The sequence below is a fragment of the Asaia sp. A2 genome, from assembly GCF_057319415.1.
In genome coordinates this window covers 1-57,671 of the sequence record NZ_JBXWTO010000008.1, presented here as the reverse complement: position 1 = coordinate 57,671, position 57,671 = coordinate 1, and the positions used below count along the sequence as shown (strand labels likewise).

49 protein-coding genes, 1 tRNA gene and 1 pseudogene (1 of these 51 running past the window's edge) are annotated in these 57,671 nt (G+C 60.3%); 24 read left to right on the top strand and 27 right to left on the bottom strand.

The features are described 5' to 3' along the window. Together folD and ACWNRM_RS08555 are read left to right on the top strand one after the other, a co-directional pair. Positions 1 to 882 carry the 3' portion of a bifunctional methylenetetrahydrofolate dehydrogenase/methenyltetrahydrofolate cyclohydrolase FolD gene (gene folD, locus ACWNRM_RS08560; RefSeq protein WP_122038546.1) on the top strand. The gene continues 42 nt to the left of window position 1, outside the view, so 882 of the gene's 924 nt are visible here — the last part of the coding sequence; the start codon falls outside the window, past its left edge; its stop codon occupies positions 880 to 882. Further along, positions 879 to 1,625, top strand: coding sequence for a methylenetetrahydrofolate reductase (locus tag ACWNRM_RS08555; RefSeq protein WP_485170438.1), 747 nt, complete (start codon positions 879 to 881; stop codon positions 1,623 to 1,625). Before folD ends, ACWNRM_RS08555 begins: the two co-directional genes overlap by 4 nt. Here the strand turns inward: ACWNRM_RS08555 and ACWNRM_RS08550 are convergent. Both ACWNRM_RS08550 and ACWNRM_RS08545 read right to left on the bottom strand, forming a co-directional pair. Next, the gene (locus ACWNRM_RS08550; RefSeq protein WP_485170439.1) at positions 1,594 to 2,745 is read right to left on the bottom strand and encodes a zinc-binding metallopeptidase family protein; all 1,152 of its coding nucleotides are present in this window, start codon (positions 2,743 to 2,745) and stop codon (positions 1,594 to 1,596) included. The genes ACWNRM_RS08555 and ACWNRM_RS08550 overlap by 32 nt on opposite strands. Positions 2,746 to 2,821: 76 nt before the next feature. Then, on the bottom strand, positions 2,822 to 3,664 hold the full coding sequence (locus ACWNRM_RS08545; protein ID WP_485170440.1) for a transglutaminase family protein: 843 nt from the start codon (positions 3,662 to 3,664) through the stop codon (positions 2,822 to 2,824). A 324-nt stretch (positions 3,665 to 3,988) separates the two neighbouring features. Here ACWNRM_RS08545 and ACWNRM_RS08540 point away from each other — a divergent pair, with 324 nt between their 5' ends. Then, the gene (locus ACWNRM_RS08540) at positions 3,989 to 5,455 is read left to right on the top strand and encodes a circularly permuted type 2 ATP-grasp protein (RefSeq protein WP_485170441.1); all 1,467 of its coding nucleotides are present in this window, start codon (positions 3,989 to 3,991) and stop codon (positions 5,453 to 5,455) included. Then, positions 5,452 to 6,492 carry an alpha-E domain-containing protein gene (locus ACWNRM_RS08535; protein WP_485170442.1) on the top strand — a complete coding sequence of 347 codons (1,041 nt, stop codon included), beginning with the start codon at positions 5,452 to 5,454 and terminating at the stop codon, positions 6,490 to 6,492. The genes ACWNRM_RS08540 and ACWNRM_RS08535 overlap by 4 nt, the downstream gene beginning before the upstream one ends. Before the next feature lie 164 nt (positions 6,493 to 6,656). Here ACWNRM_RS08535 and recA read toward each other — a convergent pair whose 3' ends face one another. Further along, positions 6,657 to 7,697 carry a recombinase RecA gene (gene recA, locus ACWNRM_RS08530; RefSeq protein WP_122038551.1) on the bottom strand — a complete coding sequence of 347 codons (1,041 nt, stop codon included), beginning with the start codon at positions 7,695 to 7,697 and terminating at the stop codon, positions 6,657 to 6,659. Positions 7,698 to 7,938: 241 nt separating this feature from the next. Next, positions 7,939 to 9,372: a gamma-glutamyltransferase gene (locus ACWNRM_RS08525; RefSeq protein WP_485170443.1), complete on the bottom strand. Its 1,434-nt coding sequence runs from the start codon at positions 9,370 to 9,372 to the stop codon at positions 7,939 to 7,941. Between the two features lie 222 nt (positions 9,373 to 9,594). On the opposite strand from ACWNRM_RS08525, the gene ACWNRM_RS08520 reads away from it, so the two are divergent. Further along, on the top strand, positions 9,595 to 10,386 hold the full coding sequence (locus ACWNRM_RS08520; protein WP_485170444.1) for a DsbA family protein: 792 nt from the start codon (positions 9,595 to 9,597) through the stop codon (positions 10,384 to 10,386). Positions 10,387 to 10,448: 62 nt separating this feature from the next. Here the strand turns inward: ACWNRM_RS08520 and ACWNRM_RS08515 are convergent, their stop codons facing one another. Both ACWNRM_RS08515 and ACWNRM_RS08510 read right to left on the bottom strand, forming a co-directional pair. Then, positions 10,449 to 11,351: a PPK2 family polyphosphate kinase gene (locus ACWNRM_RS08515; protein WP_485170445.1), complete on the bottom strand. Its 903-nt coding sequence runs from the start codon at positions 11,349 to 11,351 to the stop codon at positions 10,449 to 10,451. Further along, on the bottom strand, positions 11,344 to 12,096 hold the full coding sequence (locus ACWNRM_RS08510; protein ID WP_485170446.1) for an SDR family NAD(P)-dependent oxidoreductase: 753 nt from the start codon (positions 12,094 to 12,096) through the stop codon (positions 11,344 to 11,346). The genes ACWNRM_RS08515 and ACWNRM_RS08510 overlap by 8 nt, the downstream gene beginning before the upstream one ends. Before the next feature lie 143 nt (positions 12,097 to 12,239). Here ACWNRM_RS08510 and ACWNRM_RS08505 point away from each other — a divergent pair, with 143 nt between their 5' ends. Further along, positions 12,240 to 12,836, top strand: a complete 597-nt coding sequence (locus ACWNRM_RS08505; RefSeq protein ID WP_023979686.1) for a YqgE/AlgH family protein — start codon at positions 12,240 to 12,242, stop codon at positions 12,834 to 12,836. Between the two features lie 7 nt (positions 12,837 to 12,843). On the opposite strand, the gene ACWNRM_RS08500 is transcribed toward ACWNRM_RS08505, so the two are convergent. The 12 genes from ACWNRM_RS08500 to ACWNRM_RS08445 all read right to left on the bottom strand — a co-directional run bounded on the left by ACWNRM_RS08500 (position 12,844) and on the right by ACWNRM_RS08445 (position 22,633). Next, a complete protein-coding gene (locus ACWNRM_RS08500) occupies positions 12,844 to 13,839 on the bottom strand; it encodes an ABC transporter substrate-binding protein (protein ID WP_485170447.1) in 996 nt (331 codons plus the stop codon). Then, positions 13,836 to 14,612, bottom strand: coding sequence for an ABC transporter ATP-binding protein (locus ACWNRM_RS08495; protein ID WP_485170448.1), 777 nt, complete (start codon positions 14,610 to 14,612; stop codon positions 13,836 to 13,838). The genes ACWNRM_RS08500 and ACWNRM_RS08495 overlap by 4 nt, the downstream gene beginning before the upstream one ends. Continuing rightward, on the bottom strand, positions 14,613 to 15,575 hold the full coding sequence (locus tag ACWNRM_RS08490) for a FecCD family ABC transporter permease (protein ID WP_485170449.1): 963 nt from the start codon (positions 15,573 to 15,575) through the stop codon (positions 14,613 to 14,615). 248 nt (positions 15,576 to 15,823) lie between these two features. Then, positions 15,824 to 15,900, bottom strand: a tRNA-Pro gene (locus ACWNRM_RS08485). Positions 15,901 to 15,956: 56 nt separating this feature from the next. Next, on the bottom strand, positions 15,957 to 16,538 hold the full coding sequence (locus ACWNRM_RS08480) for an LOG family protein (protein ID WP_485170450.1): 582 nt from the start codon (positions 16,536 to 16,538) through the stop codon (positions 15,957 to 15,959). 27 nt (positions 16,539 to 16,565) lie between these two features. Continuing rightward, positions 16,566 to 17,765 (bottom strand): MFS transporter, encoded by a 1,200-nt coding sequence (locus ACWNRM_RS08475; RefSeq protein ID WP_485170451.1) that lies wholly within the window; start codon positions 17,763 to 17,765, stop codon positions 16,566 to 16,568. Positions 17,766 to 18,010: 245 nt separating this feature from the next. Continuing rightward, positions 18,011 to 19,129 carry a DNA polymerase IV gene (gene dinB / locus ACWNRM_RS08470; RefSeq protein ID WP_485170452.1) on the bottom strand — a complete coding sequence of 373 codons (1,119 nt, stop codon included), beginning with the start codon at positions 19,127 to 19,129 and terminating at the stop codon, positions 18,011 to 18,013. A gap of 87 nt (positions 19,130 to 19,216) precedes the next feature. Next, positions 19,217 to 20,263: a ferrochelatase gene (gene hemH / locus ACWNRM_RS08465; protein ID WP_485170453.1), complete on the bottom strand. Its 1,047-nt coding sequence runs from the start codon at positions 20,261 to 20,263 to the stop codon at positions 19,217 to 19,219. A 42-nt stretch (positions 20,264 to 20,305) separates the two neighbouring features. Further along, a complete protein-coding gene (locus ACWNRM_RS08460; RefSeq protein WP_485170454.1) occupies positions 20,306 to 20,428 on the bottom strand; it encodes a hypothetical protein in 123 nt (40 codons plus the stop codon). A 127-nt stretch (positions 20,429 to 20,555) separates the two neighbouring features. Continuing rightward, positions 20,556 to 21,581 (bottom strand): aspartate-semialdehyde dehydrogenase, encoded by a 1,026-nt coding sequence (locus ACWNRM_RS08455; RefSeq protein WP_485170455.1) that lies wholly within the window; start codon positions 21,579 to 21,581, stop codon positions 20,556 to 20,558. A gap of 56 nt (positions 21,582 to 21,637) precedes the next feature. Beyond that, entirely contained in the window at positions 21,638 to 22,276 is a 639-nt protein-coding gene (locus tag ACWNRM_RS08450; RefSeq protein ID WP_485170456.1) for a 2OG-Fe(II) oxygenase family protein, read from the bottom strand. Positions 22,277 to 22,321: 45 nt separating this feature from the next. Beyond that, positions 22,322 to 22,633 carry a hypothetical protein gene (locus ACWNRM_RS08445; RefSeq protein ID WP_122038562.1) on the bottom strand — a complete coding sequence of 104 codons (312 nt, stop codon included), beginning with the start codon at positions 22,631 to 22,633 and terminating at the stop codon, positions 22,322 to 22,324. A 272-nt stretch (positions 22,634 to 22,905) separates the two neighbouring features. On the opposite strand from ACWNRM_RS08445, the gene ACWNRM_RS08440 reads away from it, so the two are divergent. After that, entirely contained in the window at positions 22,906 to 25,794 is a 2,889-nt protein-coding gene (locus ACWNRM_RS08440) for a 2-oxoglutarate dehydrogenase E1 component (RefSeq protein ID WP_485170457.1), read from the top strand. 216 nt (positions 25,795 to 26,010) lie between these two features. On the opposite strand, the gene ACWNRM_RS08435 is transcribed toward ACWNRM_RS08440, so the two are convergent. The 3 genes from ACWNRM_RS08435 to odhB form a co-directional block, all read right to left on the bottom strand. Beyond that, positions 26,011 to 26,502 (bottom strand): hypothetical protein, encoded by a 492-nt coding sequence (locus ACWNRM_RS08435; RefSeq protein WP_485170458.1) that lies wholly within the window; start codon positions 26,500 to 26,502, stop codon positions 26,011 to 26,013. A gap of 226 nt (positions 26,503 to 26,728) precedes the next feature. Further along, positions 26,729 to 28,150, bottom strand: coding sequence for a dihydrolipoyl dehydrogenase (lpdA, locus tag ACWNRM_RS08430; RefSeq protein WP_485170459.1), 1,422 nt, complete (start codon positions 28,148 to 28,150; stop codon positions 26,729 to 26,731). 40 nt (positions 28,151 to 28,190) lie between these two features. Then, a complete protein-coding gene (gene odhB, locus ACWNRM_RS08425) occupies positions 28,191 to 29,543 on the bottom strand; it encodes a 2-oxoglutarate dehydrogenase complex dihydrolipoyllysine-residue succinyltransferase (protein ID WP_485170479.1) in 1,353 nt (450 codons plus the stop codon). Between the two features lie 489 nt (positions 29,544 to 30,032). Between odhB and xylB the strand changes: the two genes are divergently transcribed. After that, positions 30,033 to 31,523: a xylulokinase gene (gene xylB, locus ACWNRM_RS08420; protein WP_485170460.1), complete on the top strand. Its 1,491-nt coding sequence runs from the start codon at positions 30,033 to 30,035 to the stop codon at positions 31,521 to 31,523. Positions 31,524 to 31,573: 50 nt separating this feature from the next. On the opposite strand, the gene ACWNRM_RS08415 is transcribed toward xylB, so the two are convergent. Further along, positions 31,574 to 32,392, bottom strand: a complete 819-nt coding sequence (locus tag ACWNRM_RS08415) for an alpha/beta hydrolase (protein ID WP_485170461.1) — start codon at positions 32,390 to 32,392, stop codon at positions 31,574 to 31,576. 141 nt (positions 32,393 to 32,533) lie between these two features. Between ACWNRM_RS08415 and ACWNRM_RS08410 the strand changes: the two genes are divergently transcribed. The 4 genes from ACWNRM_RS08410 to ACWNRM_RS08395 all read left to right on the top strand — a co-directional run bounded on the left by ACWNRM_RS08410 (position 32,534) and on the right by ACWNRM_RS08395 (position 36,642). Then, entirely contained in the window at positions 32,534 to 33,013 is a 480-nt protein-coding gene (locus ACWNRM_RS08410; RefSeq protein ID WP_240149355.1) for a cupin domain-containing protein, read from the top strand. A gap of 94 nt (positions 33,014 to 33,107) precedes the next feature. Then, complete coding sequence (locus ACWNRM_RS08405; protein ID WP_485170462.1) at positions 33,108 to 34,112, top strand: LacI family DNA-binding transcriptional regulator; 1,005 nt, start codon at positions 33,108 to 33,110, stop codon at positions 34,110 to 34,112. 125 nt (positions 34,113 to 34,237) lie between these two features. Further along, the gene (aroE, locus tag ACWNRM_RS08400; protein WP_485170463.1) at positions 34,238 to 35,095 is read left to right on the top strand and encodes a shikimate dehydrogenase; all 858 of its coding nucleotides are present in this window, start codon (positions 34,238 to 34,240) and stop codon (positions 35,093 to 35,095) included. A gap of 98 nt (positions 35,096 to 35,193) precedes the next feature. After that, positions 35,194 to 36,642 carry a sugar porter family MFS transporter gene (locus ACWNRM_RS08395; RefSeq protein ID WP_485170480.1) on the top strand — a complete coding sequence of 483 codons (1,449 nt, stop codon included), beginning with the start codon at positions 35,194 to 35,196 and terminating at the stop codon, positions 36,640 to 36,642. Positions 36,643 to 36,676: 34 nt separating this feature from the next. Here ACWNRM_RS08395 and ACWNRM_RS08390 read toward each other — a convergent pair whose 3' ends face one another. After that, positions 36,677 to 37,966, bottom strand: coding sequence for a multidrug effflux MFS transporter (locus ACWNRM_RS08390; RefSeq protein WP_485170464.1), 1,290 nt, complete (start codon positions 37,964 to 37,966; stop codon positions 36,677 to 36,679). A 398-nt stretch (positions 37,967 to 38,364) separates the two neighbouring features. Here ACWNRM_RS08390 and ACWNRM_RS08385 point away from each other — a divergent pair, with 398 nt between their 5' ends. Beyond that, complete coding sequence (locus tag ACWNRM_RS08385) at positions 38,365 to 39,102, top strand: hypothetical protein (protein ID WP_485170465.1); 738 nt, start codon at positions 38,365 to 38,367, stop codon at positions 39,100 to 39,102. 8 nt (positions 39,103 to 39,110) lie between these two features. After that, complete coding sequence (locus ACWNRM_RS08380) at positions 39,111 to 40,436, top strand: UDP-glucose dehydrogenase family protein (protein ID WP_485170466.1); 1,326 nt, start codon at positions 39,111 to 39,113, stop codon at positions 40,434 to 40,436. Positions 40,437 to 40,586: 150 nt separating this feature from the next. On the opposite strand, the gene ACWNRM_RS08375 is transcribed toward ACWNRM_RS08380, so the two are convergent. Further along, positions 40,587 to 41,876, bottom strand: a complete 1,290-nt coding sequence (locus ACWNRM_RS08375; protein WP_485170467.1) for a DEAD/DEAH box helicase — start codon at positions 41,874 to 41,876, stop codon at positions 40,587 to 40,589. A gap of 534 nt (positions 41,877 to 42,410) precedes the next feature. Next, positions 42,411 to 43,532: a phage shock protein operon transcriptional activator gene (gene pspF / locus ACWNRM_RS08370; RefSeq protein WP_485170468.1), complete on the bottom strand. Its 1,122-nt coding sequence runs from the start codon at positions 43,530 to 43,532 to the stop codon at positions 42,411 to 42,413. Positions 43,533 to 43,665: 133 nt separating this feature from the next. Here pspF and pspA point away from each other — a divergent pair, with 133 nt between their 5' ends. From pspA to ACWNRM_RS08320, 10 genes are all read left to right on the top strand, one after another. Continuing rightward, complete coding sequence (gene pspA / locus ACWNRM_RS08365; RefSeq protein WP_023979662.1) at positions 43,666 to 44,352, top strand: phage shock protein PspA; 687 nt, start codon at positions 43,666 to 43,668, stop codon at positions 44,350 to 44,352. Positions 44,353 to 44,392: 40 nt separating this feature from the next. Next, positions 44,393 to 44,647 carry an envelope stress response membrane protein PspB gene (gene pspB, locus ACWNRM_RS08360; RefSeq protein ID WP_122038574.1) on the top strand — a complete coding sequence of 85 codons (255 nt, stop codon included), beginning with the start codon at positions 44,393 to 44,395 and terminating at the stop codon, positions 44,645 to 44,647. Continuing rightward, positions 44,644 to 46,152 (top strand): hypothetical protein, encoded by a 1,509-nt coding sequence (locus ACWNRM_RS08355; RefSeq protein ID WP_485170469.1) that lies wholly within the window; start codon positions 44,644 to 44,646, stop codon positions 46,150 to 46,152. Before pspB ends, ACWNRM_RS08355 begins: the two co-directional genes overlap by 4 nt. Further along, the gene (locus ACWNRM_RS08350; protein WP_485170470.1) at positions 46,149 to 47,435 is read left to right on the top strand and encodes a GIN domain-containing protein; all 1,287 of its coding nucleotides are present in this window, start codon (positions 46,149 to 46,151) and stop codon (positions 47,433 to 47,435) included. Before ACWNRM_RS08355 ends, ACWNRM_RS08350 begins: the two co-directional genes overlap by 4 nt. Positions 47,436 to 47,526: 91 nt before the next feature. Beyond that, the gene (locus ACWNRM_RS08345; RefSeq protein WP_485170471.1) at positions 47,527 to 48,930 is read left to right on the top strand and encodes a head GIN domain-containing protein; all 1,404 of its coding nucleotides are present in this window, start codon (positions 47,527 to 47,529) and stop codon (positions 48,928 to 48,930) included. Between the two features lie 222 nt (positions 48,931 to 49,152). Beyond that, positions 49,153 to 49,938, top strand: a complete 786-nt coding sequence (locus tag ACWNRM_RS08340) for an MlaE family ABC transporter permease (RefSeq protein WP_023979657.1) — start codon at positions 49,153 to 49,155, stop codon at positions 49,936 to 49,938. After that, positions 49,935 to 50,723, top strand: a complete 789-nt coding sequence (locus ACWNRM_RS08335) for an ABC transporter ATP-binding protein (RefSeq protein WP_485170472.1) — start codon at positions 49,935 to 49,937, stop codon at positions 50,721 to 50,723. Before ACWNRM_RS08340 ends, ACWNRM_RS08335 begins: the two co-directional genes overlap by 4 nt. 209 nt (positions 50,724 to 50,932) lie before the next feature. Continuing rightward, entirely contained in the window at positions 50,933 to 52,315 is a 1,383-nt protein-coding gene (radA, locus tag ACWNRM_RS08330; protein ID WP_485170473.1) for a DNA repair protein RadA, read from the top strand. A gap of 310 nt (positions 52,316 to 52,625) precedes the next feature. Next, a complete protein-coding gene (locus tag ACWNRM_RS08325; protein WP_485170474.1) occupies positions 52,626 to 53,255 on the top strand; it encodes an IMPACT family protein in 630 nt (209 codons plus the stop codon). Positions 53,256 to 53,338: 83 nt separating this feature from the next. Beyond that, positions 53,339 to 55,462 (top strand): M3 family metallopeptidase, encoded by a 2,124-nt coding sequence (locus ACWNRM_RS08320; protein WP_485170475.1) that lies wholly within the window; start codon positions 53,339 to 53,341, stop codon positions 55,460 to 55,462. Between the two features lie 185 nt (positions 55,463 to 55,647). Here the strand turns inward: ACWNRM_RS08320 and ACWNRM_RS08315 are convergent, their stop codons facing one another. Continuing rightward, positions 55,648 to 56,958 carry a Hint domain-containing protein gene (locus ACWNRM_RS08315; protein ID WP_485170476.1) on the bottom strand — a complete coding sequence of 437 codons (1,311 nt, stop codon included), beginning with the start codon at positions 56,956 to 56,958 and terminating at the stop codon, positions 55,648 to 55,650. 574 nt (positions 56,959 to 57,532) lie between these two features. Next, positions 57,533 to 57,671, bottom strand: a pseudogene (locus ACWNRM_RS08310) (IS630 family transposase); the annotation flags it as partial.

Below are 57,671 nucleotides of genomic sequence, written 5' to 3'. Positions count from 1 at the left end.
AAGGCCATCGCACGTCGCCTGACGGATCGCGTCAAGGCCGAGGCCGAAACCCTGCGCGAGCGCACCGGCAAGATTCCGGGTCTGGCTGTCGTGCTGGTCGGCGATGACCCTGCAAGTGAGGTCTATGTCCGCAACAAGGCCATCCAGACCCATCGTGCCGGTATGCGCTCATTCATGCACATGCTGCCCGAGACGACGTCGCAGGATGAGTTGCTGGAACTGATTGCCCGCCTCAACGCCGATCCCCAGATCCACGGTATCCTGGTCCAGCTTCCCCTGCCGAAGCAGATCGACCCGATTCTGGTGACCAATGCCATTGCCCCCCACAAGGATGTGGATGGTCTGGGCGAGGTCAATGCCGGCAGATTGAGCCTGGGCATCGACGGGCTGGTGCCCTGCACGCCTCTGGGGTGTCTCATCCTGCTCAAGGAGACGCTGCCCGCGCTGCGCGGGCTTCATGCCGTCATCATCGGGGCGTCCAATCTGGTGGGTAAACCCATGGCGCAGCTGCTGCTCAAGGAAGGCTGCACGGTATCGGTCGGTCATATCGACACAAAGGATGCGAGGGCACTGGCCCGCGAGGGGGATATCCTTGTGGTCGCAACGGGCAAGAACGGGCTGGTGCGTGGCGACTGGATCAAGCCGGGCGCGACAGTCATCGACGTTGGCATCACACGCATCGCTCTGCCGGACGGCAAGACACGTCTGGTGGGTGATGTCGCCTTTGACGAGGCCGCCCCCATCGCTGGCCATATCACACCGGTGCCCGGTGGCGTTGGTCCCATGACCATTGCCTGCCTGCTGCACAACACCCTGCAGGCAGCACGCCAGATTCTGGAAAATGGACAGGACGGCACGGGTCGGAGCGAACAGACCCCATGAGCCGTATCGCCATCGAGCTGATCCCGCGCGACACGCAAAGCCTGATTGAGGATCTGGCCACGGTAAGGCAGATCGCGCCGGACGTATCGACCATCAACCTGCCTGACCTTCTGCGCCTGCCCCTGCGCTCATGGGAAGGGGCAGCGCTGGCGCAGGGTCAGGGCTATGCAGCCATCCCGCACATCCGCGCCATCGATATCGACCCCAATGCACCCCTGCCCTGTGCAGAGCAGGAAGGACTGCGCGAAATCCTCGTCATTGCGGGCGATCCGCCCCCGGATTCGACGCATCGGATCTGGCCTAACAGCAGCGCTGACATCATCGCACGATATCGGCGTGAGGCCCCTCACCTTACGGTCTATGCGGCCTTCGATCCGTATCGCCGCGCCCCCTGGCAGGAACTGGAGACGATCCAGCAGAAACGCGATGCCGGTGCTGCGGGGTTCTTCACCCAGCCCCTTTTTGACCGGAGGCTGTTCGATCTGTGTGCCTCGTGGCTGGAGAATGACCAGGTATTCTGGGGGCTCTCACCTGTGATTGGCCCCAAATCACGCGCCTATTGGGAGCGCGTTAATCATGTGGTCTTCCCTTCGGATTTTGAACCGAAGCTCGACGCCAATATTGCTTTCGCGCGGACAATACTTGAAGCGGTGCGTGCACGCGGCGAGAGCGCCTACCTCATGCCCTTGCGCGTGCCGCTGGCAGATTACCTTACTCCGCTGCGTGACCTTCTGACATCGTGACGGCGGCGCGCACCGGTTGATCCTGTCGCTGCGCGTCACGGCTTTGCTGCGTTTCGCGAATGACATCATGGATGAAAGCCAGTTTCTGCCTGATCGCCCCCGTCAGGACAAACGGATAGAAGTCCTGAAGGCCCATTGAGCGATTGAGGCTGTTCACCGCCATACTAAGTGGCACCCACGCATTCATGATCTCATCGAAGCCCAAAGAACGGTAGGGATTGCCGCTGATTGCCGGGGTTGAGTATTGCGCTGCCTGAGGTGTCTGCGGGGCAATGGCAATGCCATAAAGCCATGCCGTTTCCAGCGTCGAGACAATGTGCAGATAATGCGCCCAGGTCTCGGCGAAATCCTCCCATGGGTGAGAGGCGGCATAGACGCTTACATGCGTCTCGCGCCAGTCTTCCGAAGGCGGCTTGTCGTAATGCGCCTTGAGGGCTTCCTGGTAATCCTGCCGGTCATCGCCGAATACGGCGCGGCAACGCTCCAGCCTCCCCCCATCGCGTATCAGAACGTTCCAGAAATAATGCCCGATTTCATGCCTGAAATGCCCGAGCAGAGTACGGTAGTATTCACCCATCTCCACGCGCATGCGCTCGCGCTGATCGTCATCAGCTTCTCGCACGGCTAGGGTGATCAACCCGTTATCATGACCCGTCATCACAGGAGCCGAACCATCGGGCGCATCATCCAGAAAATCGAAAGCCAGACCGTTCACAGGGTCCTGTTGCCGGTTAACCATTGGCAGGTCGAGCCGGATCAGCGCGTGAAAAAGGCGATGCTTGGCGACCTCGATCTTGCGCCAACGCTCCCAATTACGCGGGTCTGACAGATCAGGAATCATACGATTGAACTGGCAGGCGTAGCAATACGGGCCGTCGGCCGCTTCCTGCGGGCCGAGCAGCCAGTTGCAGGCGTCGTACTGATGGTTGGCGCAATAGACATGCACCTGATCCTCCAGACCTGGCTCCATCGGATACCATTTTCCGGGCGCCTCGGCGGGATTGACCGCTGTCAGATCGGCCAGCTTGTGCAGATACCCCACTTCGTGATGGCATGACTCGCATCTCGTATTTTCAAAAAAGAGCGGCTGAGCGCAGCATTCGCACGAAAAAAGCTTCACGATCTGATCATCCCGATGAGGTTATGACCCGGAACTGCGCGTGACGGCTTTGGTTCCCGCCTCTCCCGTCATTGGGCTACGCCCGATGCAGAAAATGCGCCTGCATCATCACATCGAATTCCGCCTGACACTGATCCAGCAACCCTGAGATCGGTGCGGCGGCATCAGGCGTATCCGAAGCGGCCAGCGGGATATGGTTCTGCGCTGCGATCAGACCCGATGTGGTGTCGAACCCCACCCAGCCATGCTCCGGCACCAGAATTTCGGCCCAGGCATGCAGGTCACAGGTCAGGCGGTCCGGATCAGCCTGAAGGGCAGAGGGCTCGATAAGATAGCCCGAGACGAAACGTGCTGCGTAGCCCATATGACGGGCCAGGGCGATCAGCAGCCACGCGCTGTCACGGCATGACCCAGCCTCGCGTTTCAGAGTTTCCTGAGGCGTCCAGACACCCGGTTCCATGCGACGCATGTAGTGCAGCCTGGTCGCGATGCGACGCGCCAGCCTGGACAGGCGTTCGAGAGGGCTCCCGATCGGCGATGCGTCTTCGGCAGACAGAAACGGGACCAGCACCGAATCCTCCGTCACGGGGCGGCGATAGGCCTGATCGAGCGCCGTTTCGCCGTCAGACGATCTCACGCCCATGTCCAGCGGATCATAGGGGGCGAGATCGACAATCATGCTCACATCAACCACGAATTGCGACATGCGATCGGAGAAACGCACCTCGGAGACCATGTTGCCATGTCTGTCGTGATGCCAGACCAGTCCGGCATGATCCGGTCCTATGGAAAGCGCATAGGTCATGATCGCATTGCGCGTGCGCGATGGCGGCCGCAAACGGATTGTCTGCGGGCCAAGCGACACCATCCGGTCGTAACGATAGGACGTGCGATGATTGAGCAGCACTGGCCGGCTCATCCCGCGCGCCCCGCTGGGCCTGGTTTCATGACACTCCCTTGCCTGCGCCTTCCCTGCATGTCTCCTGCCTGCCCCGATGAGGCGCTTCAGGGACCATCGTGCCCCCTCCATGAGGCCTGCCCCCCTGCCGCCCGCTGCCGGTTCAGGCAGCGCCTTGCAACCATTGGGCCGATATTCTGTTTGACAGCAATAAACCGGCGAACCCGCCCGGAACAGCCTTTCTTTTAGCGCTTGGCAAGTCACGAATTTTGGTAGTTTAATAAACAACCGTAACGTTTCGGTTCAGGATACACCAGACCCTCCCCAACAAGAAGGTGAGAAAATATGGCGCTCGACGCCTCGCCCATCCATGAAGCCGGTATTTTTTCGACCTATGACACACCCGCCTTTTACTGCGAGCTGATGAACCGGGGCAGCGAACTGCCCGAAGCCCTGCAGAAGGTGCAGGAACGTCTGGCCCATCTCACCCTTACCGACCTGCGCGAGCGAACGACTGACGCAGAAAACCTGCTCTGGCGTCTGGGTATCACCTTTACGGTCTACACCGAACGTGAGGCCATCGATCGTATCCTGCCTTTCGACATGATCCCCCGCCTGCTCACGGCTGAGGAATGGGCATTTGTCGAGAAGGGCGTGCAGCAGCGCGTCAAGGCCATCAATCTCTTCCTGTGGGACATCTATCACGAGCGCCGTATTCTGGATGATGGCATCGTCCCTGCCGATCTCGTGCTCAAGAACGCCAATTACTGCGAGGCGATGATCGGGGTGGACGTGCCGGGCGGTGTGTATGTCCACATCAACGGCACTGACCTCATACGCGACCGCTCAGGGCGCTTCCTCGTGCTTGAAGACAATGCACGCACCCCTTCCGGGGTCTCCTACGTCATCGAAAACCGCCACATGATGCTGCGCCTGCTGCCTGATCTGGCCTCGGGCATCAAGCTCCGCTCTGTCGAGGATTATGGCGTCAGGCTGCATCGCGCCCTATGCGATGTAGCCCCCAAGGGCGTGACAGACCCGCAAGTGGTTCTGCTTTCGCCGGGCATGTATAATTCCGCCTATTTCGAGCACGTGTTTCTGGCCCGTGAGATGGGTGTGCCGCTCGTCGAGGGGCGCGACCTGGTAGTTGAAGATCATCATGTCTTCATGCGCACCGTTGCCGGATTGCGCCCTGTCCACTCGATCTACCGCCGTATCGACGACGCGTTCCTTGATCCACTGGCTTTCAATCCAAAGAGCCTGCTGGGTGTTCCGGGCCTCGTCGAGGCCTATTGTCGTGGCAACGTGACCCTCGCCAATGCGCTGGGCACCGGGGTGGCCGATGACAAGGCCATTTACGCCTATATGCCCCGCATCATTCGCTACTATCTCGACGAGGACCCTATCCTCGACAGTGTGGAGACCCACATTTGTGCTGAGCCCGAAGGCCTTGCCTACACGCTCGATAATCTCGCCAATCTCGTGGTGAAGCCTGTCGGCGATTCCGGAGGCTATGGTCTCATCATCGGACCCCATGCGACTGAAAGCGAGCTTGAGGCCTTTCGCGAGAAGCTGATTGAAAATCCGGCCAATTACATCAGCCAGCCCGTCATCGATCTTTCCGTCGTGCCGACGCTCTGCCCCGCCGGTGTGGAGGGGCGTCACGTCGATCTGCGTCCCTTCGCGGTGACAGGGCAATCCACCTGGGTTCTGCCTGGCGGACTGTCCCGCGTCGCGTTGCGAAAGGGGTCTCTGGTGGTGAATTCATCGCAGGGTGGTGGGTCGAAGGATACGTGGGTGATGTCAGCATGAGCCGCTTCAACCTCTATGTCGCAGGCATACAACCCGACCTGAACACCCTGCTCTCGCGCTATGCCGAGAACATGATGTGGCTGGCACGCTATATGGAGCGCATCGAAAACCTCGCCCGCGTGCTTGAGGTGACCGAAGCTTTCGTGCGTGGTGCCGACGGCCGCCCGGTATGGGAGTCAATCGTCCAGATCAACAGCGACGAAGAGCGGTTTCGCACCCTCTATCCTGCCGCGAGGGAGGAGGATTATCTGTGCTTTTACATCACGGATTGCTCCAACCCGAGTTCAATCCGGGCCATGGCCCACGCCGTGCGCGAAAACGCCCGCTCTGCACGCCCCCTTATCTCGACCGAGATGTGGATGCAGCTCAATGTGTTCACGCGCTGGATGCTGGACCTCACGCCCGGCGACATACGACGCACAGGGCTTTCGGCCCTGTGCAACCGCATCAAGCAGGAGTGCCAGTCTCATGCCGGTGTGACGGAAGGGACGCTCTATCGCGATCAGGCCTGGCTGTTCTATCTGCTGGGTCGGCATCTGGAGCGCAGTGACCAGATCACACGACTGATCGACACACGCTATCATACGCTCCTGCCCGATGCTGCCGAGGTGGGGTCGGAAATCGACATGACACAATGGGCGGCCGTGCTGCGCTCGGCTGCTGCCTATCATGCTTTTCGTCGTCTCAAACCGGTGACCACCACGCCTGCCAATGTGGTCGGTTTCCTGCTCAAGAATGAGGGGTTTCCGCGTTCTCTCGCACTTAACCTGCGTCACGCCGACTCTGTTCTGGGTGCCCTCGCCACACATTATAACCTGCGCAAGCAAAGCTCGGCGGTGCAGGAACGCCTTGGCGAGTTGCGGGCCATGCTGGATGACCAGACAGCCGAGGAAATCATCATTCGTGGACTGCATGAATGTATGCACTGGATTCAGGAACAGATCGAAACCTGCCAGAACGAACTGGCCGCCGCCTACTGGGCACCGCCCAAGGCGTTTGATGCCGGAGGCTTCAGCCAGTTTCAGGGTCAGGCGTAAAACCAACAAGGAGATCGTACCGGGCGGGCGTTAAGTCCCCCCGGTACGATATTTCGCAGTCTGCGCTGAATGACCCATAAAAAGACCCGCTGCATCACCGGGGATGCAGCGGGTCTTTTCAATTCAGTCTCGCGCTACCCTGCCTGCGACAGGGATGACGGGACTCAGGCCTCGGCTTCGTCTTCCTGCTCTTCCGGCGAGGTCATCATGGCCTCAGCCACCACGCCAGCCTGCTCGCGGATACGACGCTCGATATCGGCCGCCATCTCGGGGTGATCGCGCAGGAACTGCTTGGCATTCTCACGCCCCTGACCCACGCGGGTGCTGTCATACGAGAACCAGGCACCCGATTTCTCGACGATGTTGGCCTTGACGCCCAGGTCGATCAGTTCACCAACCTTGCTGATGCCCTCGCCGTACATGATGTCGAATTCGACCTGACGGAAAGGCGGGGCCATCTTGTTCTTGACCACCTTCACGCGTGTCTGGTTACCCACCACCTCGTCGCGGTCCTTGATCGAACCGATACGGCGGATATCCAGACGCACCGACGCGTAGAATTTGAGCGCATTACCACCGGTCGTGGTCTCGGGATTGCCGAACATCACGCCGATCTTCATGCGGATCTGGTTGAGGAAGATCACCATCGTATTCGAGCGCGAAACCGTGCCAGTCAGCTTGCGCAGGGCCTGGCTCATCAGACGGGCATGAAGACCGACATGGCTGTCGCCCATATCGCCCTCAAGTTCCGCACGCGGCACCAGTGCCGCCACGGAGTCGACCACCAGCACGTCGACGGCACCGGAACGCACCAGCGTATCGGCAATCTCAAGAGCCTGCTCACCAGCGTCAGGCTGGCTGAGCAGAAGATTGTCGACATCCACCCCGAGCTTGCGGGCATAACCCGGATCGAGCGCATGTTCAGCATCGATAAAGGCGCAGGTTCCGCCCTTCTTCTGCGCTTCGGCAATGGCATGAAGCGCGAGTGTCGTCTTGCCGGAGCTTTCCGGGCCGTAGATCTCGATGATACGGCCACGCGGCAGACCGCCGATACCGAGGCCGATATCGAGGCCCAGCGAGCCCGTGGAAATCACATCGGCCTGCTCCTTGGGGCGCTGCCCCATGCGCATGATCGACCCCTTGCCGAAAGCCCGTTCGATCTGGCTCAGCGCACCTTCGAGTGCTTTCGTTCTGTCCACGCTCATATCCTGTCCTCCGCTCACACCAGTGTTGCCGAACTCATGAAAATCGGCAATCGGGGCGGAGCGATTCGTGTTGATCGTTCACATTTGTTCTTGAGAACATATCATGATCACGCCCCTTTTGCACAAGGGGACGGGCATAAAAAATGCCCCCTGTTTCGAGGGGGCATAGGTGTCATTTTTGCAAACAATTCAGGCTCCCGCATCCGGCCTCGATAGGCCAGACGCGAGAGATCGCGCGGGATCAGTTGTTCACACTGCCCACGGAAAGACCACCACCACGCGGATCGGTATCACCCTGACAAGTGCCGCCCTTGCAGACCGAGGCATTGACGCGCCCCTGCCCTTCATGCGGCACCGTCGTGCCAGAGACGATAGCCCGTGCAGCCTGAGCCAACGCATCGGCTGCATCGTTCTGGCCGGAGGCAGCGGCAGCACCGGTCAGGGCGCCACGACGCTGCACAATGGCAGCAGCCAGAAGTGGCGCCGGATAGCGCCCCGGTGCCGCGGCCAGCAAAACGCCCGTTCCTTCAGCCATACGGCCTGTGCCGAACAGATTATTCTCGGTCAGGGCGCAGGCCACAGCGCCGCCCTTGTTGTCGGTCACGACAAAGGAGGTCGAGGCCGGAAGCGGGGGCAGGGAACCACCGTGGCTGGAGCCGCCATTGACCAGAGTCTGGGCAGCGCTGAGGAGGGCGTCATTGCTCAGACCATGACGGTCCTCGCTGCGCCATGTCGCCACCACACTCTGAGCGGAGGCGCCGGAGTGGAACGCTGCCGCAGCGCCAAGCCCACCATCGGCAGGCGGCGGCAGGAACGAGGCCACATAGCCATCCTGCTCGACCTGAAGCGGCGCGATCTGCGCTGGCATGGCGTTACGCAACGCTGTGGTCGAAAGGCCGCCCCCTGCCTTGTTGGCCCCTTCGACGAAGATCCCGCCAAGCGCGCCGTTATACAGATCGCCCACACCAACATTGGTCATGCGCTCAAGGAAACTCGCCAGCTGGGGCTGCACCAGCGCATCGCCATTTTGCAGCGGCGCGCCATCGGGACGGCTGAAAACGCTGCGTGCGGCGTCATCGGCGAAGAGGGGGTTCTGTACCGCAGCAATATCGCTGGCCAGCACGCGGCTGACTGTGGTGCCGCTGCGGGCAAGGCGAACGGACGGACCAAGAATATCAGCAAATTCGACGGTGCCGTAGCGAAGCTGCATGGTGAACAACCCACGCGGCGTCATCGGTATCGCCGCCTGACGCGTGGCTGCACCCGACGCACTGGCTGAACCGGGCAGGAACACAAAAGCCTGAGGGGCCTCGTTGGCCCGTGTGGCCAGGCAGGCGCCACCACCGCCCAGAGAGGCACGCGATGGCAGGGTGACTGACAGCGCCATCCCCACCGCAGCGGCAGCATCGGCTGCATTGCCGCCATGCACCAGCACATCGCGACCGATCAGGGCCGCACGCGGCTCATCGGCGACTACAGTGCCGATATAGCCCGTCACGATGGGCGTGGTCTTGCCAAACAGGCTGTGACCGATATGCGTAACATCACTGCACCCGGCGAGCAGCATGGCTGCCGTAAGGGCACAAGCCGGGCGCAGCCCAGCCTTGAGCGCAAAGCGCCCTGCGGGGCGACTGGGGGCATTCGACTGACGATGCGCCACGTGCAGTGTCTCCATGACCCGGCAAGCCTTTTCTCTACTGTTCCGGACGGGTTTGGGCATCTTCGGGGGGCGAAGAGGCAACTGTCCGGAAATTGGGTTCGTTAACGCATCTAACCGTGATCCGGACGATGGGCAACCGCGCGCCCGGCTCCGGTTTTGCGAAATCGCTTTTGCTGGCCTATGCAAGAGCGCGTTTTCTTCACGCCCATGTCTTTCACGACCAGCAGGATCGTCCTCATGACCCGCCCGACCCGTGCCCGGCTTGCCAGCACTTTTCTCGCCCTTGGTCTGACCGTGTCGACCGTCGCTCCGGCCCTTGCTGCCCCCAGTACGGCGTCTGCCGCTGCGGGATCGTCTTTCAGCCCGGCCCAGCGCGCCGAGATCGTGACGATCCTGCGCGACGCCCTGAAGAATGACCCGAGCATTCTGAGCGATGCCATCGTGGCCCTGCGTCAGGGTGCCCAGCAGAAGGCAGCAGATGACGCCCTCACCCATGTGCGCTCCGATCGTGAGCGTCTGCAAAAGGGGCCCGACTACACAGTGCGCGGCAACCCGCAGGGCGATCTGACCATCGTGGAGTTTCTCGACCCGCGCTGCGGCTATTGCCGCAGCATGGTGCCCGTCGTCGACGCCCTTCTGAAATCGGACAGCAAGCTGCGTCTGGTCGAAAAGCTGGTGCCGGTGCTGAGTGAGAAAAGCGTGCTGGACACGCAGGCCATTTTTGCGGCCGCGCTGCAGGGCGGCTACGAAAAGATGAAACGCGCCCTGATGCAGGACACGACGCCCCCTACTCTGGATCGTATCCGTCAGCTCGCCACAGCCAATGGGCTGAATGCGGACAAGCTTGTGACTGACATGCACGCCTCGAGCGTTGCCGCGCAGATCAACGAGAATCTGGCTGAAGCAAGGCTGATCGGCCTCGATGGCACGCCGACCTTCGTTTTCGGTACGAGTGCAATCATTCCCGGTGCCATCTCGGCTGAGGAAATGCGCGAGCAGATCAGAACCGCACGCAAGGACGCGCACTGACAACCCTTACCCTTCCACCCTGCAAGGCCCCCAAAGGAGGCGACCTTGCAGGATAAGGAAGATCAGCCGGGTATCTTGCTCGCCTTGATCTTGGCTTCGAGCCGACCGAGATTTTCGAGAATCTCGGGCGATGGCGGCGGTGGCTCCGGGCTCAGGCTCTCAAGTCTTGCAATCAGAGCCTCCATCACGACCAGGCGTGAGTACCATTTCTTGTTTGACGGCACGACCAGCCAAGGCGCGTGTTCGGTCGCCGTCGCCCGGATCGCTTCTTCATAGGCTGTCTGGTAAGCGGGCCAGAACTGGCGTTCCGCCAGATCGCTCTCATCGAACTTCCACCGCTTGTCCGGCCGATGAAGACGACGCAGCAGACGCTCCTGCTGACATTCGGGCGACATGTGCAGCATGACCTTGAGAACATGGATGCCCTGCCGGCCCAGATAGGCCTCGAAATCGCGGATATCCTGCAGGCGGTGGTCCCAGAACTCCCGCTTTGTCGGATCGCCCTTCATGCCTCTCGCATCGAGCGTGTCTGCATGAACTCGGGCAACGAGCACATCCTCGTAATGGCTGCGGTTGAACACTCCCACCTGACCACGGCTCGGTATGGCCATGTGAACGCGCCATAGATAGTCATGAGAAAGCTCGATATCGCTCGGCTTCTTGAATGACACGACCTTGGTCCCCTGTGGGTTCATCCCGGTCATGACATTGAGAATGAGGCTGTCCTTGCCCGCACCATCCATGCCCTGAAGAACCAGAAGCATGGAATGGCGATGCTCTGCCGCAAGCCTTTCCTGCAACGCCCCGAGGTGAGCACGCCGCTTGTCCAGCCACGCCTCGACATGGCCCTTGTGCAAACCGCCATGATCCTGCGGACGGACGGATTTCAGCTCGAAATCGCGCCCGTCGCTGACGAGATACTTGCCAGGAAGCTTGCGGGCCAGGCCCAGGGTCAGTTCAGTCACTGCTTCGATCCACTGCGAGGCCACCGGCAGCCTGACAGACAGGCATCATCTCGATGGCGTTGATGTTGACATGGGGCGGAAGGCTGAGCAGCCATGAAACGGTTGCCGCGATATCCTCAGGCGTCAGCGGGTCAGTCCCTTTATAGACATCCGCAGCCTTCTGATTGTCGCGCAGCCGCACGTTGCTGAATTCGCTGCCGCCGCACAGTCCCGGTTCGATCGTGCTTGCACGGATTTTCGTTCCCAGCAGGTCAGTGCGCAGATTACGCATGAACTGACCGACAAACGCCTTGGTGGCTCCGTAAACATTGCCCCCGACATAGGGGTAAGTCCCTGCGATACTGCCAAGTGTGATGATGTAACCGTGATTGCGTTCGACCATTTGTGGAAGAAACGCACGAGTGACATCCACGACACCCGTCACATTCGTGTCAATCATGGTTTTCCAATCCTTGAGATCGGATTCCTGCGCCTTGCCCACACCGAGGGCAAGACCGGCATTATTGATCACCACATCGACCTGACGCCATGCGGGCGGCAGGCTTGCGGGCAGGGCCTGAACCTTTTCGGCATCGGTCACATCGAGCACCTGCGGCAGAAACGCCTCGCCCAGCTCTTTCTTCATGGCCTCAAGCCGTTCCGCCCGTCGGCCGGTCCCGATCACACGATGGCCTTCCTTGACCAGACGCTTTGCAATAGCCTGACCAAACCCGGCTGTTGCGCCGGTTACCAGAATAATCGCCATCGTTTTCTCCATTTCAGGTTCAGGACACACAGGGCCCCACGCTATAGCAGACGGGGCAGCCGCTCCATGGTTGCCACACTCTGTATCGTTGCCACGGCGCGCCACCCTTGCAAAACCCCCTGCAATGGCCGACATTTTCCCTCATGGCTTCAGATTTTCAAACGCCCGACGAGACCACATCCGAAACCCTGGCAGGCCGTCTGCTCATTTCGAGCCCCATGCTTGGAGAGTCGGAATTTGCGCGCAGCGTGGTCTATGTCTGCGCCCATTCGCGCCGGGATGGTGCCATGGGGCTGATCATCAACAAGCGCGCATCGCACCCCACGCTCGAAACCCTGTTCGAGCAGCTCGACATTACCCCCTCACCGCCCAAGCGCAGGATCAATCTGTGCATGGGCGGCCCCATGGAACCGACCCGTGGCTTCGTGCTTCACTCTGCCGACTGGCGACGTGAGGACAGCCTCGTGATCAATAACGAGAACTGCCTGACCGCCAGCCTTGATATCCTGCATCAGATCGCCGCTGGCGAAGGCCCACGCCACGCCCTGCTGGCGTTGGGCCATGCCTCATGGGAGCCCGGTCAGCTGGAAGATGAAATCATCCAGCAGAATGCATGGCTGAGCGCCCCAGCCATGGATGATCTTATTTTCGGCAGCGATCAGATGGTGAAATGGCGCAAGGCACTTGCCACCATCAATATCGATCCCCTCTCCCTCTCCAATCTCGTCGGCCACGCCTGAGGGCCGCCTAGCCCGGACATGCACCAGGCTCGAGGGGCCGCGCATCGAGGATACGTTCCGCCGCCTCGTTGCTGAGAGGGTGGTGATAGAACTGGCGGTAGAAATCCCGGATCTGTGCCAGCATCGCAGCGCGATCCATCGTCCCTTTCCCGATCAGCTGACGCGCCCACAGGCGTTGCAACAGTAGTTCGGGGCTGTAGCGATCCCAGTTGAACACCCCTGACGGATTGCGGAACACATGGTGCTGCGCCACGGCAGCCAGCTGTGCCCAGAGCGGCGATGACGCGATTTCTGCCTCGCTGCCCGCGTCTGCTCCCAGAATGATGATGTCGGGCTGCCAGCCCAGGATCTGCTCCAGCGAAACCGGGCGCTTGTTGCCATGCACACCGATCGCGGCATTGCGGCCACCGGCATCACGTATCCACTCATCCACGATACTCGTATCACCATCCACGGTCAGGGGATCGAGCGACGCGATATGCAGCACACGCGGCGCCGGCACTGATTTCCTCTCCGCCGGCGACCTGTCGAGCGCGGCAAAAGCCGTGCGATAGCGGGCGGCCTGGGCCTTCGCCTCATCCGTCCCCAGAAGGGCAGCGGTCTGATCGATTGTCGCCAGCATTCCCGCGAAATCGGTAAAGCCGACAGGCGCGGCTTTCAGCCCCACAGATTGCAAGGCACTTGCCACACCGGAATCACGGGTGACAAAAACCAGATCGGGACGAAGGGCGAGAACAGCCTCGGCATTGAGCACCATGCTGCCAAAAACATGGGCCTGATGCAGGGATGGGACGACGCAATACATCCAGGCAAAGCGCGAAGGCGAGACGACCGTACCGACAATCCTGTCTGCTGCGCCCAGCATGATCAGCGTGGCATTATGGGCGTACCATCCATCCACAATGCGCGCAGGAGGCGGCGTTGCTGGCAGGGCTGAAGCCTCCTGAAGCGTGGCCACCGCCAGAAACCCGCTCAGCACAGCGCTCCAGCCGAAACTTCTCATTCCGCCTTCTCCCTTTGCGCAAAGAAGCGCTCAGCGCCATGATCGTAATGTTGAAGGGCAATTTCATAAAACGCGCTCAGACGCCCCGCCTCAAGAACATCACACGGTCGTCCCTGTGTCACCACGCGCCCGGCCTCAAGCAGGACGACATGGCTCGCGTGACGGTAGATCATCTCAGGCTGATGCGCTGTCATGATGACCAGACGGTCCTGCTGCGTCAGGGTGGAAAGCAGCCCCATCAATCGATGCTGATAGCCGTAATCGAGTCCGGCCAATGGTTCATCCAGCACGATAACCGGTGTCTCCTGCGCCAGCGCCCTTGCCAGAAGAACGCGCTGATACTCGCCCCCCGATAGTGCGGTGCAGGGCCGCCGCGCCAGATCCTGCAAACCGAGCTGCGCAATAGCGCGCTCGATACTGTCGCGGTCCGCCGTCGACAGGCGCGTTGTCAGCCCGCCATGCGGCAGCCTGCCCATCTGCACCACCTGCATCACATCATAGGGCGGCAGGTGCTCCCTGTTTTGCGGCACGTAGCTCAGTAATCGGGCCCGATCCATGCGCGAAAGATCGGTCAGGGGCACATCATTGACCCGAACCCATCCCCGGTCGGGCACGATAAGACCGAGCATCAGCCGCAGCAGCGTCGTCTTGCCAGCGCCATTCGCCCCCATCAGGCTGACCAGTTGCCCGCCCGAGAAATTCAGCGTCACGTCATCAAGTATGGGACGCCCTCGCCGGGTAAAGCCGAGAGCCTGTGTCGCAAGGGATGTCACTTATAACTGCCCTTCGCGACGCAGATGCCTCAGCACCACGATGAAGCCTAACGCCCCGAAAAGCTCGGTCATCATGCCAAGGGGAATCTCGGACGCTGTCAGGCTTCGCGCTGCGGTATCGGCCAGCATCAGCCCCGCCGCCCCCATCAGCGCCGCGAAAGGCAACATGAGGCGATGTCCCGGCCCGATAATGAGCCTGGCCATATGGGGCACGATCAGCCCGACCCAACCGATAATCCCGGCCATGGAAACCGTCAGAGCGCCGAGCGACGTGGCGAGGGCCAGCACGACGAGCCTCATGACCCCAACCGGCAGGCCAAGGCTCCGGGCTTCGTCATCGCTCAGAACCAGCGCATCCAGCGCCCGCGAACCCAGCCACAGCAGCGCCATGCCCAGCACACACAAGGGTGCCACCCAGGCAAGCTGCGCCCATTGCGTCCGGGCCAGGCTCCCGAGCAGCCAGTAGATGATGGCTGGCAACTGATCGAATGGATCAGCCATATATTTAAGTAACGAGAGAAAAGAGGTGAACAGGGCAGCGCTGATCAACCCGCCCAGCAGCAGCGGTAAGATACCCTCGCGCCCCACCAACCGCGCGATGCCAAAGCCGCAGGCCACGGCGCAACACCCTCCGGCGAAGGCCGCAAACCCCACTACCGCACTACTGCCATGCAGCAGGATGGCCAGCGCCGCCCCGAAAGCCGCGCCACTCAGTACCCCCAGCAGATCGGGCGAGACGAGCGGATTACGGAAAACCGCCTGAAACGCGCTTCCTGACACTGAAAGCGCCGCCCCGACCACCATGGCCCCGATCAGCCTTGGCAGGCGCGCATAGAGCAGCACGGCCCGTGTTTCAGCGGCACCATACCCGGCCATCATGGCCCCGACTGCGTGAAGTGAAAGCGGATAGCGCCCGATGACGATTCCGATGGCAAAAGCGCCGATCAGGATGAGAGTGAGCATCAGAAAGCACAAACGATTGCGCAATGCCCCTTCCCCCTTTTGCCATGATGGACCCGATTACCCCGATACCGGGTCAGGGCTCGTCTGGCGAGAGGTTCATGGCTTGTGCAGACAATCGCGCAGCATAGCCAACGAAATAACGCGAGGTCTCTGATGTGAGAGAGATGATATCGGAAATAATCGGTGGGCGAATGGTCTGCCTTTTCAGCAATACCAGACCGCCAGAATGACCAGAATTATGGAAATTCTGGTCGGAGTGAGAGGATTCGAACCTCCGGCCCCTGCGTCCCGAACACAGTGCTCTACCAGGCTGAGCTACACTCCGAACCGATGGATGGGGCTATACTGCCAGATGGGCGGCTCTGCAAGGGGGGCAGACGATCAAAGTCGACCTGTCTCGATGTTTTCCTCGCTCTTTCTGGTTTTACCCAGAATTTCGAGAGCATGCGCCACGTCGGGCACAACCTGATAGAGCCTGCGCGCCGAGGCATCTGCCAGGCCCTGCTCGATTGCTGCCTCCAAAGCCGCAATCACGTGCACAGCCCAGTTCGCGACGTTGACGATCAGGATAGGCTTGTCATGCAGCGAGAGCTGGCGCCATGTCATGATTTCCATGAGTTCGTCAAAGGTGCCGAGCCCGCCGGGCAGCACCAGAAACGCATCAGCCTGCGCGAACATCAACCGTTTGCGCTCATGCATCGACTCGGTAACGATCAGATCCGTCACCTGATCGTTCATGACCTCGCGGCCGTGAAGAAACTCGGGGATGATCCCGGTTACCTTGCCACCAGCCTGCAACGCGGCTGCGGCCACCACACCCATAAGCCCCACTGCCCCGCCACCATAGACCAGATGGATGCCACGCTCTGCCAGGCCGGCTCCCATTGCGCGGGCGGCTTCACCAAAAGCCGGAACAGAACCATGGCGCGAGCCGCAAAAGACAGCGGCGGCAGCGATTGTCATTTCTGGATTTTCCTTCGACCTGTGACGTCAGGGCCTCGCAGCACGCTGCAATCTCAGCACCTGCACGATGCCGAGGAATGTAATGCAAGCTGTGAAGATGAACAGGGCCATATAACCCGCAGAATGGATGACGAGCCCCAACAGCGGGCCGGACACGCCAATGGCGAGATCGAGAAATACCGAAAAGGCCCCAAGCGCGGCCCCGCGATTCTCCGCCCCGGCGCGGTCGACAGCCAGAACGCCCAGCGCCGGAAACACCAATGAGAAACCCGCTCCGGTTACCGCTGCGCCCAGAGTGGCCGCTTCAGCAGAGGGGAGAAAGGCCAGAATCAGCAATCCGAGTGTTTCGACACCAAGCGAGATAAGCGCGACATTTGTCCCGCCGATACGTCCGATCTGGCGCGCGAAAACGAAGCGCACGATGACAAAGACCATACCGAATACAGCCAGGGCCTGCGCTGCATCCGGCCAGTGCTCCGCCGCAAAATAGAGTGCAAGGCATGACGAGATGGCCCCGAATCCGACGGATCCCGCCGCCAGCGCGCAGCCATGAGGCAGCACGAGACGGAACACCTTAGCGAAAGACATGGCGGGGGCGTCATGGCGTATGGGGGCAACCGCGGGATAGGTGCTGGCCAGTGCCGTGCCGATGGCGGGGAGCAGGGTCGAGAGCACACCCAGACTCACTAGCCCGCCCCAGCCGCCACCGAGATGCGAAAGCTGCTCGCCAATTGTAGCACCCAGGGCGATACCGCCATAGGAGGTTATTCCATTCCACGAGATGACCTGAGCCGTATTGGCTGCCCCTGCGCGGCGTATGTTCCAGACGATTGCGGCTGTCGAGGCCCAGCTTTCCGCCCAGCCAAGGGCCAGACGACTGGCAAAAAGGCTGATCAGGGAGAGTGGGATGACCGATTTGCCAAGCCCTGCCACCAGAAGCAGCAGGCCGGAAAAGACGCCAAGCGCCAGACCCAGCACCGCAACCGGCTTTGGCCCCTGGGTATCGATACGTTTTCCCGCCGATGCGCGCGACGCAAAGGTGGCAAAATACTGCAGTGACACGGCAAACCCGGCGATGACCGTGTTGCAGTGCAGGACATTATGCACGAAGAGCGGAATGACTGCCATCGGCAGGCCGATGACGACATAGATAATGAGGTTCAGTGAGACGACCGGCAGGATGATGCCAAGTGGCGATCGTGTCGCCTTTGCCTGCCCGGCACCCATCACAATTTCCCCAATCCGATTTTCTGGTCGCTAGAGGCTCAGCTTTGCCAGCCCCTGAGCCTGCTGTCACCCCGCCTGGTCAAGTTTACGTCAGGTTAAAGCGTTCAGCCTGCGCCAAGAGCGCAGATCAGTACGGAAACGACGGCACCCAGCCAGAGCGATGAGGTGGAAAAAACTGAAATCATGATGGCAGATCCTTCCACTAGAGAGCATTGGACTCAGTGAACGCTGCATCATGCAAAAAGTCAGCAGGGTGATTCACCAAAAAGTGTCAATTGTGCGGTTTTTTCTCCTTCCGTGCCCTCGGCCTCATCCTGACCGAGCCCGGTCAGCGTGACGCCCATCAACCTGATGGCACGCTGAAGGGGAAAAAACCCTTCCAGCAATGCCACAGCCTGCTCGCGCACCGCATCCCGGCTTGCGAATGGAGAAGGATTGGACCGGGTACGTGTCGTGATCTGGAAATCGGTATATTTGAGCTTCAGAACCACAGTGCGTCCGCGCAGTGACTGCGCCTCACAATGCCGCCAGAGCTTGTCGCACAGCCCGTCGAGCACCGTGCAGGCGCTGGCAAAATCCGTCAGATCGGCCTCAAACGTCGTCTCGGTACCAATCGACTTGCGCACCCGGTCCGGCACGACAGGGCGATCGTCAATGCCCCAGGCGATGGATGCATAGAACGCAGCAGCCTTGCCGAAATGACGGGTCAACACGTCACGCGGAATATCACGCAGGTCAGCACCGGTAAAAATACCCAGCCGGTTCATCTTGGCCCGCGTTGCGGGGCCAATGCCGTGAAACTGCTCGACACGCAGCGAGGCCGCAAAATCCGGCCCCATGGCGGGCGTGATGACGAATTGTCCATTGGGTTTGCGATGATCCGACGCCAGCTTCGCCAGAAACCGGTTGTAGGAGATCCCTGCCGAAGCCGTTAGTCCGGTTTCCTCGGCAATTTCTGCCCGGATACGCCGTGCAATATCGGTGGCCGACCCATGCTCGCGATAACTTTGCGTCACATCGAGATAAGCCTCATCGAGTGAGAGAGGCTGTATAAGCGCCGTATAGCGCGCAAATATCTCATGGATCTGACGCGAAACGGCGCGGTAGGTGTCAAAGCGGGGCGGAACAAAGACCAGTTCCGGACATTGTCGCAACGCCGTACGCGATGGCAGGGCCGAGCGGACACCAAACCGGCGGGCCTCGTAGCTGGCCGCCGCAACAACGCCTCGTCCCTCACCCCGCCCTACGGCGACGGGACGACCACGCAGCTCCGGTGCGTCTCGTTGTTCAACCGAAGCATAGAAGGCATCCATATCGATATGGATGATGCGACGCACAGCCCCGTGACCTGTTGGCTCAGACATACTGCCCTTATGCCATCAGGTTCGAGAACAAAACAAGATCATCAAGCGTCAGGCTGGCAGAACCGACGATGGTTCAGCCACAACGCATCAGGGGGCAGTCAGGCCGGATTTCTGCCATGCGGGCGGGCAGGCTTCGCGAATCAGCGCTTCGAGCAGATCGATCGCCATATCGCTATCATTCAGACACGGAATGAGGGTTAGCTCCTCACCTCCCGCCTCAATGAACTCGTCACGCAGCTCGTGGCCGATTTCGTCCAGCGTCTCAATGCAATCGCTGATGAAGCCGGGCATGATGACAGCAATACGGGTTATCCCCTGCTCTGGCAGCGCCGTCACGAAAGGCGCCGTATAGGGCTGCACCCACTCCATCGGCCCAAAACGTGACTGATAGGTGATCGGCATCTGCTCTTCGCTCACATTCAGGGCGTCACGCAGGGCGCAGATCGTTCTGACGCAGTCATCGGGGTAGTAATCCCCCTTGTCCACGCAAAGCTTTGGCAAGCCGTGAAAGGAGGCAACAATACGCTGAGGTTTCCAGCTCAGCCCCGCCAGATGGTCACGCACACTCTTTTCGAGACCGGCGATGTATACAGGATGATCAGGAAAAGCCGGAAGCGTCTGGATGGCGGGCTGCCGGCGTAGCGTCATGAGCGTACGAAACAGCTGATCATTGGCTGTCGCGGTCGTGGTGGCGCTGTATTGCGGATAAAGCGAGAGATAGAGGATGCGGTCACATCCCTGATCCATCAACTCCTCGACAGCCTCACCAATTGAGGGTGTGCCATAACGCATACCCCAGGCCACCGGAACATCGGCACCAAGGCGCTCGGCGAGCTTCTCCGCCTGGGCACGGGTGTAGACGCGCAGTGGGCTGGCGTCTTCTTCGCGGTTCCAGATACGGGCGTAGGCTTCGCCGCTCTTGGAAGGGCGCGTGGTGAGGACAACGCCTTGCAGAATGGGCTGCCAGATGGCTGGCGGTGCCTCGATCACACGGCGATCGGAAAGAAACTCGCCAAGATAGCGACGGACCGAGAAAAAATCGGTGCCTTCAGGCGTGCCAAGATTGGCAATGAGGACACCGGTCTTGCCTTCCGGCGGTGTCGCAGTCGCGGGGATCTTGTTATTGAAGGCCATGTCTCTCTATCGGCTTGCTGACTCAGGAGAGACAAAAACCGCTCAACGTGCCGACGGTTTCCGTTTGACGCGCACCGGAATGGCTTTGGGTGTCGGTGCCATGCGCAGGAGACCAAGCGCAGCGAGGGCAAACAGACCAGCGGCCAGAGTGTCGATAACAGCCATTGTCATCTCCGTTCGGACCCTTGCAGCACAACCCTGCATCCGCCCTTGAAAGGAGTTTGGCACTGCGCCGGGTCTGCGCAATGCCAAAATTACAATAATGACAAATATGTAATATAATAGCCCGTAATCAGGACTTCTGTTTGATCAGATCGAGCGCAATCAGGGCTTCAGCGATCTGTACCGCGTTCAGCGCAGCTCCCTTGCGCAGATTGTCCGAGACACACCACAGCGCAAGACCATTCTCCACCGAATCGTCAATACGCAGGCGCGAAACATAGGTCGCGTCCTCGCCCACGCACTCGATCGGGGTGACGTAGCCGCCATCGTCACGCTCATCGCGCAGAATTACACCATCAGCCTCACGCAGGGCCTCACGGGCACGCGCCAGATCAACGGGCTCCTCACATTCGATATTGATGGCCTCGGAGTGACCGATGAAGACGGGCACACGCACACAGGTTGCCGCAACCTTGATGTCGGGATCGAGAATCTTGCGTGTCTCGACCGCCATCTTCCACTCTTCCTTGGTGGAGCCGTCGGGCATGAAGCTGTCGATATGCGGAATGACGTTGAACGCAATCTGTTTGGTGAACTGGGCGATGGTCGGCGGATCGCCTACAAAGCTGCCCTTGCACTGGGCAAACAGCTCATCCATGCCGTCCTTGCCGGCGCCGGAAACCGCCTGATAGGTGGACACCACAATACGCTTGATGGTGAACAGATCATGCAGCGGCTTGAGCGCAACCACCATCTGCGCCGTGGAGCAGTTGGGATTGGCGATGATATTGCGCTTCATCTTTTTCAGCGCATTCGCATTCACTTCGGGCACCACCAGCGGCACGTCCGGCTCCATGCGGAAATGCGAGGTGTTGTCGATCACGATGCACCCGGCCGCTGCCGCACGCGGCGCATGCACAGCAGAAACCGAAGCGCCGGGTGAGAACAGGGCGATATCCCAGCCGGTGAAGTCGAACGTCTCGAGGTTCTGGATCTTGAGAATTTTCTTGTCGCCAAACGAGACGTCCTGCCCCGTGGAGCGGGCCGAAGCCAGCGCTGCCACTTCGGACACAGGAAAATCTCTCTCGGCAAGAATGCGCAGGAGTTCACGACCTACAGCACCAGTCGCGCCAACGACCGCAACGCGGTATCCCATAATCACATTACCTCAGTCAGAATTCGATCGTCATCACGCCGGGCGTCATGACCGTTTCATCGGGCGAATAACAGGCGCTTGAACAGCGCTGACAGCCGATGACGGCGCAGTTCATAGCGCGCCTTGTTATTTGTGGCCATGTAATTCAGCTGAATCGTGTAGCGCGGGCCGACATACTGCCTGTGACCATGCCAGGTTTTCGGCCCATTCGGGAAAATCAGCAACGTACCGTGGGCGGGCTTCACCTCAACCTCGTAATCCTCGAGATTATCGGGGCCGTTCAGCAGGCGCAGGCAGCCTTCCTGTGCAGACCAGGCAGCACTTTCCGGATTCAGGTAAAGCAGGATCGTAACGAGCTTGGCTTCTGAATCTCGATGGATACGCCCGTCCTTTTCACGGGTGCGGCCACGCAGGGTCAGCATGCTCGGTGCATCTTCGATATCAAGACCGAATTTCCGCGCTACGATCTTCTTGAGCCGCGGACCCTGCAATTCCTTCGTCAGTGCCCTGACTGTCGGGTGCAGCCGAAGACCCTCCGGGGGGAAAGACCCGCCGGACTTCATCTCGGGCATCAGGTTGATGAGTGTCTGGAGGTCCTCTTCGCGTACGAAGTTCGGGACAACCACATGTCTGAACGGTGCCGCGCTGATCGGGGTCCGTTCAAGGGCTTCATACTGAAGAGCGATCTGTGACATGGAGGGCGAGCCTATTCCTGCTCCCCCCGGCGCACAAGAGGCTTGCTAGCCCTTCATGCGGTGATGCAGGTGGCGCACCGCACTGTTGCGTACATACTGTGTATACCCTGCCCCGATACGGTCGGTATCGGAAAAGCAAGAACGCATGGACACAGCCCCTTCAGCGGGCTTTTCGTCGGGGGTGTAGGCGGTTCTGACCAGATGGGGCGCGCGCGTGCAGCGCAAGGGGGCTCGGCTATCGAAATCGAGATGACGCCCCTGCTGCTCGACCGGGCGTTCGGGAGTCGCCCAGGCACAGGACACGCCCTGTGACAGTAGCGAAATCGTGAATACCGCGAGTGCGGGCATGCAGCGCATGACAGACCCCTCCAAACTGCAATATCGGAATACCATGTGATGGGTTAGACCACACGGCGCTCTGGTGCGGAGTCTATAGACGGCAGGCAGGATTGAAAGTTTCGACTCTTTCTGATGCCGTCTGCAGAACGTGCGATTGTGAACTGAAATCGTTCGGAAAAGTTTTATGCTTGTTGCTGATCGGCAAGAGTTTCATGGTTGTTTCCGCCATGAGGGTGCCATTTTAAGTCGATATCCAGTTCCGGACGAGTCAGCCGGGGAGGGCTGCAAGCATGGGTGAGATCGGTTCGTTACCAACGGCGCTGAATGGCGCCAACACCGTCTATCTGGCGGATCTGCATGCGAAGTGGGCTGCCGATCCCCGCAGTGTGGACCCCTCCTTCGCCGATCTGTTCAGGGCACTCGATGCCGAACAGGAAGCAGCCCAGCAAGCCGCGAAGCTGAACCCCGCCGACCGGGCCGCCTGGGGTGAGCAGGCATCGCTGCTCGACGCACGCAGCCCTGCGGGACCGGCGTCGAGGACAGCTGGCGAATTTTCGGCCACCGATCTGCTCTCAAGCGTGGATGACAGCGTTCGCGCCATTCAGCTTGTCCGCGCCTATCGTGTTCGTGGCCATCTTGAGGCGCGTCTCGACCCGCTGGGCCTGCAGGTTCCGAAATCCTACACCGAGCTGGACCCCGCGACATACGGCTTTGGTCCCAATGATCGCGACCGCCCAATCTATCTGGGGCAGATGGTCAGTTCGCTTCTGCCCGAGAGGGCCAGCGCCACCATCAACGAGCTTCTTGCCGCGCTGCGCCAGACCTATTGCGGCCCGATCGGTGTCGAATACATGCATATCCAGGACGCGGCCCAGCGTCTGTGGCTTCAGCACCGCCTTGAGGGCGATGATTGGCGACGCATGTTCTCGGCAGCCGAGAAAAAGACCATTCTCAATCAGCTGACCGAGGCCGAAGGCTTTGAAAGCTTCTGCCAGAAACGCTTTACCGGCACGAAGCGCTTTGGCCTTGAAGGCAGCGAGGTCACCATACCGGTGCTTCATGCCATCATCGAACAATCCGTGCAGCAGGGCACACGCAGCGTCTCTGTCGGCATGGCGCATCGCGGCCGTCTGAACGTGATGGCCAATGTCGTGCAAAAGCCCTTCGCCGCCATATTTTCCGAATTCGCCGGGGCCTCGTTCAAGCCGACCGATGTGCAGGGTTCGGGCGATGTGAAATATCATCTGGGCACTGCCGCCACGCTGCATGTCTCGAACGAGAAGGTGCGTGTCACCCTTCTGCCCAACCCGTCGCATCTTGAGGCGGTCGATCCGGTCGTGGTGGGACGGGTACGCGCCATCCAGGATTCAGAAGGCTGTGTCGGGCTCGAAAACCGCTATCGCCATCTCGGCCTGCTGATCCACGGCGATGCCGCCTTTGCCGGTCAGGGCATCGTCTACGAGACGATGGCCATGTCCCAGCTCATCGGCTATCGCACCGGCGGCACGGTTCATGTGGTCACGAATAACCAGATTGGTTTCACGACCATTTCGGCCCACGCCCATTCGGGCTTTTACTGCACCGATATCGCCAAGGCCGTGCATGCGCCAATCCTGCATGTGAATGGTGACGAGCCTGAAGCCGCCGCCTATTGCGCGCGCCTTGCGGCCGATTACCGTCGCGAATTCGCAGCAGATGTGGTGATCGATCTGGTGTGCTATCGCCGTCATGGACATAATGAGGCCGACGAACCGGCCTTCACCCAGCCCACCATGTACAAGGCCATTGCCGCCCGCCCCACGACGCGTGCCCTGTACGCCAAGAAGCTGGCACGTCAGAAGGTGATCGATGCCGAGACGGCCGATGACCAGTTCCAGTATTTCCAGAATCATCTGCAGGAGCAGTTCGAGGCCGCGAAATCCTACCAACCCAGCCGCGGGGATTGGCTGGAATGCAATCAGGACCCATCGCGCCTGTCTGATGAGCCACTGCGTGAGCAGCCGGTGACTGGCATCAGCATTTCGGGTCTGCAACGCGTGGGCGCAGCCCTGACACGCATTCCGGAAGATTTTGCCCTGCACCCGCGCCTACGCCGCGTCATCCAGGCGCGTGGCCAGGCCATCGAGACGGGTGCTGGAATCGACTGGGCGTTGGGCGAAGCCCTCGCCTTCGGTTCGCTGCTGCTCCAGCATCACCCTGTGCGCCTGTCGGGCGAGGATTGCCAGCGCGGGACATTCAGCCAGCGCCACGCCGTTCTGGTCGATCAGATCAACCAGAGCGACTATGTGCCGCTGAACAACATTGCCGATGGTCAGGCCCGCATCGAAGTCTATAACTCGCTGCTGTCCGAGTTCGGTGTGCTTGGCTTCGAATATGGCTACACGCTGGCTGCGCCCAACTCGCTGGTGCTGTGGGAGGCGCAGTTTGGCGATTTCGCCAACGGAGCGCAGGTCATTATCGACCAGTTCATCGCATCGGGCGAGACGAAGTGGCTGCGTACATCGGGCCTTGTGATGCTGCTGCCTCATGGTTATGAGGGCCAAGGGCCGGAGCACTCTTCTGCCCGTCTCGAACGCTATTTGCAGCTTTGCGCCGAGAACAATCTGCGCGTGTGCAATATCACCACCCCGGCAAATTACTTCCACGCCCTGCGTCGTCAGATTGCGCGTGAGTGTCGCAAGCCGCTCATCATCATGACGCCCAAATCGCTGCTGCGTCACAAGGAGGCCGTGTCGGAACTGGCCGATTTCGGACCCGAAACACGCTTCCGCACCATCCTGCCCGAGACCGATACCCTGCTGCCCGATCAGGATATCACCCGCGTGGTACTGTGCTCAGGCAAGGTCTATTATGATCTGCGCGCTGCCCGCCGCGACAGCAATCGCGACAATGTAGCGATCCTGCGCCTTGAGCAGCTCTATCCCTTCCCCCGTGATGTGCTGTCTCAGCAACTTGCCCGTTACCCCAATGCGCAGATCATCTGGTGTCAGGAAGAATCGCAGAATGGCGGTGCCTGGGCCTTTGTCGATCGTCGTATCGAGAACTCGGCCGAACGGTGCAATCACGCTCATCCGCGCCCGATTTTTGTCGGCCGCAAGGCGTCTGCCTCGCCAGCCACCGGTCTTGCAAGCGAGCATCTGGCCGAACAGGCTGCCCTCGTGCAGGAAGCTCTGGGCTAAAGCCGCTTGATCGACAGGTCGCGGCTGAAAACTGTCAGCCGGGACCTGTCGAGGCAATGTCCTGACGGCCGGGATATTTATGAAAAATTTGGCCTTTTGCCCCGGCAGGAGGCCGCAGACGATCCAGCAGAATGTGAACGCAGGCCGTCCCCGCGGCCGTCAAACACTCTCTCCGCATCTCCCTGATCCAGGATACCTTTCGGAAGATGGACCGCCCTATTCTGTCAGGTGATGCGCGAAATAATAGACATCGTTAAAAAAAAGAGGCCGCTTCTGCGGGGAGGCTCGAAGGTTCAGCGCTTCACGATCCAACCCATGCTGGAGGCGTTCAGGGGTTAGCTCGCCCTTGGCTACTTCGTTGAGGATGTCATGGAATATGGCTTCATCCATGCGGAGCGAAAAATCGACCCCGTCATAATCGACATATCCCCAGCGCCGGTCTGATAACAGCTCGGCCTCCAGCAAAACCTTCCCCCAGGAATAGCCCCCGATCCGATCCAGAACATGCTGGAGATCGCGGTAACCTTCCCGCTGACGTTGTGTGCAGAAATCAATCAGCCCATGAGAGCCTGGAGGATTCTTTGCAGTATCCTCATATCTGGCAGCCTCCTGCGTGCACCGATACAGCGCTTTCTTTGCACCGAACGGCTCGAGCTTCAGCGTATTGACCGCAGGTTTTTCATGCAGCAACGCCTGCGCATCACGCATGGCGAGGGGGAAAGAACGCGCGTCCCAATAGGCCTCGATACGCCAGATCAGTACCAGCACACTGCAAGCCAGAGCCCCTGACAAAAGCCAGATGGATGAACGTCTCGTCCTCATGATGCTGGCAGGCGCATTTTCAGGGGCGTCTCACAGAATCAGTCACGCCTCACCACGGACCCACGATCCCTGCGCGTCCAAGGATCGTGCTCGGGTCGCCCTTCGGTAGAAATCAGAGATGCAGAGCCCGGTCGAAAGCCCCCATAGCCGCTTCCTTGAAGGCTTCAGACAGGGTGGGGTGAGCGTGGCAGGCCAGAGCAACGTCCTCGGCACTGGCCTTGAAGGTCATGGCCAACGTGGCCTCGGCAATCAGCTCGCCTGCACAGGCCCCCAGAATATGCACACCGAGAATACGGTCTGTCTTGGCGTCTGTCAGAACCTTCACGCCGCCATCTGTCGCCGCAATGGCACGGGCACGGGCGCTGGCCATGAAGGGGAAACTGCCCGTCTTGTAGGCAATACCCTCCTGCTTGAGCTGTTCCTCGGTCTTGCCCACCATCGCAAATTCCGGCTGGGTATAGATAACCGAAGGGATCGCGTCATAGGGAACATGCCCGACGCGCCCTGCCAGTTGCTCGGCAAGCGCCAGACCTTCTTCCTCGGCCTTGTGGGCCAGCATCGGCCCGGCGATGACATCACCAATGGCATAGATGCTGGGGCAGGACGTGCGGAAATGCCCGTCAACAGGAATACGACCGGCCTCGTCGGTGTCGATCCCGACAGCGCCCAGATCAAGGCCCTGCGTGCAGGGTTTGCGACCGATCGCCACCAGAACCACATCGGCCTCCAGCGTCTCGGTTTCTTCCTTCCCAACCTTTTGCAGCGTCAGGGCGAGGCTTTCACCCTCTGTCGCCACTTTGGTCACGCGGGTGGAAAGGCGGAATTTCAGGCCCAGCTTTTCGAGCGAACGCTGGAACTGACGCCCCAGACCACGGTCGAAACCCGGCGCGATATGGTCGCCATATTCGATGACCGTCACTTCACTGCCAAGGCGCTTCCAGACGCTCCCCAGCTCCAGCCCGATCACACCCGCGCCGATGACGGCCAGACGCTTCGGCACATTGTCGAGGCTGAGTGCGCCGGTCGAGGAAACGACGCGCTTCTCGTCAAAAGTCACACCGGGTAGGGCTGCGGGGGCGCTCCCTGTGGCAATCACGATGGATTGCGCCGTCACTGTCTCGCCGTTGATTGTGAGGCTGTGCGGCCCTGTCAGAACAGCCTCGCCAACGCGAAAGATCACGTTGTTCTTGCGAAAGAGATAACCGATGCCCTTGACCGTATCGCCTACCACGCGCTCCTTGCGGGCCATCATCTGGCCAAGATTGAGCGTTGGCTTGACATTATCGATGCCGAGCGACGCAAATTCGGTCTCGGCCTCGTGCAGGCGTTCCGAACTGTGCAGCAATGCCTTGGAAGGGATGCACCCGACATTGAGGCATGTGCCGCCCGGTGTGTCGCGACGATCGACGCAAAGCACCTTAAGACCACGCTGCGCGGCTTTCAGCGCACAGACATAGCCGCCAGGGCCTGCGCCGATAACGGCCAGATCGAAATCACGGGCTTCGGGCATGGCAGCAGCTTTCTCTTCGGACATCGGGATTTTCAGGGCTCGGGCTTTTCAGACGTGACAGGCTTCAGACATCAAGCAGCAGGCGACGGGGATCCTCGACATATTGCTTCACGCGCACAAGGAAGCTGACCGCCTCGCGCCCATCGACCATCCGATGATCATAGGACAGGGCCACATACATCATCGGACGGATCACCACCTGACCATCCACGGCAACCGGGCGGTCCTGAATGGCGTGCATCCCCAGGATACCCGATTGCGGCGGATTGAGGATCGGGGTGGAGAGCAGCGAGCCAAACACGCCGCCATTGGTGATGGAGAATGTGCCGCGTGACAGCTCGTCGAGCTTGAGCGTGCCGGCGCGAGCGCGCGCACCATAATCGTTGATATGACGCTCCAGCTCAGCAAAGCTCATCTGATCGGCATCATGGAGTACCGGCACGACCAGCCCGCGCTCGCTACCCACAGCGATGCCCAGATTGACGAAGCGACGATAGATGATCTCGTCACCCTCAATCGTGGCGTTGATCGCCGGGAATTCCTGAAGCGCGCGGATACAGGCGCGCGCAAAGATCGACATGAAGCCCAGCTTCACGCCGTGCTTCTTCTCGAAAATCTCGCGATATTCGGCGCGCAGGGCCTTGGCCGCGCTCATATCCACCTCGTTGAAGGTGGTCAGGATGGCTGCCGTGTTCTGCGCATCCTTGAGGCGGCGGGCAATGGTCTGGCGCAGGCGCGTCATGGGCACGCGCTGCTCACGGCTGTCCTGCTCGGTCTTGCCTAGCAGGGACGCAAGGGCGCTGGCCACCGCCGGTGAGGGAGCCGCCGGGTTGTAGGCTGGTTCGGCAGTTGCCGTCTGTGCGGGGGCTGCACCCGGCGCAGTCGCGGGCTTCTGCTCCATGTGCGTCAGCACGTCACCCTTGGTCACACGACCATCCAGCCCGGTGCCATGCGTCACGGATGACGGGTCGATATGTTCCTCCGCCATCAGGCGAGAGGCTGCCGGCATGGGTTCACGCCGGGTGGTACCTGCCGCGCCTTGCGCCGCCACAGCAGGCTGGGCCTGCACGGGCTGGGCTGGAGCAGAATGTACCGGAGCAGACTGTGCCGGCGACGACTGACCTGAAGCCGAGGCGGGCGACGGAGCCGGCTTGTCGGCGGGTTTGGCATCGGCCTTGCCATTGGGGTCCAGCGTACCAAGCACGCTGCCAACAGCCACTTCGGCCCCCGAGGCCATAAGGTCATGGCCGAGCACCCCGGCCTGCGGCGCGGGAACCTCGACACTGATCTTGTCGGTTTCGAGCTCGACAACAGGCTCATCGGCGGCCACGGCCTGGCCGGGTTGTTTCAGCCAGCGGGTTATCGTCGCTGATGTGACACTCTCACCCAGAACCGGCACCCTTATCTCGACCGACATCATCTCTCCCTTAGCCCGCTCGGACTTCTGTCGTGCGTCTGTTCGACCCGCCATGCCATGACGGCCTGAGACTGGCGACCATAAACAGGAACAACCGCCATGCCTACTCCGGCACAGCTGTCACATCGTGCTGAAATGGGGATGAATGGCCGGAAATGTCAGGTTCCACCGCCCAAGGGGTCCGTTCCGCCCCCTGATTTCACCCGATTGTGACGCGACAATCCTGCAAGGCGCGGTCTTTCATCCTGCCTCGAGGGCTTTGCCTGAACCCGTAACGCGCATGCCCTTGCGGTCAGGGTCTGTGCGCCCGAAAAAAATAACCACGAAACCTGTACGCCATCTTTTCGTGTTTCCATTTCTGCCCCGACAGGATGGCGCGTGTCAGAGGCGGCGCTCATCTGCCTTTCATCGACGCTGCCCCTGATTTTGAAACGCCACCCTTAGAAACCCACGACGATTTCCAGTCCCAGACCCGAGGTTCGCTGCATCATGGCATCTGACACGCTCTCCAACGCCACTGGCGGTACTTATCTCGGCATTGATCTTGGTACGTCCGGAATCAAGGCTGTTCTGGTTGATACGAACCAGAAGGTGCTGGCTGCCCATACCGAGAAACTCGATGTCAGCCGGCCGCATCCGGGCTGGAGCGAGCAGGACCCTGAGGACTGGTATGCTGCCACCCTGCGCGCGCTTGATGCGCTTCATGCCAGCCATCCGCATGAACTGGCCGAACTCCGTGGCATAGGCCTGTCGGGGCAACAGCATGGTGCCGTGCTCATGGGTGCACAGGGCGAGGTCTTGCGCCCCTGCCTTCTGTGGAACGACACCCGAGCCGAGTCGGAGTGCTCGTTGTTCGAGCATCGCTTTCCGCTTTGTCGTCAGATTACCGGCAATATCGCCATGCCGGGATTTACCGCCCCCAAGGTCATGTGGGTGGCCCGTCACGAACCTGAGATCTTCGCGAAGGTAACGCATGTCGTCCTTCCCAAGGCGTGGCTCAGGTTTCGTCTCACAGGCGCGCTGATCGACGATATGTCCGATGCTTCCGGCTCTCTCTGGCTCGATACCGGGCGGCGTCTGTGGTCCGACGCAGCCCTTGAGGCCTCCGGGCTGCGTCTTGCCGCCATGCCCGCGCTTTGTGAGGGAACGGCACCTGCCGGTCGGCTCGATGCGTCACTCGCCGCACGCTGGGGCATGAAAGAGGCACCGGTCTTCGCGGGTGGCGCAGGGGATAATGCTGCGGGTGCTGTCGGGCTTGGGGCCATTCACACGGGCGATGCCTTTCTTTCCCTGGGCACATCGGGAGTGATCTGGGTCACGACCGACAGCTTCCATCCGGGCGGCAACCACGCCATTCACTCCTTCTGCCATGCCGTCCCCGATCAATGGCATCAGATGGGTGTCACACTCTCGGCAGCGGCCTCGCTTGCCTGGTGGTCGCGTGTCACCGGCCTTGATGAAAAGACCCTCCTTGCCGAATTGCCCGACGCCCCGCCTGCCCCCTCGCCCGTGTTGTTTGCCCCTTATCTGTCGGGCGAACGCACGCCGCATAATGACGGCACGGTACGCGGCGGATTTGTCGGGCTTACGCAGGACACGACACGCGCCCAGATGACGCAGGCCGTGCTTGAAGGCGTCGCCTTCTCGTTTCGCGATGCGCTCGAGGGACTCGCCGAGTCCGGCACCGTGATCACTGAAGCGGATGTGATTGGCGGAGGGTCGCGCAGCCCGCTCTGGACCGCCATTCTCGCCAGCGTTCTGGGGGTCAGGCTGCACCGTCTGGCTAATGGCGAGCAGGGCGGCGCGTTCGGTGCAGCACGGCTCGCCCGCATTGCCGTTACGGGTGAGGAGGTCGCTAGTGTGTGCCTGCCGCCAGAGCGTGTGGCCACCATCACGCCGGATGAAACGCTGAGTGGCCCCTATCGTGCAGCCTACGCACGGTACAGAGCGCTTTATCCGGCGCTCAAATCCATCCCCTGATCATCCCACGCCGGAACGAGCAGGCGCCGGCGACGGCTTGAAGACGTTTCTCAGGGCTCGGCCGGACAGACCCGGCCAATAAATCGCTGCAACACGGCAAGCCCACCGCTCTCGATCAGGGTGGAATGGCTGCCCTGTTGCGTCGTCCAGATCTGCTTTGGCTCGGGGGCGGCCTCGTATACTGCAAGGCTCTGGGCTGGTGGTACCGTATGGTCCTGTACTGTGCGCATCACCAGCAGCGGCATTTTCAATGCGGGAATACGCCCTAGCGTATCGAAGCGGCTGCGCAGGAGAAGCCGGACAGGCATGTAGGGATAACGCGAAGCCGCCACATCCACGATGCTTGTATAGGGCGCATCCAGAACCAGCCCGACTGCCGGGAAAGCCAGAGCCGTGCGCAGGGCCACATTCGTGCCCAGAGACTCACCATACAGAATGATCTGTCCCGGCCTGATGCCCTGCTGACGCAGGAACGCCATCCCGGCAGCGGCATCCATCATCAGACCCGCTTCTCCCGGTTTGCCGGGATTACCGCCATAGCCGCGATACTCGACAGCCAGAAGCCCGGTGTTTCCTTGAGCCATAAGGGCCAGGCGGCGCGCCCGGCTGGTAATCGTCCCGGCATTGCCGTGCAGATACATGATGACCGGCCCCTGCCCGACCGGCGGCCGGTAATAGGCTGAAAGCGCCAGCCCATCCTGCGTGTGCAGGGCGACGCGACGCGCGCCGTCGATCAGATCATCGGGGCTGGCGAGGGGTGTGGTGTCGGCAGGGAAAACCAGACTGTCCTGACGCAGGTACAGAAACGCCCCCATGACGAGATAGGCAAGAATGACGAGACCGACAAAAAGGGAGAGATATCTGATCAATTCAAGGGTCTCGGAACCAATGCGACGATACAAGCGTAAGCAGGGAGATGTGACCTGCCCATCCCCATATTGTCGAGAGCCGGATCGATGAAATATTTATGGCCCGTACCCGTTTTTCTAGCTTTCCTCTGTACTGCCGTGATGGTGCAGGCTGCCGACAAGGCTCCCCCCAAGCCACTGCGCAGCTATCAGCATCTCTGGACGGATGATAACGGCGTAAGCCACATCGCCCGTTGTCCGGTGTCGAATTTCTTTCTGAAAAGCATGTCGCCACCTGCCGGACCTCAATGGCAAGACCCCATGGAGCCCCAGACAGCAACCGTGATGATGACCGTGCAGCCGCAGCACTGGAATGGCGCGTGGCATCCCGACCCCAAGCCGCAATGGATTATCCCGCTCAAGGGGCGCTGGTGGGTGCGCGCCATGGACGGCACGCGCGTCGAAATGGGACCGGGCGATATTCTTTTCGGTGAGGACCAGAATGTGCGCCCCATGGAAAGCGGCCCCTACAAGGGCAAGAAGGGCCATGACGCCGGCAATGTGGGTGATGATGAAGTAACACTTCTTGTCATTCAATCGGCCAACCCACCTGAGCGCAACAAGCCTTGCCGCTACCACTGAGGGCCCTGCCCCTTCGTCACATCCGGCCTGACGCCCCGCGAGCTACGATCGGGCGGAATCGCGCAAGGGCCATGAACTGTGTCATGATCGCGCCATGACCAGACGTGTGATCACCTCTATCGATGTTGCCCGTCATGCCGGGGTTTCTCAATCGGCCGTCTCCCGCGCCTTTTCCACGACGGCCAGCATCTCGCCGGCCATGCGTGAGCGCGTTTTCAAGGCGGCGGAAGAACTCAACTACAAGCCCAACCGCATACCGGCCATCATGCTGACCGGCCGTTCGGGCATGATCGGCGTCATCGTCGGCGGGCTTGGCAATCCCCTTTACGGTTATGCGCTCGAAAAGCTCTCCGCAGGCATCAGGGAGGCTGGTTTTCAGGTCCTGCTGGTTCAGGTCATCGATGACGTGACGCTCGATGCCGCCCTCGACCAGCTTGCAAGCTATCGCGTGGACGCCCTTATCACGGCGCTGGCAATCGGCACTGAAGAGACGGTTCAGGCCATCTCGGCCCTGAATATTCCGGTCATCTGCTTCAACTCGGCGCTGACGGGGCCCGGAATCTCGTCGGTGCAATCCAGCAACATGAAATCCGGCCATCACGCGGCCACGCTTATGCATGGTCTCAAGGTGAGACATCCCGTCTGGCTGGCTGGCCCTGTCCAGAATGCTGCATCCCGCGCGCGCGAAGCCGGGTTCATGCAGGGCTGCGCCGAACACGCGCTTGAGGTCACCCGGATTCAGGGGGCCGATGACTATCAATCGGGGTTTGACGCCATGTCAGCCGCCCTCGCACAGGGGCATCGTCCTGACGGGGTGTTCGCCAGTAATGACCTCATGGGGTGCGGCGCACTGGATGCGATAAGGCAACACACCGATCTGCGTTGCCCGGAGGATGTCGTGGTGATTGGCTACGACAATATCCCGCAGGCCGCATGGCAGGCCTATCAGCTCAGCAGCTTCGACCAACGCCCCGATGCGCTCGTTACCGCAGCTCTGGACATTCTTGCCCGGTCCTTCTCCACCCCGGATGAGCGTCTGTCCGAACGTCACGAGATCGAAGCGGAACTCGTGCTCAGGCGCAGCACCGGGCGAGTGTAATTCATCCTGTAACACTTGAATCCTGCAACCATCTTTCCTTCTGGCGTTAGTTTGCATAGCTATGCATTTTAGGCCGGAATGAGGAGGCTCTGTGCTCCCGTCCGGCCGTCCCAGGAGATTGCCTCATGACAGACCGTTCCTTCCGTTCGATCCTGACCGGATCCTTTTCCACCCCCTGCGCCAAGAACCCCACCGTTGCGATGATGGAAGCGGGTTACGCCAAGGCCGGTATCGACGCCCGCTACATCAATTGCGATGTCAAACCGGAGAATCTGGCTGCCGCTATTGCTGGTGCAAAGGCGATGGAGTGGGCGGGATTCAACTGCTCCATCCCTCACAAGATTGCCGTGATCGATCATCTCGATAATCTGGCTGAGTCAGCCAAAATCATCGGCGCGGTGAATTGCGTGCAGATCCGTGACGGCAAACTGACCGGCAACAACACGGATGGAAAAGGCTTTCTGGCATCCTTGCGCAAGGTGACAGCACCTGAAGGCAAGACCATCGTCATTCTGGGCGCGGGAGGGGCCGCACGGGCCATTGCTGTGGAACTGGCCCTCGCCGGTGCCGCCAGAATCACCATTGCCAATCGCAGCCCCGACAAGGCTCAGGCCATTGCCCGGCTTCTAACCGAAAACAGCGATATCGAGGCCCATGCCACGACATGGGAGGGCGAGTTCGTCGTTCCTGAAGGCACGGATGTGCTGATCAACGCGACATCCATTGGTCTGGGCGATGCTGAGGCAATACCCGCCGTCAAGGTTTCGAGCCTTGGTCATGCTTCCATCGTGGCCGATGTCATTCCCAACCCACCCATGACAAAGCTGCTGCGTGAAGCAAAGGCACAGGGCTGCCAGACGCTCGACGGCCTCGGCATGCTGGTCAATCAGGGCATCATCGGGGCGGAACTCGTGCTTGGTGCAAAGCTCTCGCCAGACATCATGGAAAAGACACTCGCCACCCTGTTCGGGGCGCAGGACTGACCCCAAACGTCGATGAAGCCAAGAGAGCGCCATGCTGACACGGCGCCTCTCAGGCTCCTGGCACCACACGCAACGCGCACCCGTCGAGGAGCAGGATGATGACTGACTCACATGACGCGCAGCCGCCATCGCACCCCGAGACTGTCGAAGTGGCCCTGCGGCGCCTTGAAAAAGCGCCCGACCAGCGTGACCACGCGCATCGTATGGTGGCCCTCGCGGCAGCCATTGCTGCCATTGGCGGACTGCTTTTCGGCTACGATACCGGCATCATCGCCTCAGCACTGATCTATATCACCCATAGTTTCAGCCTCGACAGCACGGGACAACAGGGCATCGCCGCGGCACTCAATCTGGGTGCCGTGTTCGGGGCAGTCATGAGCGGCCCGCTTTCAGACAGGATCGGCCGTCGCCCTTCGGTGGTAAGTGCCGCACTGGTCTTTATTCTTGCCTCGCTGGGCTGTGCGCTCTCACCAGATGAAACATGGCTGATTGTCGCGCGCTTCGCGCTGGGCTGGGCCATAGGCGCCACAACACAGATCGTCCCCGTCTATGTGGCTGAACTGGCCCCGGCCGAGCGTCGTGGCGGGCTGGTTTCACTCTTCCAGCTTGTCTTCTCGCTTGGGCTGCTCGTCGCATTCTTCACAGGGTATTTTCTCGCCGGACCTGCCGATTGCTGGCGCCTGATGTTCGGGCTTGGTGTCATCCCGGCGATCTTGCTGGCTCTGGGCATGATGTTTCTGCCCGAAAGCCCGCGCTGGCTGCTCGAACATGGGCGCGAGGCGCAGGCTGTGGCCGTGCTGTATCGCCTGCGCGGTCATCACGAACCCATCCGTCAGGAGCTTGACGCCTTGCGTGATGCGCAAGCGAAATCCGCCGACATACCCGGCTGGTCGGCCCTGCGTGCACGCTGGCTCCGCCCGGCGCTGATTGCTGCCATCGGGCTTGCTGCGCTGTCACAGCTTTCGGGCCCGAATGTGATTGTCTATTATGCGCCGATCATTCTTTCCGAGGCCGGGCTGGGCCATGCGGCCTCGCTTCTCACTTCGGTCGGCGTGGGGGTCACATCGACAATAACCACCCTCATGGGGATCATGCTGATCGACCGTGTCGGCAGACGACGCATGCTGCTGGTCATGCTTCCTTTTGCTGCCCTCGCCCTGTTCGGGCTTGGGGCCTTGTTTCTTGACCACGCGCCCCTTGGCGGAACACGGCTCGTCCTCGTCATTATTGCGCTGCTGGCCTATATCTTTTTCAATTTCGGCTCGCTCTCCGTCGCGGTCTGGCTGATCGCCTCCGAGGTTTTTCCGCTGATCATACGCAGCAAGGCCATGGGGCTCGCCAGCGCCACGGTCTGGCTGTCTGACACGCTGGTCTCGCTGTTCACCCTGTCACTGGTTCATGATCTGGGGCGCAGTGGCACATTCTGGCTTTTCGGCGCTATCAACGCCCTCGCTTTCCTGTTCGTCCTGCGCTTTGTGCCCGAGACGAAAGGCACCACGCTCGAAGCTATCGAGACCCGTTTGCGTAAGGGGAATTTCCGCCCCTGATACGCTTCCTGCCCCGAAGCCGGTGGCCTGTAATTCAGACAGATTTCTGGCGTTTATCGGCAGCGCGACGCCAGAAATTGCACAGTACCATGCCCGTAATGCCAGCCAGCATACCGAACGCCGTAGAGCTGAGCCGCGTGGGCGGCAGCAGTGCCATCAGGATACCGCTCGACCCGCCAATGGCGAAGGCCATCGTACCCAGCAATGCCGAGGCCGCTCCCGCCTGATGCCCATGATGGGTGAGCGCCAGTACGTTGGCGTTGGGACCAATGAAGCCAAGCGTGAAGGTTGTGGTGATAATCAGCGCACAAAGTGGCCAGGGGTCGCTCTGCCCCACGATATGACTGGCACTGACCGCCAGCAGGATCAGCCCTGACACGAGGCAGGCCACAAGCCCTGCCTGCATGACCGTCGTGAATTCATAACGATGCGACAGACGCCCGTTGATCTGCGTTGCCAGAATGAATCCGCCAGCATTGATACCAAAGAAAATGGCAAAGGCGCGCGGCGTGAAACCGAGCAGATGCTCGAACAGCTGCGGCGCGTTGGAAAGATAGGCAAACATCACGAAGGTACTGAAGCTCGACAGGACAGCCGAGGACATGAATACAGGCTCACGCACCAGACTGACATAACGGCGCAGAATCTCGACCGGCGGCAGGGCATAACGCCGCTCAGGCGGGAGTGTCTCGGGCATGACGGTCAGCCAGAGCCCGGCCAGCAGGGCAGCGGCGACGGCGCCCGCCCAGAAAATCAGGCGCCAGCTGCCGAAGGCGAGGAAGATACTGCCCAGCGTGGGCGCAAGAATCGGCCCGACGCCGAAGACGAGGGTAAGCTGCGACATCAGGCGCACAGCCTCATGCCCGGTTGCCACATCGCGCACGATGGCACGCGGGATGACACTCGTGATGGCGCCCCCCAAAGCGGCAACCAGCCGCAGAAGACAGAACGACCAGTAGGAACTGGTTGTCGCGAGCGCGATGGTCGCGGCCACATAGATGGCCAGACCCACCACCATGGGCTTGTGTCGGCCAAAGCGATCGGAAAGCGGCCCCAGGCAGAACTGCCCGATGGCGAGCCCGATGAACCATGCTGCCAGCGTAAGCTGCGCAGAGCCTGGCCCCTGCCCCAGATCCTGTTCCAGCTGGGGAAAGGCTGGCAGATACATATCGGTCGAGATCGGACCGATCGTACTGACAAGCCCGAGCAGGATGATCTGCCCGGTGGAAAAACGTATGGCGGGTTGGGTCGATGAGGTCAGCACGGGAAAACCGGGTCCAATCAGTCTTGGCCATCGAGACACGAATACGAACCAAAGGCGCATGGCGCGCCCTGGCCGTCACCCGGAAGGAGGGCTGAGCCCGGTTTCTCAGGGGGAGTCGTGTCTGTCAGACATAGAAACCTCTTCTCCTCCTCCCCTGCCAGAAAGGCAACCAGCCTTTTTGCCCATACGCCCTGTGCCGCCTGCATATAACAGGTTTGTGTGGCTGCCTTGTTCTGCTGCGGAGCTTGACCAGCCCCTGCCCCGAGGATCGAGCGCCCTCACTGACGCGACCCGGATCGGGAAACCCTCATCGACGAGCGCTCCATGTCATGACAGGCGACCTGTGTCCTGTTCCTGCGGTCTGGCTCGCACATACGACAAGGGTGCATATTTTATTTATATTCGTCTTGTTTTTCAGAAATATTCCAATCAAATCATCAAATATATCATGATTCTATATGTCATATATAGACGAGCCGACCGAGAAATCGCTGATACGTTCTGTTCTGACGTTCATCATGATCATGACCGGAGCGTCCGGTTATGCGTGGGCCAATGCCCTGCCCCACTGCATCAGTTCTCAGGGAGTGGTGTCAGGCACCGGAGTGACCATCAATCGCGCCGAAGGATATTTCGACTGGCAAACAACGCATGAGGCATTCAGGTTTCACCCGATGTTCCACCTCGATTTCGTCTCCTGCATTCCCGATATCGTCTCATTCAATACCGGTGTGTTCGCAACACGTGACCGCCAGCTCTTCGAACTCAGTCCACAGGGTTTGAAGCATCGAGGAACTGGCAGGGCCTGCGATCCCGCATTTGACGATCAGGGTGAAACCAGACGTTGCAACGAATACTCGACAACAGCCAATATCTGCCTTGAGCGCGGTGTCGATCATGCTGTCATCTTCATCAAGAACCATCGCCCGCCCCGGCAACGCATTGAGCTCATCATCTCCAGAACCAGAGTCATACGAAGCTTCGCGTTTCTCCCCTCACCCGATGCGCCCGGAGGTCTCGTCAGTCTGATGATCGATGGGCGCACCGGCCATGATTGCATCACGGCTGACAGAAGCACGGTCAAGGCCAGCGCAGACGCCAAAGAGGGAACCAGCCGCCGCCCTTTCCTGCACGCGAGCTTTATCCCGTGCCCGGTTTGGGCTACGCCCTGCACAAAGAGAGTTCGCACAGGATAAGAGATCACATGCGCATAGCGATGATTGGCGGCGGTTATGTCGGACTGGTTTCCGGCGCCTGCTTTGCGGAGTTCGGCACCGAGGTCGTGATTGTCGAAGCGGATCAGGACAAGCTGGCCGCGCTCCGCGCCGGGTCCATTCCCATCTACGAACCGGGTCTCGACAAGATTGTCTCGGCCAATGTCGCAGCTGGTCGCCTCAGCTTTACCGATGATCTCGCCACCGCCATCGCGCAGGTCGAGGCTGTGTTCATTGCCGTGGGCACACCGACACGACGCGGCGATGGCCATGCTGATCTGACCTATGTGTATGAAGCCACGCGCCAGATTGCCCGTCATGCCCGTACGGGTCTGCTGGTTGTGACGAAATCAACCGTGCCGGTGGGCACAGGGCGTGAAGTCGCCCGCATCCTGCGTGAGGAACGCCCCGAACTCACCTTCAGCGTGGCCTCGAACCCGGAATTCCTGCGTGAAGGCAATGCGATCGGGGACTTCATGCGCCCTGATCGCGTCATCATCGGCATTGACGACACTGGCGCCGACAAGGGCGAAACTGCCAGCGCCCTCATGCGACAGCTCTACCGCCCGCTCTATCTGATCGAGACGCCCATCGTCATGACCGGTCTTGAGACGGCCGAACTGACGAAATACGCGGCCAATGCCTTCCTTGCCATGAAGGTGACCTTCATCAACGAGATGGCCGATCTTTGCGAAAAAGTCGGCGGCAATGTTCATGACGTGGCGCGCGGTATGGGCCTTGACCAGCGCATCGGTCGCAAATTCCTCCATGCGGGACCGGGCTATGGCGGCTCCTGCTTCCCCAAGGACACACGCGCCCTGACCGCCATTGCCCGTGATGCCGGGGCGCCCTCCCTTCTGGTTGAAGCCACGGTCTCCATCAACGAGTCCCGCAAATCGGCCATGGCCGAACGCGTGATCGCCCTGTGTGGAGGCACGGTCAAAGGCAAGAAATTGGCCGTACTCGGCCTGACGTTCAAACCCGACACTGATGACATGCGCGAGGCCTCTTCCCTTCCGCTCATTCATCGCCTCGTGGAAGAAGGTGCCATCGTTCAGGCTTTCGATCCGGAAGGTATGAAACCGGCCCGCCCCCTCCTGCCAGAGAGCGTGATCTACGCAAATTCTGCCCAGGAGGCCGCAACGGATGCCGATGCGCTGATCGTCCTGACCGAATGGAACGAGTTCCGCGCCATCCCGCCCGCCAGGCTCAAGGCCGCGATGCGCGGCAGGGTGATTGCCGATTTCCGCAATATCTGGGACCCCGCCACCCTGCGCGACGCAGGGTTCACCTACTGCTCCATCGGGCGGCCCTGAGCGGTCCCGCCCATGAATACGGCGAAGTCAGTGCCCTGACGTCACCGCACCTGGGTCGATCCGGTTTCTGTACCCATGTCCCTGACGCGGTACGGGCCGGAGTCAGGCATGGCAGGGGCAACGCCCCCTGCCATGCATAAGTAAAATGGTTCAGATTGCGCGTTTGGCCATGGCAGCGGCACGGGCTGCCGCTTTCTCTTCATCGGTCCAGATCTTGCGCTCGCGTATTTTCGGTACCTTGATCTGCTTGACCGGACCGCCGCCCAGCACGGGTGCTCGTGCCGTGGAATGGCGCGCCTTCTCGCAATGCCATTCATGGTTTTCATGCACGGTCAGTGCGCGTCCGATCGTGCGCTCCACATCGTGCAGCCAGGCGCGCTGCTCGGCGTCGCACAGGGTGATGGCCCGCCCGCTCCGTCCTGCACGGCCCGTACGGCCAATACGATGGACATACGCCTCAGGCAGGCTGGGCAGATCGTGATTGACCACATGCGTCACCGTATCGACGTCGATACCGCGTGCGGCGATATCCGTGGCGACAAGAACCCGTGCACGGCCTTCGCGGAATGCTTCGAGCGCCCGTTCGCGCTGACCCTGCGACTTGTTGCCGTGCAGGGCTTCAGCCGTGATGCCCGCTTCGGTAATATGAGAGCAGACCTCATTGGCGATGTTCTTCTGAAGCGTGAACACGACAGCCTGCCCAACATCGGGGGCGCTGAGAAGCGATAGCAGAGCCGCCTTCTTGTGCTCCGCATCGAGAAACATGACTGTCTGCTCGATACGATCCACCGTGGTGGAAGGCGGAGCGATTTCCACCTTCGCCGGATCGCGCAGCAGGCTGTCTACCAGAGCTGCGATAGATTTCGGCATGGTTGCGGAAAAGAGGACCGTATGGCGCTCAACCGGCGTTGTGGCAACGATCTGCTCGATAGGCTTGGCAAAGCCCATATCGAGCATCTGGTCTGCCTCATCCAGCACCAGGGCTTCGAGAGTCGACAGGTCGCAAAGCCCCTGCTCGATCAGATCCAGCAAACGACCGGGCGCCGCGACGAGAATATCGACGCCTTCCTTCAGCGCATTGACCTGATGAAACTGGCTGACACCCCCGAAGATTGTGGTCACGCTGAAATCCAGATGGCGGCCAAATGCCTCAAACCCATCGGCAATCTGGCTGACCAGTTCACGCGTAGGCGCCAGAACAAGAACACGGGTACCGTTTTTCGGCGCGGGACGTGGGTCAGCAGCCAGGCGATGAAGCAGGGGCAGCGCGAAGGAGGCGGTCTTGCCCGTTCCCGTCTGGGCCATGCCGAGAAGATCACGGCCTTGCAGCAGCAGGGGGATGGATTGCGCCTGGATCGGCGTAGGCGTCCTGTAGCCAGCCTCGGCCAACGCCTTGAGGATAGCGGGCGCAAGGGCTAGTTCGTCGAATGTCATGGTCATGATGAAACAGCGCCTCCGGCGCACAAATTGGTTGCGCCTTGGCGGGCATTTAGACTGTGGGAGTGCTCTTTTGCGGGCGAATGGTCGTCGCGTCAACGCAATCGCGCATTCATGTCCTTATGGTCGTTTATTGTGGCAATAAGGATGCGTTTCACGCCTGTTGTGCCCCCTCGCACAATCCCCGGATCGCACTCTCCAGGGAAACGCGCCGGCGTAATACAGCCGATCCAGCAGGGCATTTACCCCCCCTTGAGGCGACAACAATGCCGAACGCGGGGCAACAGCTTATTCCTACCACCTGTCAGAAAAGCGGCGTGGCACACGCCCTAACTATGTCACCCCTGAAAAACCCCCTGTCAGGATGCATGCTCGCACATCCTCCGAGCGTCGATCACACCAACATACGGAGGCAATTTCTCCCAACTTATGGTGGTTTGCACCATATCAAAACAGACAAAGGCGGACACCGCTCAGGAATAATAAATTTGGCATGTTTTTTGCACGGTTGAGATCATGATCAAGATCCCACCCCTTTCAGGCTTCGGTTCCGACGGATTTACGGGCGTTACGCTCGGCGAAGCCGTGCGCGCGGAGCAGGTGCCGGAACTGGTAATAGGTCAGCCCCAAAGCCGTGGCGGCCTGCTTCTGGTTAAAGCGCGCGTCACTCAGAGCATGTTCGATCAGGGCACGTTCATAGGCGCGCGTGGCTTCGGTGAAGGTCAGCCCCTCAGGGAGGGAAGCAGACAAAGGCGCGGATGGGGCTTCACGCGAGGCCGGCGCGGCGGCGTCCTGCACGATGCGCTCCGTCATGACGGGCAGGTTCGTGGCCGTCGCTCCTTCAGGGGCGAGAGGTCGCAACCAATCAGGACCATTACGGAAGGGGTCGAACACGATGTCATCGAGGGGGCGCTCAGGACGCTCCATACGATAGACGCTGCGCTCCACAACGTTGCGGAGCTCCCGCACATTGCCGGGCCATTCGTACTGCATGAGACGCTCGCGGGCCCTGTCGCTGAACCCGGCGAAAAGCTTGCGACCGAGGCTTGCGGTCATACGGGTGGCGAAATGCTCGCAGAGTATCAGGATATCCTCGTGTCGGGCGCGAAGGGGCGGCAGCATGACCACATCGAAGGCGAGACGATCGAGCAGATCGGCTCGAAAATCACCCTTGCGGGCCATGTCGGGCAGGTCGGCATTGGTTGCGCCGATAATGCGGACATCGACATGGATGGTCTCGTTCCCGCCCACGCGCTCGAAGCTGCCATACTCGATGACACGCAGGAGCTTTTCCTGAACCGCCATGGAAGCCGAGGCAATCTCATCGAGGAACAGCGTGCCACCATGCGCCTGCTCGAAGCGCGAAAGCCTGCGACGCTGGGCCCCGGTAAAAGCGCCAGCTTCATGACCGAACAACTCGCTATCGAGGAGGGTATCGGGCAGGGCTGCACAGTTGAGCTTGATAAGCGGCCTGTCCCAGCGCGGCGAGAGCAGGGCCAGTCGTGCAGCCACGAGCTCCTTGCCTGTACCGCGCTCGCCGATGATCAGCGCCGGCCGATCGAGCGGTGCGAGACGCGAGATATGGTCGAGCATCTCCAGAAACGCGGGAGATTGTCCGATCGGTGTCGGATTTTCTTCGTTTCTGGCAGATCGCGCCATTTTATGGCCAGTCTCATCCGTGGTGTTGCAAGAACTCTATCTTTCACCCCGGATCGTTACGCTTGCAAGAGAAGCCTGTGTTCTCCTGCCCCGATTTCCTGTTAAATTCGTTCCAGCAAAGAAAGATCGTCACATGGGTATCTTCTCCCGCCTTGCGGATATTGTGAACTCCAACCTCAACGCCATACTGGCCAGCGCCGAAGACCCGGAGAAAATGATCCGGCTGATCATCCAGGAGATGGAAGACACGCTGGTTGAGGTACGCAGCCAGGCTGTCACCATGATTGCCGAGCGCAAGGGGCTTGAGCGTCGTGCACGCACGATGGTGCAGGAGGAAGACGAGTGGCTGCGCAAGGCTGAACTGGCCCTGACCCGCGACCGCGAAGATCTGGCCAAGGGCGCACTTGCCGCCAAGGCCACCATCGAGCAGTCGCGCAAGACGCTGGAGCAGCAGATTGCACAGGTCAATGAAAGCCTTGACCAGCAGCACGACGATATCGGCAAGCTGCAGGCCAAGCTGGCGGACGCGAAATCCCGCGAGAAATCGCTTTCGCTGCGCCACAAGGCTGCGACCAATCGCATCAAGACACGCGAGCGCCTGTATGACACGCGCGTGGAAAATGCCTTCAACCGCTTCGAGCAGGTCGAGCGTGCGCTTGACGCCCTTGAGGGGAAGGCCGAAGCCTATGATCTCGGCCGTGGCCCCGGTGGCACACGCAAGCCGAGCCTGCAGGAAGAACTGGCGGGCCTCGAAACCGATATGGCGGTCGAGAACGAACTCGAAGCGCTGCGCGCCAGAATCAAGAGCCGTCAGGGATGAGGACAAGCATGAGACGCGTTGCAAGCAAGGATAGGCCGTCATGAGTCATGGTTCCGGAACCGATCTGGGTGATCTGATCGGCCTCGCTGCGGTTGTGATGCCCTTTGTCATGGTCATGTATATCGTGACCATCCGCGCGCGTTCGAAAGCAACGGCCAGCAAGTTGCAGGAATCGGACCTCGCTGCGCTCAATATGGCGCATGTGCAGGCGCGCCGCCTTGAAGAACGTGTCGATCAGCTCGAGCGTATTCTGGACGAGGATGTCCCTGGCTGGAGAACGCGGAGCTTTTCATGATGGCAGACTGTCTGTATCGCCGCCCCGCCTCTCGTCACACGCGCCGCGTGGCGCTTGCGGCCCTGCTTCTGGCTGGCCTGGCACCGCTCGGGCCGGGAGGGGCCGGGTTTGACGGCCATGCCATGGCTGCCCCGGCTCATGCCGGTTCGTCCGTTGTGATGGATGCTGAGGATCTCGATCTCAGCGTGCCCTGCCTGGGGCGCTTCGAGATCATGGTCGATCCGGCCATGAGCGACGGGGTATCGATCGACAGCTCTCCCTCGGGTGGGGCGCATCTGACCATGCGCACAGGCAAGACGCAGGGATCGTCCAAGGTTCTGATCACCAGCCGGACCTGTGCTCCCAATGCTCGCGTCTCCATTCTGGTCGCGCCGAATGTCGGGGTGATGATCCATGACAGTCATGACACCCATATCATCATTCACGGCACGCTGGCCTCGCTGGAGGCCAGCCTTGAAGCCGGTCAGCTCGATGCCGACACCATCCAGTCGCTCGATCTGAGCCTGCGTGGCACCGAGCAGGTCCATATCGCCAGCCTCAACCGCGCCGCGCAGGTGGTCGAGACCGGGGCTTCGGGTCTTGTCGTCGATCATGCCAATCTCGATGCCTTTTCAGCCCAGCTTTCCGAGACCAGCCATCTGACCGTGACGGATGGCCGTTTCGACGTGTTGACCCTCATGGTCGAAAACGCCGCCAGCGCCCGCCTTGGGGGGAGCGCCAATACGGCCACCGTCTCCGCCTCGGGCACAGGGCTCGTCGCCATACCAACAGTGAGCGGTGCCCTGACACGCACGGGCAACGTGCAGATCGGCCCGGTCGCATCGCCACCGCCCAATGGGGGACCAACACCCCAGAGCCCCTCTGCTCCGACAGCCACACCGCCCGCCCCCCCGGTTCCCGGGGACAAGACCCTGCCGCAGGATCATGCCGCGCAAGGGAGCGTTCCCCAGGATGGCGCTACCCGCAATGGCGTCCCTCAGAGCGGTGCCACAACGGGAGGCGCTTTTCCTGCCGGAATACCGCAGGGCAGCCCCGTGCAAGGCAATGGGGTTTCTGGCTCGACACAAATGGCTCCGCAGGGCATGACGCCCCCCAGCACACCGCCCCTTCCCCCGGAAACATCAGGCCAGAATGTGCCGACACCGCCCACACCGGCACCTGCTACGGAAAATCCGGGCCAGAGCCGCACGGCAACAGCACCCGCTACGGGCTCGACTTCGGGCGTCGCTACGCCCCCTTCCGCCTCGCCCTCTGTCGCGACGGTACCGAACACGGGTGTTGCGCCCCAAAGCCCAACAGCGGGCACACCGGGAGGAGCCCATAACGCTCCCGATAGCGCCGGGCAGCCCTCAGGCACGAACACGCCCCCCACGCAGCCCGTGACGAATGGCGCAGCCCAGACCAGCCCGCAGAATTCCTCAGGCACGGCGACGCGTAGGACAGGAAGCGTCACGCCCGCCACCCCTGACGCTCCCGCCGCATCAAAGGGAGATCAGACGAGGTGATCCGCCTGCCCGTGCCCCGTTATCCGTATGCAGCCGCAAAACGGATCCTGCCACAGGCCATAGGCCTTATGGGTCTGTGCACCCTGCTTCCCATCACGGCCCTTGCCGATCCGACACTTTCGAGTTCGGCCCTTTTGAGCGCAGCCACGCCTCAGGCGCTTCTTGATGCAGCCCCCTATACGCTGCGCCTGAACACCTCATGCACGTCGGCCATCACGATCGAGGGGGCCAGCGAGGTTCAGGGTGACGCTGCCCTGCTGGAGGACCGGGATGGTGGGCAGATGGCAGGGCTGACGATTGCCGGCTCGGGCCATGAAACAACTGTCGATGGCAATCAGTGCGAGCGTGCCTCAACCCTGCATGTCAGGCCGGGTACAGCCATCATCGCGGCCATGCGTGGCTTTGGTTCGCTGCATATTTCCGGCGTCAACGGGCCGGTTTCGCTCACTCAGCGTGGCAGCGGCACGATTTCCATCGATCAGGCAACGGCGCTTGTACTGAACGAGAACGGCTTTGGCAGTTTGCGGCTCGGCTGGCTGAACGGCCCCGCCACCCTAACCACTTCAGGCAGCGGCAGTGTCACGATTGCCCGCGTAGATGCCTCACATCTTGCAGCGGATTCGGGAGGGTTTGGCTCCATCACCCTCAATGCCGGGACCATCGGGGCCCTCAACGCCGATATTCATGGCTCCGGGCATCTGAAATTCGGCGGGACAGTCGGCACGGCAAACCTTGTTGCTTCGGGCTATGGCGGGATCGACATCGACAGGGTGACGGGCGAACTGCATCAGGAAGCCCATTCGCCAGCGACGATTTCACTCAATCATGCGTCGACCTTCCGCAAATCGGCTCATGCAAGCCATGCTATCCTCACCCTGCCTGATGGCACCGTCATCACGGCCCATAGTCTGACGCGGCCCGACGGCACGGTTATCAGCTTTGACAATGATGAAAGCGACGACCGTGCCACAGCCGGGGATGACGCGACACCGCGTCACGGCCATCGGCGATGGCTGGGCTGGGGCATGCTGGCGCTGCTCCTTATCGTGTTCCGTCGGCGTATCGCAGGCTTTGTACCTGTGGATTTTCTGTCGCGCATCCGGCGTTCTGCCGGCTCGTCCCGTGCGCCCCAGCCCTTGGCGGCGAGCGCACCGGAAATTGCTGCACTGGAAGCCCGTTTGCAGCGTCTCGACAAACGCTTGAGCGATATCGAGCAATGCGTGACCTCACGCAATTTCCACCTGCATCGCGAATTTCATCATCTCGCCAGAAATCACGGGTGATGCAGATCGTGCCTGGCGGCGACAGGACAACCGACGCCTGCGTGCAGTCAGCGGGTCCGAACTGCGGCCCAACGAAAGAAGGACAAACGTCATGAGCCGTATCAGCCTGGGCGTTTTTCTCGTCCTAACCATATCGCCCGCCCTTGCAGAAACGAGCTTGCCCACGACACCGGAGGCCGCACTCACTGCCGCACCGTATACGCTGCATATCGAGGCGGGATGTGCAGCGCGGATTCATGTCCGGGGTGCCGGGGCACTCCAGCAGAATGCCGACATGCAGGAGGTGCCAGCGGGTCTCTCCTTCGAGGCCGGACACCACGACGCCTGGCTGACCGGCAATGCCTGCGGTCAGGATGCCACAATTCAGCTGCGCGAGGGCGCAGCCATTGTCTCCACCGCGATGAATTACGACAAACTGGATATCGACTGGGTCAACGGGCCGCTTTCCCTGCGTCAGGGCCGGGGCGATATCTCGGTCGACAAGGCGAGCGCCCTTCTGCTGAGGGGCAGCGGTCCGGGCGCCCTTTCCCTGGGCACACTGAATGGTCCGGCAATTCTTGCCACCTCCGGGCCGGGCGAGGCGCAAATCGATACCGCGACTGCGCCCTCGGTCGTGATCGGCACGACCGGCCCTGGCGATGTCGTCATACGCGGTGGCACTATCGACCAGCTTGCCGTGTCGCTGTCCGGTCCGGGTGACGCCATCTTTGACGGCGTGGCACGCAACGCCACGCTACGCACCAGCGCTTCGGGCGATATCCGTGTGCATCAGGTGCTGGGAGACGAGCACGCCCATTCGAGCGCGAGCGGCAGCATCGAAATTGCCATGCCGTCCGGCCATGGCGAGCGCTTTACCGGCGTGGTGCGCAACAGCAACACGAATAATGGGACCCGCATTACGCCTGACGACATGCGTCTGGCCGATGGGACACGCATCAACAGCCATCGCCTGATCAAGCCCGATGGCACGATCATTGATTTCGATGCGCTGCGGCGCATGGGGAACGAGAGTGTTCACGTCTCCACCCCCGAACCGCCCGAGCCTCCAGAGCCACCAGAACCTCCCGAGCCACCGGAAGCGCCAGTCACGTCGGGGGCGACCCATGTCAGCACGCAACATACGCCCTCCAGCTCAGGCAAATCCGGGCTGAGCCTCCCTATGTTGTCCGATGACAGCGGAATGGTCTCCGGGCTGGTTGCGCTGGCTGTGCTGGCCATTGCCTTGATGCGTCGGCGTCTCATCCCGAAGATCATCGCGGCCCTTCAGAGCCATCATCCGGCGCTTGCCCGCAAGGTCGAGCCTTTCCTTCTGTCGCTCATGACCCGCGTGTCAGACCCGATGCCACAAACCCAGCTTCCGCAGTTGCTTGATCTGACAGAGCGTCTGCAAAAACTCGACAGGCGTGTAGGGGCCGTCGAGACCTGCGTCACCTCGCGCGACTTCCACCTGCATACCCAGTTCCGCGATTTGGACCGCCGTCAGAACGGAGCCTGACCGCCCCTTCTGACGCACATGCCCTACTGTCCGGAAGCACGTGAGAGGGCTGGCGGAATTCCGCCCTCTCACACCCCGTCTCCCCAATCCGGTTTGTTGCAACTGCCATGCGCAGAAAGGCAGACGATCGGGGTGCATCCTTGCGTCACAGAGGGCTTTGACGTAGCGCGTCAGGCAGGCTAGGGCTTGAAGCATGACCTTCCCTGATGGCAGCTGCTGACCGTGAATTTCCTACTCGATCCCGTTGCGGCCATCGGGCGTGCCTTTCTCGGCATCGTGCGCAAGGCTGGTGCTCTGGCGCTTTTTGCCCTGGCAGGCCTGTCGCATCTGCTGCGACCGCCCTTCTACTGGGGCGTATTCTTCAACAGTCTGATTGAAATCGCCTTCTATTCGCTGCCAGTCGTGGCGCTGACCGCGATTTTCTCCGGCGGCGTGATCGCGCTTCAGTCCTATGCGGGCTTTGCCCAGTACCATGTGCAGAGCGCCATCGCAGGCATCGTCGTTCTGGCCGTGGTGCGTGAACTTGGCCCGGTTCTGGCCGGTCTGATGGTGGCGGGCCGCGTCGGTGCGGCCATGTCAGCCGAGATCGGCACCATGCGCGTCACCGACCAGATCGACGCGCTGCGAACCCTTTCGACCGACCCGATGAAGTATCTGGTTACGCCGCGCCTTCTGGCTGGTACGCTGGCCCTGCCCTTTCTGGTGCTTATTGCCGATATTCTGGGCGTGCTCGGCGGCTTTACCGTTTCGGTTTCCAAGCTCGGCTTTGACCCGCAGAACTACATTATCGCCACGTTCAACGCGCTCAAGCCGCTGGACGTGCTGGTCGGTCTTTCCAAGGCGGCAGTGTTCGGGTTCATCATCAGCCTGATGGGCTGCTATCATGGCTATACCAGCCGTGGCGGCGCCGAGGGTGTGGGATCGGCCACCACGGCAGCGGTCGTAGCCGCCTCGATCCTGCTTCTCGCTTTCGATTACCTCCTGACGGATCTGTTCTTCGCCCAATGAGCGCCCTGCCCAAGATCCGCATTCGCGGCCTGACCAAATCCTTCGGCTCCAAAACCGTACTGGATGGCATCGACCTCGATGTCGAAGCCGGAACGTCAATGGTGATTATCGGTGGTTCAGGCAGTGGAAAATCGGTGCTTCTGCGCTGCATCCTCGGTCTGATCACCCCGGATTCCGGCACGATCGAGATCGACGGCGAGAACGTGCTTACCGCCCCCCCCGCACGACGCGATGCCCTTGTCGAGCAGATTGGCATGCTGTTCCAGAATGCTGCGCTGTTCGACAGCATGAGCGTGGCCGATAACATCGTGTTCGGCCTGCGCGCCAAAGGCCGCGGCAAGACTCATCGCTTGAGCGCGGCACAAGCCCGTGCCCAGGCCGGTGATATTCTCAAACAGGTCGGGCTCGATCCCTCGGTAGGGGCACTCGCGCCTTCCGAGCTGTCGGGCGGTATGCAAAAGCGCGTGGGGCTTGCCCGCGCCATTGCAGGCACACCCAACATCCTGTTCTTTGACGAGCCGACAACCGGCCTCGACCCCATCATGGGGGCTGTGATTGACGGGCTGATCGTGGATTGCGTCAAACGCCTTGGCTCAACCGCCGTCGCCATCACCCATGACATGGCCTCGGCGCAGCGTATCGGCGACCGGGCGGCTATGCTCTATCACGGCAAACTGGTCTGGCAGGGGCTGGCGTCAGAACTGATGAACAGCGGAAACGCGATGGTCGATCAGTTTACCCATGGCCGCAAGGATGGGCCGATCGGGATGGAATTGCGGCGTTAGGGGACAAAGGGGCGTTCTTTTTTGCAAAAAAGAACCAAAAAACTCTTTCTCGTAAAGGGGATCAAACCCCCCGCTTTTTCTCTGACTAGAATCTGAGAGTCTTTTTGCTTCTTTCTCCTCGGAAAAAGAAGAACCTCCTCCCCGTTCTTGTTATGTTTCCCCATCTGCCCTATCTTCCGATCTGAACCCCAGACCGGAAGATGTTCCTCATGGCCAAGCGTCCCACAGCCCGTTTCGTATGTCAGGCCTGTGGGGCAGTCACCAGCAAATGGTCGGGTCGCTGCGATGCCTGTGGCGAGTGGAACACCATCGTTGAAGAGGCCGTCGAGCCTACCAGTCGTGAAACACGCAAGCGCGCCGGTCGCCTCACGCTCATGCATCTGGATGGCGATCTTACTCCCCCGCCACGCATCCAGACCTCGATTGCCGAATTCGATCGTGTGCTTGGCGGCGGTCTCGTTCCGGCCTCTGTTGTGCTGGTGGGCGGTGATCCGGGCATTGGCAAATCCACGCTCCTGCTTCAGGCCACCTGTGCTTTGGCGCAGGCAGGCCGGCGCGTTCTGTATGTGTCGGGCGAAGAAGCGGTGGACCAGATACGCCTGCGCGCGCGCCGCCTGAAACTCGATGCGCCGACGCTCGATCTGGCAGCCAGTATCAATGTGTCCGAAATTGCGGGTTCGCTGGAGCAGGACCGCGTTCATCATGTGGTGGTTATCGACTCGATCCAGACCATGTGGCTCGAGACGATCGAGAGCGCGCCGGGCTCTGTCGCTCAGGTGCGCGCCTGCGCTTTCGAGCTGATCCGACTGGCCAAGACGGTCGGGTTCTCGCTCGTTCTGGTCGGTCATGTCACCAAGGAAGGCGCGTTGGCAGGCCCACGCGTGCTCGAACACATGGTCGATGCGGTCATGTATTTCGAAGGCGATCGCGGTCACCAGTTCCGCATCCTTCGTGCCGCCAAGAACCGCTTTGGTGCGACAGACGAAATTGGCGTGTTCGCCATGACCGATACAGGGCTGACGGAAGTCCCCAACCCATCGGCCCTGTTTCTGGCAGAGCGGCGCGGCAATATTGCGGGATCGGCGGTTTTTGCTGGCATGGAGGGCACACGCCCCGTCCTGCTGGAAATTCAGGCCCTTGTCTCGCCCAAGGCCGGTGAAGGGGCAGCCAGACGTGCGGTGGTCGGATGGGAAACGGCGCGGCTCAACATGCTTCTGGCTGTTCTTGAAGCCCGCTGCGGCCTCAAGATGGCTGGAATGGATGTGCATCTCAACATTGCGGGCGGCCTGCGGATCAGTGAGCCCGCCTGCGATATGGCGGTTGCAGCTGCATTGATCTCGGCCGCGACGGGCGTACCGACATCGGCGGGCTCAACCTATTTCGGCGAGGTCGGGCTGTCTGGTGAGGTGCGTCAGGTCTCGCAAACGGATCTTCGCCTCAAGGAAGCCCAGAAACTTGGCTTCGCACAGGCCATTCTCCCCCGGCGTGTAGCCAGCGGAGGCGCACGCCCGAAACCTCATGAAGGTCTGGCGCTGAAAGAAATCGGTCATCTGAACGATCTGGTGGAGCTGTTCCAGCCGCTTGACGAGTAAGCGCATCGTCCTGAGCCGTCAGGCAATGAGCGTCCGCATAGGATGTGCCGAACAAGTGCAAAAGACTGCCCGGTAACCGGGGCACCCGCTCCTCTCCAGGCCTCGTGCGCAATCACCGCGCCAGGGTCGGCGTTATGGCAGAGGCAACCTCATAAGCACGAGATTTTTGAAAAGCCACGATCATGTGGCCCGAGCAGGACCGCGACACACCTTTTCCCACCGCCCTTGCAAAACCTGTTCAGGCCTGCTTCCTGACCGAAGAAGAACCGCAACTCAGAACCCGAAAAGGGCGAGGCAGGATTGAGGACGCATGACCCGAACACTGGTGGCTGAAACGCAGCAGGACACTGTGGTCAAGAAGAGCCTGTTTCGTGTCTATGCTGCGCCGATTGCCCATGAAGCCGAGGCACTGGCTTTTTTCGAGCGCGTGCGTGTGCCAGACGCCACTCATAATTGCTGGGCATGGCGCATCGGTGGGCGGTATCGCAGCTTCGATGATGGCGAGCCGGGTGGCACGGCGGGACGCCCCATTCTGCAGGCCATCGACTCACAGGAATTCGACCGGGTGGCGATCATTGTCGTGCGCTGGTTCGGTGGCATCAAGCTGGGCGCTGGCGGTCTCGTGCGCGCCTATGGCGGGGCAGCGGCTTCCTGCCTGAAACAGGGCGAGGCGGTTGAGATCGTGCCCATGCAACGTCTTGGCTTTCATGCCTCGTTCAGCCTGCTGCCCATCGTTCAGGCCAGACTGGCGGAGTGGGAGGCGACCCAGGAGAGCTGCTATTTCGATGAGACCGGAGCCACGCTCTCGCTGGACATTCCCCTCTCACGCTCCGGGGCCGTGCAGGCTGTTCTGCAGGATCTTCTGCGCGGCGGCCCGATCCGCGTGCTGGATGATGATGAGCAGGACCTTCCCGGTGAGCAGGATAATCCGGTACGTTAGCGGAACATCATGCAGGCGGTTTGACGCCTCTTCGTTTCCTTCCTACGGTAACATATCATGTTACGATCGTAGGATCCTTGTTCATGCCCGTTTTCAGACACGCTGCGGCTCTGGCAGCTGTTGCCCTTCCCCTTCTGTCTTCCACAGCGCTGGCTGCCCCTGCCAACCCGCTGTTTCAGGCAAGCCCGCTGCCCTATCAGGCGCCCCCCTTCGACAAGATCAAGGACAGTGATTACGTGCCGGCCTTTGAAAAGGGCATGGCCGACCAGCTGAAGGAAATGCAGGCGATCGCCAATAACAAGGCTGCGCCGACCTTCGACAATACCATTGTCGCCATGGAGCGTTCGGGCCAGTTGCTGAACCGCGCCCAGAGCGTGTTCTACGGTGTCTACTCGGCGGACAAGGACGACGCCATGGACGCTATCGACAGCAAGGAAGCGCCCAAGCTCAGCCAGCATCAGGATGAGATCTATCTCAATCCCAAGCTCTTCCACCGCGTCAAAACCCTTTATGACAACCGCGCCAAGCTGAACCTGAACGCCGAGCAGGCGATGCTGCTGGAAGTTTACTACCAGCAGTTCGTCCATTCGGGCGCTGAGCTGAATCATGCCGACCAGCAGAAGCTGCGCGCCATCAATACCCAGCTTTCCAAACTCGAAACCGCCTATAACCAGAAGCTGATTGCCAGCGCTAAAGCCGGTGCTCTGGTTGTGGACAAGAAAGAGGCGCTCGCCGGGCTCGATGACGGCGCCGTTGCTTCTGCCCAGAAGGCCGCCGAAGGGCGCAAGCTGGCAGGTAAATATGTCCTGCCGCTGCAGAACACGACGCAACAGCCCGATCTCGCTTCTCTGAGCGACCGTAGCACGCGTGAAGCCCTGTTCAACCAGAGCTGGACCCGTGCGGAAAAGGGCGACGCCAACGATACCCGCCAGACGATTGCAGAAATCGCCCAGCTGCGCGCCGAAAAGGCCGCCCTGTTCGGCTACCCCAATTACGCTGCCTATACGCTGTATGACCAGATGGCCAAGACGCCGGCAGCTGTGAACAGCTTCATCCATCAGCTTGTGCCGGCAACGGCGGCCGAACAGCATCGCGAAGCTGCCGAGCTGCAAAAGGCCATCGGTGAAGACCATCAGAATTTCACACTCAAGCCGTGGGACTGGAATTACTACGCCGAGCGCGTCCGCAAGCAGAAATTCGACCTCAACCAGAACGACGTGAAGCCGTATTTCGAGCTGCACACCGTGCTGACAGATGGCGTATTCTATGCGGCAAACCAGCTTTACGGAATCACCTTCGAGCCCCGCAAGGACATCCCGGTCTATAACCCCGATGTCATGGTTTTCGAAGTCAAGGACAAGGACGGCTCGCCGCTTGGCCTGATGTATTTCGACTATTTCAAGCGCGACAACAAATCGGGTGGCGCCTGGATGTCGAATTTCGTGGGTCAGAGCGACTTGCTGAAGACGCGTCCGGTTATCTATAACGTAGCGAACTTCACCAAGGCGGCGCCCGGCCAGCCGCAGCTGATCACGTCAGACGATGTGACGACCATGTTCCATGAATTCGGTCATGCGCTGCATGGTCTGTTTGCAAGCCAGACCTACCCCACGCTTTCCGGTACAGCGGTTGCGCGCGATTTCGTCGAGTTCCCCTCGCAGTTCAATGAGAACTGGGCGATGGATCCGAAGGTGTTCGCCCATTATGCCCGCCACTACAAGACCGGCGCCCCGATGCCGGCCGAACTGGTCGCCAAGATCAAGAAAGCCGCGCATTTCAATCAGGGCTATGCACTGGGTGAAATCGTGGCCGCAGCGCAGCTCGACATGTCATGGCACGGCCTCTCGGCCGATGCGCCGCGTCAGGATGTGGATCAGTTCGAAGCCAAGGCACTCAACGAAACCGGTCTCGATGTCGCGAACGTTCCGCCGCGCTATCGTTCGAGCTACTTCCTGCATATCTGGGGCAATGGATACTCGGCCGGATATTACGCTTATCTCTGGACCGAAATGCTCGATCAGGATGTGTTCTCGTGGTTCCAGTCGCATGGCGGCCTGACACGTGAAAACGGCCAGCGCTTCCGTGACATGATCCTCTCAAAGGGTCACACCATGGATTATGGCCCGATGTTCAAGGCTTTCTATGGCAAGGACCCTGAAATCGGTCCCATGCTGGCCCATCGCGGCTTGGTTTCTGACGGCAAGTAGAAAATATCATCGGCTCCTTCAGTACCGCTGAAGGAGCCGGTTCCAGCAAGGGCCGACGAGAGTACTGCAAAGAACGGGATGGCATGTCATGTGCCGCTTGATCCCCGCCCGCTGACGCGGCCTTTAACCGGCCCAAGCCAATTGAAAATAGAAAACAGTCTGGCTGCCGCTGCGATCACGACGCATCATGCAAAACGTCTTACGGGGACAGAAAGCGCGTTGGCAACCACATACGGACCACCATCGATAATCTGGACCGACAGCCGGGATGTCCCCTCGTAATGCCTTTGAGGCAGGGGAAGAAAAGCGTTTCCGCACGTCCAGCGCATCGTGCTACCTGTCTCATCCTGCCATCCCGAAAGTACTTCATCTTCCAGATGAGAGGTGACCGGGACAGACAGCCCCCCCTCGGTCAATACGACTGCGCCCACAAGAACCCCGAGCAGGCGCCTGTCATCGACGAAGGAGCCAATGGCATCGCACGGCCTGCTGGCCCGGCTCATCAGATACACTGCGCCAACGTGATGCGAGACGGGGAAGTGGATGACGTTCTGATCATCACAATGTCCCTCTATGACTTTCCCTTCGTCGGTCAGCAGGTATAGGCCGTGGTCCATTGTGAGCGTTGTTGCAGCTTGGGACGCAACGTCGTTCACGCATCCGGCTCTCTCGGCAAAGTGTCGATACAGCGGCTCGACAAAAGCCCGTGAGGTTTCCAGCGGGGCAGCCGCACAACGCCAGTCGGCGACCAGCCGGGTCGGCAGGGGTTCGGAGGGATGATAAAGCTGATGTTCATGACCCTGATCCATGAGAGTCTCACTCAGAACGCCATTAGCCCTGATGACCGAGTGGGGGTCAGTCTCGATATGGTAGTAATTATAGGATGGGATGGTTTTGTCGTAAAAAATACTCTTTCCATTGACCAACATGCGGACTGGGACAAACCTGCCTTGCAGGCACAGGCAATGCTCTGCCGTAATGAGCATATCCTGAAAGGGCACGTTCTCGGCGAGGGCGCCCTGACGCACCCGAACTGGCCAGCCAGCCAGATCATCAGGCAGTGAGGTGATCGCATTTGCCTGCCCGCAGCCGATAAATCGGATCGTTCTGATGGCGGTCTCTTCTCGATCGTGAACTGTGATCTCATCACCTGTCTTCAGGGTCTCGATCGGTTGATATCCAGATGGCGTTTCGATAACCGTGCCCTGAAGATAACACTCCTCAAGATCGATAATACGTGAGTATGGACCCATATAGCTCTCGATATTGGACATCAATATCGGCTGATCAACATAATCATAGGAAATATCGAAGAAATTGTCCATGATAATTATTTTTACGCCATGATCCTCACCATTTGGTATAAAATTGATCACGGTTCCAGAACTTCCGTTATAGGTTATGGTCGTCTTGAGGCACTCCGATGGATTGACCCTTATTGAAAAAGATCCCTCGAGATAGACCGGATTATTCACCAGTTCCGTAGTCGATTGCATGTCATTGTCATATATCGCGTTCAACAAATGCTCAGAGCATCCGTCGAGGATAAGCCATGCATCCGGACTGCTTCCGCGATAGACGAAGATGTCACTCCACCCCGCCGGTTCGAAACTGCTGGTTCTGAGCTCGTCCGAAAAGGAGTAATTGTGCATCATGGGAGGCGGTCTCTTTGCATAGCTCTTTTTTTGTTTTATGTAATTATCTCACAATATTTTTTTTATTATTGCAATACCAATAAGTATAAATAGTAACCGTTATCGGTGTTGTTTATAGATTACCCATTCAGCATCAAGTTCGTCCCAGCGACTCACGAATCACAGCGACGTCCAAAGATCGTACCTCGCGTTACGGCATAGGGGGCCTTGATAGCGACATTTCTGCATTCACCGCCACGCAACGTCAGTGACACTGGCACGCTTCACCGGGAATCATCTCTCTGCGTCCCTCTCCAGAGGAAGGCGTGCGGTCCAGTCTGCCATCAGGCTCAGGAATCATGGTCGAAACATGACGGTTGTAGCGAGACAAATGGCAGAGAAGACGTTCGGGCATCTGTGCTAGAGCGTTTTCCTCTCAATCTGGCTTGTATCCAGCGGCGGTGAAGAAGTTGGCGCATTCTGCGGGCGCGACCTGATCGATGAGTTTGCCGATCCTGTTCCAAAGCCCGTCGCGGGTGCGTTCGGCGGCGCGGCGGAGATGGGCCTTGAGTTTG

Bases quoted from the DNA above. Each gene is read 5' to 3' on its own strand.
- pspB (WP_122038574.1), top strand. From the start codon at position 44,393: ATGAGTCATGGTTCCGGAACCGATCTGGGTGATCTGATCGGCCTCGCT.
- ACWNRM_RS08380 (WP_485170466.1), top strand. From the start codon at position 39,111: ATGCGCATAGCGATGATTGGCGGCGGTTATGTCGGACTGGTTTCCGGC.
- radA (WP_485170473.1), top strand. From the start codon at position 50,933: ATGGCCAAGCGTCCCACAGCCCGTTTCGTATGTCAGGCCTGTGGGGCA.
- ACWNRM_RS08385 (WP_485170465.1), top strand. From the start codon at position 38,365: ATGTCATATATAGACGAGCCGACCGAGAAATCGCTGATACGTTCTGTT.
- ACWNRM_RS08335 (WP_485170472.1), top strand. From the start codon at position 49,935: ATGAGCGCCCTGCCCAAGATCCGCATTCGCGGCCTGACCAAATCCTTC.
- ACWNRM_RS08440 (WP_485170457.1), top strand. From the start codon at position 22,906: ATGGGTGAGATCGGTTCGTTACCAACGGCGCTGAATGGCGCCAACACC.
- ACWNRM_RS08460 (WP_485170454.1), bottom strand. From the start codon at position 20,428: ATGGCTGTTATCGACACTCTGGCCGCTGGTCTGTTTGCCCTCGCTGCG.
- ACWNRM_RS08345 (WP_485170471.1), top strand. From the start codon at position 47,527: ATGAGCCGTATCAGCCTGGGCGTTTTTCTCGTCCTAACCATATCGCCC.
- odhB (WP_485170479.1), bottom strand. From the start codon at position 29,543: ATGTCGGTCGAGATAAGGGTGCCGGTTCTGGGTGAGAGTGTCACATCA.
- xylB (WP_485170460.1), top strand. From the start codon at position 30,033: ATGGCATCTGACACGCTCTCCAACGCCACTGGCGGTACTTATCTCGGC.
- lpdA (WP_485170459.1), bottom strand. From the start codon at position 28,150: ATGTCCGAAGAGAAAGCTGCTGCCATGCCCGAAGCCCGTGATTTCGAT.
- ACWNRM_RS08320 (WP_485170475.1), top strand. From the start codon at position 53,339: ATGCCCGTTTTCAGACACGCTGCGGCTCTGGCAGCTGTTGCCCTTCCC.
- ACWNRM_RS08505 (WP_023979686.1), top strand. From the start codon at position 12,240: ATGGCTTCAGATTTTCAAACGCCCGACGAGACCACATCCGAAACCCTG.
- ACWNRM_RS08315 (WP_485170476.1), bottom strand. From the start codon at position 56,958: ATGCAATCGACTACGGAACTGGTGAATAATCCGGTCTATCTCGAGGGA.
- recA (WP_122038551.1), bottom strand. From the start codon at position 7,697: ATGAGCGTGGACAGAACGAAAGCACTCGAAGGTGCGCTGAGCCAGATC.
- ACWNRM_RS08555 (WP_485170438.1), top strand. From the start codon at position 879: ATGAGCCGTATCGCCATCGAGCTGATCCCGCGCGACACGCAAAGCCTG.
- ACWNRM_RS08525 (WP_485170443.1), bottom strand. From the start codon at position 9,372: ATGGAGACACTGCACGTGGCGCATCGTCAGTCGAATGCCCCCAGTCGC.
- ACWNRM_RS08390 (WP_485170464.1), bottom strand. From the start codon at position 37,966: ATGCGCCTTTGGTTCGTATTCGTGTCTCGATGGCCAAGACTGATTGGA.
- ACWNRM_RS08325 (WP_485170474.1), top strand. From the start codon at position 52,626: ATGACCCGAACACTGGTGGCTGAAACGCAGCAGGACACTGTGGTCAAG.
- dinB (WP_485170452.1), bottom strand. From the start codon at position 19,129: ATGTCTGAGCCAACAGGTCACGGGGCTGTGCGTCGCATCATCCATATC.
- ACWNRM_RS08410 (WP_240149355.1), top strand. From the start codon at position 32,534: ATGGTGCAGGCTGCCGACAAGGCTCCCCCCAAGCCACTGCGCAGCTAT.
- ACWNRM_RS08535 (WP_485170442.1), top strand. From the start codon at position 5,452: ATGAGCCGCTTCAACCTCTATGTCGCAGGCATACAACCCGACCTGAAC.
- hemH (WP_485170453.1), bottom strand. From the start codon at position 20,263: ATGGCCTTCAATAACAAGATCCCCGCGACTGCGACACCGCCGGAAGGC.
- pspF (WP_485170468.1), bottom strand. From the start codon at position 43,532: ATGGCGCGATCTGCCAGAAACGAAGAAAATCCGACACCGATCGGACAA.
- ACWNRM_RS08490 (WP_485170449.1), bottom strand. From the start codon at position 15,575: ATGCTCACTCTCATCCTGATCGGCGCTTTTGCCATCGGAATCGTCATC.
- ACWNRM_RS08355 (WP_485170469.1), top strand. From the start codon at position 44,644: ATGATGGCAGACTGTCTGTATCGCCGCCCCGCCTCTCGTCACACGCGC.
- aroE (WP_485170463.1), top strand. From the start codon at position 34,238: ATGACAGACCGTTCCTTCCGTTCGATCCTGACCGGATCCTTTTCCACC.
- ACWNRM_RS08405 (WP_485170462.1), top strand. From the start codon at position 33,108: ATGACCAGACGTGTGATCACCTCTATCGATGTTGCCCGTCATGCCGGG.
- pspA (WP_023979662.1), top strand. From the start codon at position 43,666: ATGGGTATCTTCTCCCGCCTTGCGGATATTGTGAACTCCAACCTCAAC.
- ACWNRM_RS08395 (WP_485170480.1), top strand. From the start codon at position 35,194: ATGACTGACTCACATGACGCGCAGCCGCCATCGCACCCCGAGACTGTC.
- ACWNRM_RS08520 (WP_485170444.1), top strand. From the start codon at position 9,595: ATGACCCGCCCGACCCGTGCCCGGCTTGCCAGCACTTTTCTCGCCCTT.
- ACWNRM_RS08445 (WP_122038562.1), bottom strand. From the start codon at position 22,633: ATGCGCTGCATGCCCGCACTCGCGGTATTCACGATTTCGCTACTGTCA.
- ACWNRM_RS08500 (WP_485170447.1), bottom strand. From the start codon at position 13,839: ATGAGAAGTTTCGGCTGGAGCGCTGTGCTGAGCGGGTTTCTGGCGGTG.
- ACWNRM_RS08455 (WP_485170455.1), bottom strand. From the start codon at position 21,581: ATGGGATACCGCGTTGCGGTCGTTGGCGCGACTGGTGCTGTAGGTCGT.
- ACWNRM_RS08545 (WP_485170440.1), bottom strand. From the start codon at position 3,664: ATGAGCCGGCCAGTGCTGCTCAATCATCGCACGTCCTATCGTTACGAC.
- ACWNRM_RS08375 (WP_485170467.1), bottom strand. From the start codon at position 41,876: ATGACCATGACATTCGACGAACTAGCCCTTGCGCCCGCTATCCTCAAG.
- ACWNRM_RS08475 (WP_485170451.1), bottom strand. From the start codon at position 17,765: ATGGGTGCCGGGCAGGCAAAGGCGACACGATCGCCACTTGGCATCATC.
- ACWNRM_RS08450 (WP_485170456.1), bottom strand. From the start codon at position 22,276: ATGTCACAGATCGCTCTTCAGTATGAAGCCCTTGAACGGACCCCGATC.
- ACWNRM_RS08510 (WP_485170446.1), bottom strand. From the start codon at position 12,096: ATGGCGATTATTCTGGTAACCGGCGCAACAGCCGGGTTTGGTCAGGCT.
- ACWNRM_RS08540 (WP_485170441.1), top strand. From the start codon at position 3,989: ATGGCGCTCGACGCCTCGCCCATCCATGAAGCCGGTATTTTTTCGACC.
- ACWNRM_RS08480 (WP_485170450.1), bottom strand. From the start codon at position 16,538: ATGACAATCGCTGCCGCCGCTGTCTTTTGCGGCTCGCGCCATGGTTCT.
- ACWNRM_RS08435 (WP_485170458.1), bottom strand. From the start codon at position 26,502: ATGCGTGATGCGCAGGCGTTGCTGCATGAAAAACCTGCGGTCAATACG.